Origin of the sequence: Pantoea sp. 18069 (assembly GCF_902706035.1) — a bacterium.
Classification (GTDB): domain Bacteria; phylum Pseudomonadota; class Gammaproteobacteria; order Burkholderiales; family Burkholderiaceae_C; genus Comamonas.
The window spans coordinates 56,055-101,308 of sequence record NZ_CACSJA010000021.1; the positions used below are offsets into that span (position 1 = coordinate 56,055).

General features: G+C 64.9%; 40 protein-coding genes (1 of these 40 only partly in view). 21 read left to right on the top strand and 19 right to left on the bottom strand.

The window, feature by feature from the left end:
- The 7 genes from GVL12_RS16660 to GVL12_RS16690 all read right to left on the bottom strand — a co-directional run.
- On the bottom strand, positions 1-797 hold the 5' portion of the coding sequence (locus GVL12_RS16660) for an LLM class flavin-dependent oxidoreductase (RefSeq protein ID WP_235033892.1). Its footprint begins 574 nt before the window's first position; 797 of the gene's 1,371 nt are visible here — the first part of the coding sequence; the start codon lies at positions 795-797; its stop codon lies beyond the left edge, outside the window.
- 31 nt (positions 798-828) lie between these two features.
- Positions 829-1,704 (bottom strand): ABC transporter ATP-binding protein, encoded by an 876-nt coding sequence (locus GVL12_RS16665; protein ID WP_159916032.1) that lies wholly within the window; start codon positions 1,702-1,704, stop codon positions 829-831.
- 30 nt (positions 1,705-1,734) lie between these two features.
- Complete coding sequence (locus GVL12_RS16670; protein ID WP_235033893.1) at positions 1,735-2,574, bottom strand: ABC transporter permease; 840 nt, start codon at positions 2,572-2,574, stop codon at positions 1,735-1,737.
- A complete protein-coding gene (locus GVL12_RS16675; RefSeq protein WP_159916034.1) occupies positions 2,571-3,410 on the bottom strand; it encodes an ABC transporter permease in 840 nt (279 codons plus the stop codon). Before GVL12_RS16675 ends, GVL12_RS16670 begins: the two co-directional genes overlap by 4 nt.
- Before the next feature lie 5 nt (positions 3,411-3,415).
- Positions 3,416-4,513, bottom strand: coding sequence for an ABC transporter substrate-binding protein (locus GVL12_RS16680; protein WP_159916036.1), 1,098 nt, complete (start codon positions 4,511-4,513; stop codon positions 3,416-3,418).
- A gap of 89 nt (positions 4,514-4,602) precedes the next feature.
- Positions 4,603-6,111, bottom strand: a complete 1,509-nt coding sequence (locus tag GVL12_RS16685) for an amidohydrolase family protein (protein ID WP_159916038.1) — start codon at positions 6,109-6,111, stop codon at positions 4,603-4,605.
- A gap of 757 nt (positions 6,112-6,868) precedes the next feature.
- Positions 6,869-7,807, bottom strand: a complete 939-nt coding sequence (locus GVL12_RS16690) for a LysR substrate-binding domain-containing protein (RefSeq protein WP_159916040.1) — start codon at positions 7,805-7,807, stop codon at positions 6,869-6,871.
- 136 nt (positions 7,808-7,943) lie between these two features.
- Between GVL12_RS16690 and GVL12_RS16695 the strand changes: the two genes are divergently transcribed.
- Positions 7,944-8,936 (top strand): tripartite tricarboxylate transporter substrate binding protein, encoded by a 993-nt coding sequence (locus tag GVL12_RS16695; protein WP_159916042.1) that lies wholly within the window; start codon positions 7,944-7,946, stop codon positions 8,934-8,936.
- A 20-nt stretch (positions 8,937-8,956) separates the two neighbouring features.
- Positions 8,957-9,817 (top strand): N-formylglutamate amidohydrolase, encoded by an 861-nt coding sequence (locus tag GVL12_RS16700; RefSeq protein WP_200843827.1) that lies wholly within the window; start codon positions 8,957-8,959, stop codon positions 9,815-9,817.
- Between the two features lie 6 nt (positions 9,818-9,823).
- Here the strand turns inward: GVL12_RS16700 and GVL12_RS16705 are convergent, their stop codons facing one another.
- On the bottom strand, positions 9,824-10,375 hold the full coding sequence (locus tag GVL12_RS16705; RefSeq protein WP_200843828.1) for a gamma-glutamyltransferase: 552 nt from the start codon (positions 10,373-10,375) through the stop codon (positions 9,824-9,826).
- A gap of 385 nt (positions 10,376-10,760) precedes the next feature.
- Here GVL12_RS16705 and lldP point away from each other — a divergent pair, with 385 nt between their 5' ends.
- From lldP to GVL12_RS16725, 4 genes are all read left to right on the top strand, one after another.
- The gene (gene lldP / locus GVL12_RS16710; protein ID WP_159916046.1) at positions 10,761-12,431 is read left to right on the top strand and encodes an L-lactate permease; all 1,671 of its coding nucleotides are present in this window, start codon (positions 10,761-10,763) and stop codon (positions 12,429-12,431) included.
- 18 nt (positions 12,432-12,449) lie between these two features.
- Entirely contained in the window at positions 12,450-13,208 is a 759-nt protein-coding gene (lldR, locus tag GVL12_RS16715; protein WP_159916048.1) for a transcriptional regulator LldR, read from the top strand.
- A 75-nt stretch (positions 13,209-13,283) separates the two neighbouring features.
- Entirely contained in the window at positions 13,284-14,429 is a 1,146-nt protein-coding gene (gene lldD / locus GVL12_RS16720; protein ID WP_159916050.1) for an FMN-dependent L-lactate dehydrogenase LldD, read from the top strand.
- A gap of 33 nt (positions 14,430-14,462) precedes the next feature.
- Complete coding sequence (locus tag GVL12_RS16725) at positions 14,463-16,283, top strand: DUF4153 domain-containing protein (RefSeq protein ID WP_159916052.1); 1,821 nt, start codon at positions 14,463-14,465, stop codon at positions 16,281-16,283.
- Positions 16,284-16,518: 235 nt separating this feature from the next.
- Here the strand turns inward: GVL12_RS16725 and GVL12_RS16730 are convergent, their stop codons facing one another.
- A complete protein-coding gene (locus tag GVL12_RS16730; RefSeq protein WP_159916111.1) occupies positions 16,519-17,658 on the bottom strand; it encodes a PLP-dependent cysteine synthase family protein in 1,140 nt (379 codons plus the stop codon).
- 3 nt (positions 17,659-17,661) lie between these two features.
- Positions 17,662-18,069 (bottom strand): Rid family detoxifying hydrolase, encoded by a 408-nt coding sequence (locus GVL12_RS16735; RefSeq protein WP_159916054.1) that lies wholly within the window; start codon positions 18,067-18,069, stop codon positions 17,662-17,664.
- A 127-nt stretch (positions 18,070-18,196) separates the two neighbouring features.
- Here GVL12_RS16735 and GVL12_RS16740 point away from each other — a divergent pair, with 127 nt between their 5' ends.
- From GVL12_RS16740 to GVL12_RS16750, 3 genes are all read left to right on the top strand, one after another.
- Positions 18,197-19,102, top strand: coding sequence for a LysR family transcriptional regulator (locus tag GVL12_RS16740; protein WP_159916056.1), 906 nt, complete (start codon positions 18,197-18,199; stop codon positions 19,100-19,102).
- 208 nt (positions 19,103-19,310) lie between these two features.
- Positions 19,311-20,321, top strand: coding sequence for a uroporphyrinogen decarboxylase family protein (locus GVL12_RS16745; protein ID WP_159916058.1), 1,011 nt, complete (start codon positions 19,311-19,313; stop codon positions 20,319-20,321).
- Positions 20,322-20,363: 42 nt separating this feature from the next.
- On the top strand, positions 20,364-21,347 hold the full coding sequence (locus GVL12_RS16750) for a tripartite tricarboxylate transporter substrate binding protein (RefSeq protein WP_159916060.1): 984 nt from the start codon (positions 20,364-20,366) through the stop codon (positions 21,345-21,347).
- Positions 21,348-21,761: 414 nt separating this feature from the next.
- Here the strand turns inward: GVL12_RS16750 and gyrB are convergent, their stop codons facing one another.
- From gyrB to dnaA, 3 genes are all read right to left on the bottom strand, one after another.
- Complete coding sequence (gyrB, locus tag GVL12_RS16755) at positions 21,762-24,371, bottom strand: DNA topoisomerase (ATP-hydrolyzing) subunit B (RefSeq protein WP_159916061.1); 2,610 nt, start codon at positions 24,369-24,371, stop codon at positions 21,762-21,764.
- A gap of 128 nt (positions 24,372-24,499) precedes the next feature.
- A complete protein-coding gene (gene dnaN, locus GVL12_RS16760) occupies positions 24,500-25,618 on the bottom strand; it encodes a DNA polymerase III subunit beta (RefSeq protein WP_159916063.1) in 1,119 nt (372 codons plus the stop codon).
- Positions 25,619-25,752: 134 nt separating this feature from the next.
- Entirely contained in the window at positions 25,753-27,156 is a 1,404-nt protein-coding gene (gene dnaA, locus GVL12_RS16765; protein WP_159916065.1) for a chromosomal replication initiator protein DnaA, read from the bottom strand.
- Between the two features lie 295 nt (positions 27,157-27,451).
- On the opposite strand from dnaA, the gene rpmH reads away from it, so the two are divergent.
- From rpmH to mnmE, 5 genes are all read left to right on the top strand, one after another.
- On the top strand, positions 27,452-27,586 hold the full coding sequence (gene rpmH / locus GVL12_RS16770) for a 50S ribosomal protein L34 (protein WP_012207856.1): 135 nt from the start codon (positions 27,452-27,454) through the stop codon (positions 27,584-27,586).
- 61 nt (positions 27,587-27,647) lie between these two features.
- Positions 27,648-28,175 (top strand): ribonuclease P protein component, encoded by a 528-nt coding sequence (locus GVL12_RS16775; protein WP_159916067.1) that lies wholly within the window; start codon positions 27,648-27,650, stop codon positions 28,173-28,175.
- Positions 28,172-28,459, top strand: a complete 288-nt coding sequence (yidD, locus tag GVL12_RS16780) for a membrane protein insertion efficiency factor YidD (RefSeq protein ID WP_159916069.1) — start codon at positions 28,172-28,174, stop codon at positions 28,457-28,459. The genes GVL12_RS16775 and yidD overlap by 4 nt, the downstream gene beginning before the upstream one ends.
- Positions 28,456-30,144 (top strand): membrane protein insertase YidC, encoded by a 1,689-nt coding sequence (yidC, locus tag GVL12_RS16785; protein ID WP_159916071.1) that lies wholly within the window; start codon positions 28,456-28,458, stop codon positions 30,142-30,144. Before yidD ends, yidC begins: the two co-directional genes overlap by 4 nt.
- A 401-nt stretch (positions 30,145-30,545) precedes the next feature.
- Positions 30,546-31,955 (top strand): tRNA uridine-5-carboxymethylaminomethyl(34) synthesis GTPase MnmE, encoded by a 1,410-nt coding sequence (gene mnmE / locus GVL12_RS16790; RefSeq protein ID WP_159916073.1) that lies wholly within the window; start codon positions 30,546-30,548, stop codon positions 31,953-31,955.
- Between the two features lie 97 nt (positions 31,956-32,052).
- Here the strand turns inward: mnmE and GVL12_RS16795 are convergent, their stop codons facing one another.
- The 5 genes from GVL12_RS16795 to GVL12_RS16815 form a co-directional block, all read right to left on the bottom strand.
- The gene (locus tag GVL12_RS16795) at positions 32,053-33,198 is read right to left on the bottom strand and encodes a hypothetical protein (RefSeq protein ID WP_159916075.1); all 1,146 of its coding nucleotides are present in this window, start codon (positions 33,196-33,198) and stop codon (positions 32,053-32,055) included.
- Positions 33,199-33,343: 145 nt separating this feature from the next.
- Positions 33,344-34,510 carry a mandelate racemase/muconate lactonizing enzyme family protein gene (locus GVL12_RS16800; protein ID WP_159916077.1) on the bottom strand — a complete coding sequence of 389 codons (1,167 nt, stop codon included), beginning with the start codon at positions 34,508-34,510 and terminating at the stop codon, positions 33,344-33,346.
- Positions 34,511-34,538: 28 nt separating this feature from the next.
- Positions 34,539-35,243, bottom strand: a complete 705-nt coding sequence (locus tag GVL12_RS16805; RefSeq protein ID WP_159916079.1) for an SDR family NAD(P)-dependent oxidoreductase — start codon at positions 35,241-35,243, stop codon at positions 34,539-34,541.
- Positions 35,233-36,198 (bottom strand): tripartite tricarboxylate transporter substrate binding protein, encoded by a 966-nt coding sequence (locus GVL12_RS16810; protein WP_159916081.1) that lies wholly within the window; start codon positions 36,196-36,198, stop codon positions 35,233-35,235. Before GVL12_RS16810 ends, GVL12_RS16805 begins: the two co-directional genes overlap by 11 nt.
- A 75-nt stretch (positions 36,199-36,273) precedes the next feature.
- Positions 36,274-37,212 carry a dihydrodipicolinate synthase family protein gene (locus tag GVL12_RS16815; RefSeq protein ID WP_159916083.1) on the bottom strand — a complete coding sequence of 313 codons (939 nt, stop codon included), beginning with the start codon at positions 37,210-37,212 and terminating at the stop codon, positions 36,274-36,276.
- A 122-nt stretch (positions 37,213-37,334) separates the two neighbouring features.
- Between GVL12_RS16815 and GVL12_RS16820 the strand changes: the two genes are divergently transcribed.
- Together GVL12_RS16820 and GVL12_RS16825 are read left to right on the top strand one after the other, a co-directional pair.
- Positions 37,335-38,288: a LysR family transcriptional regulator gene (locus tag GVL12_RS16820; protein ID WP_159916085.1), complete on the top strand. Its 954-nt coding sequence runs from the start codon at positions 37,335-37,337 to the stop codon at positions 38,286-38,288.
- Positions 38,281-39,528, top strand: a complete 1,248-nt coding sequence (locus GVL12_RS16825; RefSeq protein WP_200843830.1) for a CynX/NimT family MFS transporter — start codon at positions 38,281-38,283, stop codon at positions 39,526-39,528. Before GVL12_RS16820 ends, GVL12_RS16825 begins: the two co-directional genes overlap by 8 nt.
- A 3-nt stretch (positions 39,529-39,531) precedes the next feature.
- Here the strand turns inward: GVL12_RS16825 and GVL12_RS16830 are convergent, their stop codons facing one another.
- Positions 39,532-40,482 carry a LysR family transcriptional regulator gene (locus tag GVL12_RS16830; RefSeq protein WP_159916087.1) on the bottom strand — a complete coding sequence of 317 codons (951 nt, stop codon included), beginning with the start codon at positions 40,480-40,482 and terminating at the stop codon, positions 39,532-39,534.
- 107 nt (positions 40,483-40,589) lie between these two features.
- Here GVL12_RS16830 and GVL12_RS16835 point away from each other — a divergent pair, with 107 nt between their 5' ends.
- The 5 genes from GVL12_RS16835 to GVL12_RS16855 all read left to right on the top strand — a co-directional run.
- On the top strand, positions 40,590-41,567 hold the full coding sequence (locus tag GVL12_RS16835; RefSeq protein WP_159916089.1) for a tripartite tricarboxylate transporter substrate binding protein: 978 nt from the start codon (positions 40,590-40,592) through the stop codon (positions 41,565-41,567).
- Between the two features lie 3 nt (positions 41,568-41,570).
- The gene (locus GVL12_RS16840; RefSeq protein ID WP_159916091.1) at positions 41,571-42,617 is read left to right on the top strand and encodes a 4-hydroxythreonine-4-phosphate dehydrogenase PdxA; all 1,047 of its coding nucleotides are present in this window, start codon (positions 41,571-41,573) and stop codon (positions 42,615-42,617) included.
- Positions 42,618-42,670: 53 nt separating this feature from the next.
- Entirely contained in the window at positions 42,671-43,843 is a 1,173-nt protein-coding gene (locus tag GVL12_RS16845; RefSeq protein WP_159916093.1) for an L-rhamnonate dehydratase, read from the top strand.
- An 11-nt stretch (positions 43,844-43,854) separates the two neighbouring features.
- Entirely contained in the window at positions 43,855-44,784 is a 930-nt protein-coding gene (locus tag GVL12_RS16850; protein WP_159916095.1) for a dihydrodipicolinate synthase family protein, read from the top strand.
- Positions 44,785-44,794: 10 nt separating this feature from the next.
- The coding region (locus tag GVL12_RS16855; RefSeq protein WP_159916097.1) for an aldehyde dehydrogenase family protein at positions 44,795-45,254 on the top strand (460 nt) is incomplete at its 3' end.

Here is a 45,254-nt window from a genome sequence, read left to right on the forward strand (position 1 = left end):
TGGCGGCCATGGTGCTGCACACGCTCCTTGATGTCGGCGTAGAAGCTTTGCGCCTCGGCAAAGGTCTGGTGCGCGACGAAGATGACTTCGGCCGTGCGCGCGGCAAGCTCGCGCCCGTCTTCGGAGGCCCCGGCCTGCACCACCACGGGCCGGCCTTGCGGCGAGCGCGCGACATTGAGCGGGCCGCGCACCTGGAAGTGCGTGCCCTTGTGGTTCAGCGGGTGCAGCTTGTCGGCATCGAGGTAGGTGCCGCTGCTCTTGTCGCGCACGAAGGCGTCGTCTTCCCAGCTGTCCCACAGGCCGGTCACGACATCGTGGAACTCGGCCGCGCGGCGATAGCGGTCGGCATGCGCGAACTGGGCGCTGCGGTTGAAGTTCAGCGCCTCGGCATTGGTCGCCGAAGTCACCAGGTTCCAGCCCGCACGCCCGCCCGAGATCTGATCGAGCGAGGCGAATTTGCGCGCCAGGTTGTAGGGCTCGTGGTAGCTGGTGGAGGCGGTGGCGATCAGGCCTATGCGATCGGTCACGGCGGCCAGCGCCGACAGCAGCGTCAGCGGCTCGAACTGGTCGCTGCGCGCGGTGCGTGCCAGCGCCTGCAGGTTGTCGGAGCGCACGGCCACGCCGTCGGCCAGGAACACCGCGTCGAACTTGGCCGCCTCGGCCTTCCTGGCGAGCTGCACGTAGTGGCGGAAATTGACGCCCGCATCTTCCTGCGCGTCGGGGTGGCGCCAGCCGGCGATATGGTGGCCCGTCTGCATCAGGAATGCACCGAGCTTGATCTGCTTCTTTGTGGTCACGAAATGCCTTCGGTGGAAGTGAAAGGGCAGGTCACCAGGCGAAGCGCAGGCGCTCGCTGGAAAAACCAATGGAGGCGACGGGCTGCGCGGGCGGCGGCACGTCGCTGGGGCCTATGCCGGCCGCGCCGCGCCGGTCGGGACCGAGGAAGTCGGCGAGCACATCGTCGCGGATGCGGATGAACTCGGGGTCGCTGCGGTTGCGCGGGTGCGGCAGGTGGACCGGCACGATGCGCCGGATGCGGCCCGGATGCGGCTGCATCACCACCACGCGGTCGCCGAGGAACACGGCTTCCTCTACGTCGTGGGTGACCAGCAGCATGGTGATGCGTTCCTTTTGCCAGATGCGCTGCAGCTCGCCCTGCAGGCGCGCACGCGTGAGCGCATCGAGCGCGCCGAAGGGCTCGTCGAGCAGCAGCACGCGCGGGCGGTTGACGAGCCCGCGCGCAATCGCCACGCGCTGCGCCATGCCGCCGGAGATCTGGTGCGGAAAGGATTTCTCGAAGCCTTCGAGGCCGACCAGCGCCACATGCTCGGCAATCAGATTGCGCTTTTGCGCGGCATTGAGGCCCGCGTTGCGCAGGCCGACGCCAATGTTCTGCTCCACCGTGAGCCAGGGGAACAGGCGGTGGTCCTGGAACACGATGCCCCGGTCCAGGCCCGGGCCGGTGATGTCCTCGCCGCCGAGCGTGATGGCGCCGTCGTATTCGGTATCGAGCCCGAGCACCAGGCGCAGCAGCGTGGACTTGCCGCAGCCGCTGGCGCCGACGATGCTGACGAACTCGCCGGCATGCAGTTGCAGATTGATGTCCTGCAGCACCTGCAGGCTGCCGTCCGTCGACTGGGTGCTGTCGAACTGCTTGGAGGCGACGTGGATGTGCAGATCATCCGTGGTGACTGTGGTTGTCATGGGTTGTGCCTTCGCAAAGATGAGGGGATTTCAGCGGCCCAGCCGCCGGGCCAGCGCGCGCTCCAGCGTGCGGGCGCTGGCATTCATGAGCCAGCCGACAAGGCCGATGGTGACCATGCCGAACAGCACCAGGTCCATGCGGAAATGCTCGCTGCCTTCGATCAGCAGATTGCCCACGCCGCGCCCCGACACCAGCAGGTATTCGGCGCCTATCGTGGCCAGCCACGAATACACCAGTGCGAGATAGACGCCGGTGAAGATGGCCGGCGCGGCCGAGGGCAGCACCACATGCCAGATGGTCTGCGCACGGGTGTAGCCATAGACGCGTGCGACTTCGAGCAGCGTGGCCGGCGTGTTGCGTATGCCGTCCGCGGTGTTGACCACCACGGGCACCAGCGCGGCCAGCGACAGGAACACCACCTTGGCCACATCGCCCAGGCCGAACCAGACCGAGATCAGCGGAATCCAGGCGAACAGCGAGATCTGCTTGAAAGTGTTGAAGCTGGGGCCCACGATGCGGTTGAAACGCGGCCACAGGCCCAGCAGCCCGCCCAGCACCAGGCCGCTGCTGGTGCCGATGACAAAGCCGGTCAGCTCGCGCGCCAGGCTGGCGCGCAGGTTGAGCCACAGCAGGCCGCTGCTGATCAGCTCCCAGCCGGTGTCGAACACCTTGGCGGGCGACACCAGCAGCGCCGAGTTCACCAGATCGAGCTTGGAGGCCAGGGCCCACAGCGCGATGGCAACAATGGGCACGACCAGGCCGCGCCAGCGCGCCAGCGACGCCTTGTCGTGGCGCGCGCTGGCGCTGTTCGCCGGCGGCGCAGCCACGCGCTCGGTGGCGGGCAAGGGGGAGATGGTGGTGGTGGTCACAGAAGGCCTCTCTCGGTGATGGGACGGGCGCCATGGCGCGCGGCAACGCGCGCTTCGGCCCAGTCCAGCAGACGGTCAATCGCATAGCCCAATGCGCCGACGATGATCACCGCCGCCATCACCAGGTCCAGCTGGAACAGCTGGCGCCCATAGACGATCAGATAGCCCAGGCCTTCGCTCGAGGCGACCAGCTCGACCACCACCAGCGACAGCCAGGCCTTGGTGAAGCCCAGGCGCAGCGCGGTGAACAGCGTGGGCATGGCCGTGGGCACGACGATCTCCAGCACCTGCTGGCGCCGCGAGTAGCCATAGACATTGCCGACTTCGAGCAGGGTCGCCGGTGTCTGGCGAAAGCCCTGCAGCGTGCCCAGCGTCACCGGCACCAGCGCGGCCTTGGCGATGAGGATGTACTTGAGCGGCTCGCCAATGCCCACCAGCAGCAGCACGAACGGCAGCCAGCCAAGCACGGGAATCTGCACCAGCGCGTTGAACGTCGGCAGCAGGTAGGCCTCGACGGTCTTGGACAGGCCCATGGCCGCACCCAGCAGCAGGCCCAGCGCGCTGCCGACGACAAAGCCCACGAGCACGCGCTGCAGGCTGGCCTGGGCATGCAGCCACAGGTCACCGGTGGTGGCCAGCTCGCTCAGCGTCTCCCAGACGAACTGTGGCGGGGGCAGCACCTGCGGCGAGATCCAGCCCTGGGCCGCGCCCACGACCCACAGCGCAAACAAGGCGATGGGCAGCAGGAACGGGTCGACGCTGCGCACAACGCCTTGCAGGCGCTGCCTGCCGGTCACTGCAGGCAGCGCCCCGGGATAGGAAAGGGTGTTTGCCATGGCTGTCAGCGCTGCGCGACCGGAGTGCCTTCAGACGCTTTCGCCAGGCCCTTGGCGTCGAACGTCTGCCAGCGCTTTTCCAGGCCCTGCTGCTTGAGCGCGGTCTGCAGATAGCGCGGCTCGAACCAGTCGTCGACGGTGATCGCGCGGCGGATCAGCTTGAGCTTGAGCGCGTCACTGGCGACCGCCTTGTAGCGCCCGACGATGAACTCATCGAGCAGCGGCGAGTTGCGCAGCGCCAGCGCCTGCTTGTCGAATTCGGCTTCCCACGAGGCCAGCGGCGTGCCGCTGCGCGCCCAGATCTGGAACAGTTCGGCGCGGTTCTTCTCATCGGAAGCCCAGTGGGCCGCGCGCACGAACTGGTCAACGACCTTTTGCACCTGCGCCGGGTGCTCCTTCTCGAAATCCTCGCGCACCAGCAACGAGGCCTGGCGCGTGAGCGCCGGGTCCTTGCCCTGCGTCGAATAGATCACCTTGGCCAGCCCGCTGTCGCGGACCTTGAACCATTCATAGCCGCCAAAGGACGCGTCCACGCCGTTCGATACCAGCGCCGCCTGCGCGCTGCCGGTATCGAGGTTGACGGCCTTCAGATCGCGTTCGGCCAGCCCCACGCCTTCGAGCGCGTTGATCGCCACCAGATGGCCGTTGGTGCCGCGAAACAGCGAAACCTTGCGGCCCTTGAGGTCCTGCAGGCCCTTGATGTCGGATTGGGGCGGCGTCACCACGTAGAGATTGTTGCGCGCGCCGCTGACCAGCAGCAGTTTGGTCTTCAGGCCGTTGGCGCGCCCGACGATAGAGGGCAGGTCCCCCTGGTAGGCGAAGTCGATCTGCTTGTTCGACAGCGCTTCGTTCACGGCCGGCCCGGCGCCCTTGAAGAACAGCCATTCAACGCTGATGCCGTCGGCCTTGAATGCATCTTCGAGCGCCTGGTTGGCGCGCAGCACGCCGCCGGGCGATCCGCCCCAGGTCACGGGCTCGCCGCCGCCTGCGGTGGCCACGCCTATGCGTATGGTCTGTGGCGGTGCGGCCTGGGCCGTGGCGCCAATGAACAGGCCCAGCGCCAGCAGGGTGGCGCGTCGGCTGAAGATGAATGCGTAGGTCATCAGGATTCCTTTGGACAAAAGAAGGGCCAGGCGCCGCGCGTGCAGGGCGCGGCGCCAGGAAAGAAAAGGGCGAGGAAGGGGGGCGCCGGTCAGCGCTTGCCGAGCTTGTCGGCGATATCGGTGCCGGCGAAGAATTCGGGGTTGGCCTCGGTGTAGAAGCGGTACGGGTTCTCGAACACCAGCGCGCGGAAGTCGTCGGCGCTGATCACGCCCTGCTCGACCAGGTCCCAGCTTTCGGCCAGCGGCTCGGTCAGGTCGGGAACGTCCCAGTGGCCTATGTCCGAAGACCAGATCGCATTGATCTTTGTGCCCAGCGGGTTCACCTTGGTGTTGAACGCGGCGGCCACGGTGCGGTCGTCGGCCTCGGCGCCGAAGTAGAACGGCTTGACCCAGCGCTCGCGTATGTCCTCGGCGCTCTCTATGCCCGCGGCCAGAAAATCATCGAGCTCATCGCCTTCGGGTTCGCGGCTGTGCGGCAGCGCCGAAATGCCCAGGCTGTCGCGCAGCAGCGTCTCCTTGTTCACCGGCTTGCCCTTGGTGAGTTCGGCGCCGTATTGCTCGAACAGCGCGGCCAGCAGTTCGACGTCGGCATGGGCCGGGTTGTAGTTCTGCACTGCGTGGCGGTTGCGCTTCTCGAAGCGGTCGACCAGGTGGGTGTACACATGCGCACCCCAGTCCGCGCCGCCTTCGAGCAGCGCCACGCGCAGCCCCGGAAAGCGCCGCGTCACGCCGCCGAAGAACAGCGCCTTGGCAAAGGCCTGCGAGCCATCGGCAAAGTGGCCGATGTGGTTGAACATGTAGTTGCTGATCGACTGGCGGCCGGTCCAGCCCTGGCTGCCGTAATGCGTGGTCACCGGCACGCCCAGCTCCACCACCTTGGCCCAGAACGGGTCGTAATCGTGCGGGCTGTCTATGCCGTAGAAGTCGGTATAGCTTGCATGCCGCGCCACGTCGGGATGCTCGGCCTTGGGGTACTTGGCAGCAATCGCGGGAATGGGCCGGCGCACGCCGCCGGCGATGTTGATGACCTTCAGGCCCAGCGTCTTGACCGCGAATTCCAGCTCTTCTATGCCCTCCTGCGGCGTGTTCAGCGGAATGCCCGCAACGGGCGTGAGCCGGTGCGCATGCTTGCGATAGAGGTCGGCATGGAAGTGGTTGATCGCGCGGTGCAGCGGTTGGCGAAACTCGTCCGAAGCCGCGGCCGGCGCCAGTACATCGTTGGGGAACAGCACCGAGTAATCAGCGCCTTGTTCCTCGAGACGTTCGGCCAGCAGATCGGGCAGCGTGTAGGTGGCGAGATCGAGCGTGTTGCGCGTGACGCGTGCCCACCAGGGCGCACGCAGGGTGCGATGGTGCTGTCGCTCCTGCGCGCTTTGCTGGTACCAGTCCTTGCCCTCTGCGGAGCGCGTCGCAAAGCGCCCGCCGAGCGACTTGCGCAGCGCATCGACCAGCGCGCTGCCGCCGTAGTGCTGGACGTAATCCTCCAGAGCGGGCGTGTAGTCGTTGACATGCACATCGGTGTCGATCACCGGGAAATCAAGCCGCGATTTGACGGCGGCGGAGCGCGATGATTCTTTGCTCGAAAGTCTTCTCGTCATGGCTTCTATCCTTCATGCAGTGGTTGACGAAGGTTAAGAAGACATGGGCTTGCAAGGAACGAAGGAAAGAAGAATTGGATATCTGGTTTTTGGTTGAGTCGCTTTGGTTTGTTGACGGCAAGTGATTGTTTTTATTGGGTGGATATGCGGTTTTTGTGCGGGATGTGCGTGGGGCAGTGGCTCTTGCTTGAGGTGGGGCCGTCCACCCTTCGACGCGGCCGGCGAGGCAAGCTCTCAAGAAACAGCTTTTTTTGTCAAATAAATCAATGACTTAGCAATGGTCGGTTTTGTGCAAACAGCGGTCGCAAAGTCATGATTTTTTCCAAAACGAATAGCTAATGGCCGTTCGCCCTGAGCTTCCCTAGGCGGGCCCGTCGAAGGGTGTCTCCACCCTAGGCCAGTGCGCCAGTTCATCCTTCGACAGGCTCTCAAGAAACAGCTTTTTTCGTCAAATAAATCAATGACTTAGAAAGCACTAGTTTTGGGCAAACAGCGGCGATGAATGGCCGACGGTCAAAATACCGACCCTTCGACAAGCTCAGGGCGAGCGGTGGTTTAGGGCGTGGCGAAAAAATCCGTTCGGGCTGAGCCCGTCGAAGCCCCGGTATTCAAGAAACCGGTCTCACTCCCCGCTGTTTCTTGTCAACGCCTGGCGAGGCTCGTCTCGCTTACCCCGCTCAGGGCGAACGGCAAGAACCGTTCGTGGTGAGCCTGCCTGCGCGGCCCGGTCGAACCATGAATGTCCTGCCCTCAAGTACTAGACGCTGCCTTCACCCATCCCCATCCCCCGAATATCCTCCCCCGCCGCCTCCAGCAGCCACCGCCGAAACTCCGCAAACCCCGGCCTGGGCCGGCGGTCGTGGGGCGTGCACAGAAAATAGCCGCGCTGCAGCGCGATCGGCAGATCGAACGGCACCGCCACCGCGCCGGATTGCAGCGCCTCCTTGACCAGGCAGCGCTGCACCAGCGCAACGCCCATGTCGGCAATCACCGCCTGGATCAGCATGGATACCTGGTCGAATGCCGTCGTGAGGTTGGGTGCCGTGCGCCCCGCATGCACGGCGCGCAGCCATTGCGTCCAGTTGCCCGGCGCGGTGGTGTGGTACAGCAGCGGCTCGGACGCGAGGTCGCCCGGGCGCCGCCACAGGCCTTGCGCCAGCCGCTGCTGCAATCGTGCGGGGTGGCAGATGGGCACCATCTCGCGGCCGATCACGTAGTCGCAATGGCATTGCGGCCAGTCTTCGGGCCCCAGGCCCGTGAGCACGGCCGCGTCGGGCACCGCGCCCGAAAAATCTTCGGCCTTGCTGTAGGGCACGAAATTCAGCTTGATGCCGGGATGCATCTCCTGGAAGCCGCGCAGCCGCGGTATCAGCCAGACGCTCGCAAAAGTCGGCACCACGGCCAGATGCAGCGGGCGATCGGGAGGCAGCACCCGCAGGCGCGCGCTGACTTCCTCGATCGCACCCAGCGGCTCGCGCACGGCGTCCAGCAACTCCCGCCCCACAGGCGTCAGCGACAGGGAATGGGCATTGCGTTTGATCAGCGGCATTCCGTAGTGCAGCTCGAGCCGCGCGACGGCCCGGCTCACGGCGCTCTGGGTCACGCACAGTTCCGCCGCGGCGCGTGAAAAGCTGCCCAGCCTGACCGCCGTGGCAAAGGCATGGAGTTCGGACATCGAGGGCGAGTGCATTCGCATGGGGCTGTGGCGTCAAGGGCGGGGCTTGAATGGTGGGGCGCGCGTGCCCCGCGTCAGTGCGAGTATGCACAACAGTCATGCTCATTGCCAATTTGTCGTTTTGCGCCGCACGGCTGCCGCCTGACACTTGCCAACCATGACCACGCCCACCTTCCTCCCTTCCCGCCGCTCTGTCGCCCTGACGCTTGCCGCCTTCGCCGCCCTGGGCGCGAGCGCGGCCCACGCCGAGTACCCTGACAGGCCCATCAAGCTCATCGTCCCGTTCGCGGCCAGCGGCTCGACCGACCTGGCTGCGCGCCTGATCGGCGAATACGCAAGCCGCGTGCTGGGCCAGGCGATCGTCATCGAGAACCGCGCCGGCGCGGGCGGCTCGCTGGGCATGGACATGGTCGCGAAGTCCAAGCCCGACGGCTATACGCTGGGCATGGCCACCATGAGCACGCACGGCTCGAATGTCGCGGCCTATGGCAGCCGGCTCAAGTACGACCCTATCAAGGACTTCGTGCCCGTGAGCAATGTGGCCACGGTGCCCAGCGTGCTGGCCGTCACGGCCAAGTTCCCGGCGAAGAACATGGCGGACTTTCTCGCGCTCGCCAAGAGCGAGCCGGGCAAGATCACTTTCGCTTCGCCGGGCACCGGGTCGCTGGGCCACTCCAACGTCGAGTACTTCTCGAGCATGGCCAAGATCCAGTTGCTGCACGTGCCCTACAAGGGTTCGGGCATGGCGCTCAACGACGCCATCGCGGGCCAGGTGGACGCGATCACCGACAACCTGCCTTCGGCGCTGTCGCATATCAAGGCCGGACGCCTGCATGCGCTGGCCGTGCTCTCGGACAAGCGCTCGCCCGCGCTGCCTGATGTGCCCACCTATGGCGAGCTGGGCTTCCCGCAGATGGGCAACGGCGGCTGGTTTGGCGTCGTCGCACCCGCGGGCACGCCTGCGGCCATCGTCAAGAAGCTCAACCAGGCGATTCACACGGCGATGAAGGAACCCGACTTCATCAGCAAGATGGAAGAGGCCGGCGCGACGCTCATTCCCAACACCTCGGCGCAGTTCCAGGCCCAGATCGAACAGGCCGTGCTGCGCTACAAGAACGTCGCCAAGGTCGCGAAGATTTCGGTGGAGTAAGAATGCAGGACACGTCTGCCATGTTTTTGCTGCACACGCCGGGCGGCGCCGCCATTCCGCTGGTCTGCGACTCGCCCCACAGCGGCGTGCAATACCCCGAAGACTTCGGCCATGCAGTGCCGCGCGCGCTGCTGCGCGCCGCCGAAGACACCCATGTCGAAGCGCTCTGGGGCGCGGCGCCTGAGCTGGGCGCGACGCTGGTCGAAGCGCTTTTCCCGCGCAGCTATCTGGACCTGAACCGCACGCTCGACGACATCGACCCGAGCCTGCTCGCTGCCCCCTGGCCCACGCCGCTGTCGCCCAGCGAGAAGACACGCATAGGCTCGGGCCTGGTGTGGCGCACGGTCAAGAACACGCCCATCTACGACCGGCTGCTGCCCGTGGCCGAAGTGCGCCAGCGCATCGCGCGCTGCTACCAGCCCTACCACCAGGCCCTGGCCGCGGCCGTGCAAAGCACCTACCTGCGCTTTGGCGCCGTGTGGCACCTGAACCTGCACTCCATGCCCAACAACGCCTACGAGCGCCTCCAGATCAAGAGCGACAAGCCGCTGGCCGACTTCGTTCTCGGCGACCGCGACGGCACGACCTGCGAGCCGGCGTTCGTCGCGCTGGTCGAGGAATACCTGCGCGGCTGCGGCTACACCGTGGCGCGCAACGACCCCTACAAGGGCGTGCAGCTGATCGCCAAGATCGGCCAGCCCGCGCTGCAGCGCCACAGCATGCAGATCGAGATCCGCCGCCCCATCTACATGGACGAGGACTCGCGCGAGCGCAATGCCAATTTCGAGGTGGTGCGCAATGACATCACGGGCCTGCTCAAGACCATGGCGGGGTACTTCGAGGCGCATCCGGCGCTGCAGCGGGCTGCCGACGCGGCTTGAAAGCCCTCAGGCGCTGATCGCCGTGCGCAAGGCCACCCCATCACGGCCCGGGTCGGCGCCGCCATGCAGTCCATCGGCCTGCACCTGCACGCCATGGACCCAGCCAATGGTGTAGTTGTACGGGTTGCGTCCCACGCTGTAGCCCTCGGCTTCCAGCTCGCGCGTCGTGTAGCGCGGAATGCGGTTGCAGACGTCGATGGAATTGCTGGTGGAGGAAAAGCGCGGGGCCGCAACAGCCGTCTGCATTTCCATGCCATGGTCAATGACGTTGAGCAGCACCTGCAGCACGCCCATTGCAATCTGCGTGCCGCCGGGCGCGCCCAGCACCATGTCGAGCGCGCTGTCCTTGAACGTCATCGTCAGGCACGAGGACGTGAAGCGGCTCTTGCCGGGCTGGATGCTGCCCGCGCGGCCCGGGCGCGGATCGAACACGCCCATGCAGCCGTTGTAGAGAAAGCCCATGCCCGGCGTGATCACGCCCGAAGGCATGGCCAGGGAATGCGTCATCGAGACCGCGTTGCCGTGGCTATAGGGCGTGGCAGCAAGTTCTGCTCCCATGCTGTGGCGCCCGCTTTTCCCGAACTGCCGCTCCTGCCAGTGGGTGCTGGATGCCAACAGCGGGCATTTTTCTGACATCGATTCGCGTTGTGGTCTGATTAATTGGTACTACCAATTTAAAAAAGTCGTGTGTTTTTGGTGTGAGTAAGTGTTTTCCCTATGTGTGAATACGGTGAAAAGCTGAAAGATCACGCATCTTGCGGTGGGGTGTTGAATTTTTGGTGAAATTGGTCTAACCAATTTAAGCCGCTTCTACCCCGAGACACTGCGAAAAGTAAACAGCGCCTTCTGTTCAGCCAGACAGCCCGGCTTGAGATCCTGAATTGGCGCAAGAAGCAAACGCAAGGGCTGGCTGCGCCCTTTCAATAAACCTAGAGACACCGGCATGCAAACCATCTGGCAACAGAATTACGACCCTGCGGGGAACATCTGGATTTCGGCGCTCATTGCGCTGATTCCCATCGTCTTTTTCTTTCTGGCACTGACAAGGTTCAGACTCAAGGGCTACCAGGCCGGCACCGGGACCGTGGTGCTGGCCATGGGCGTGGCACTGCTGTTCTACAAGATGCCCGTGAGCGCCGCGCTGGCTTCGGCCGTGTATGGCTTCTTCTATGGTCTGTGGCCCATTGCCTGGATCATCGTGGCGGCGGTGTTTCTCTACAAGATCTCGGTCAAGACGGGGCAGTTCGACGTCATTCGCTCATCCATCCTGGCGGTTACGCCCGACCAGCGGCTGCAGCTGATACTGGTGGGCTTCTGCTTCGGCGCTTTCCTTGAAGGCGCTGCCGGCTTTGGCGCGCCCGTGGCGATCACGGCCGCACTGCTGGTGGGCATGGGCTTCAAGCCGCTGTACGCGGCCGGCCTGTGCCTGATCGCCAACACGGCGCCCGTGGCCTTTGGCGCCATGGGTATCCCCATCATCGTCGCCGGACAGGTCTCGGGCCTGGACACTTTCGCGATCAGTCAGATGGCGGGCCGCCAGCTGCCGTTGATGACCGTGATCGTGCTGTTCTGGCTGATGGCCATCATGGATGGCTGGCGCGGCGTCAAGGAAACCTGGCCTGCGGTGCTGGTCGGTGGCGGCACGTTCGCGGTGGTGCAGTTCCTCACGGCGAACTACATCGGCCCCGAACTGCCCGACATCACCTCGGCCATCGTTTCGCTGGTGGCACTGACGGCCTTTCTCAAGGTCTGGCAGCCCAAGCGCATCTTCCGTTTTGCGCCCGAAGCGGGCAGTGCCGTCGTGCCCGCGCCCGCGGTATCGGGCCCTGCGTTGACCATCGGTGCCATCGTCAAGGCCTGGTCGCCGTTCCTCATTCTCACGGCCATGGTGACGCTCTGGAGCATCAAGCCATTCAAGGCACTGTTTGCCACGGGAGGGGCGCTGGCTTCCTCGGTGATCAATATCCCCGTGCCTTTCCTGCACAACCTGGTCGAGAAGGCCCCGCCCGTCGTGGCGGCCGCCGCACCCTATGGCGCGACCTACACTTTCAACTGGCTGCTGGCCACCGGCACGGCCATCCTGATCGCGGCGCTGATCAACATCGCTTTCACGCGCCTGTCGCCGGCCAAGGCCGTGGCCACGCTGGGCGAGACCCTCAAGGAACTGGCGGTGCCGATCTACTCCATCGGCATGGTGCTGGCCTTTGCCTTCATCGCCAACTACTCGGGCCTGTCGGCAACGCTGGCGCTGGCACTGGCGCACACGGGCCAGGCATTCACCTTCTTCTCGCCTTTCCTGGGCTGGATAGGCGTGTTCCTGACGGGCTCGGACACCTCGGCCAACGCGCTGTTCGGCGCGCTGCAAGCCACGACCGCGCAGCAGCTGGGCCTGCCCCCGGTGCTCACCGTGACGGCCAACACCACGGGCGGAGTGACGGGCAAGATGATCTCGCCCCAGTCGATTGCCATTGCCTGCGCCGCGGTGGGACTTGCCGGGCGCGAGTCCGACCTGTTCCGCTTCACGGTCAAGCACAGCCTGATTTTCGCGACCATGATCGGAGTGATCACCACGCTGCAAGCCTATGTGTTTCCGTGGATGATTCCAGGTCATTGAAAAACCGAAACGTCCCACATGCGCCTTGCAGATCATGTCGTCGAGAAACTGCTTGCCCTGGTGCAGGCCCGCGGAGTGCAGCCCGGCCAGCGGCTGCCCGCGGAAAGGCTGCTGGCCGCTGAACTGGGCGTGTCGCGCACCTCGGTGCGCGAGGCCATACAGAAGCTGACCAGCCAGGGCGTGCTCTCCACGCGGCGCGGCGACGGCACCTATGTGCAATCGAACGCGCCCGCCGAGTGGCTGCAGGAGGCCATGGGCCCGCTGGCGCGCCTGATCGATTCCGACCAGCACTACCGCTATGACGTGCTGGAGACGCGCCACGCGCTGGAGTCCAGCACCGCCTGGCTGGCCGCCCAGCGCGCCACGGCAGAGGACAAGGCGCACATCCAGCGCTGCTTCGACGTGATGGTCCAGCACCAGCAGGACGGCCATTCCGAGCTGGCGGCGCGTGCCGACGCGCAATTCCACCTCGCCATCGCCGAGGCCTCGCACAATCTCGTGCTGGTGCAGGTGATGCACAGCCTGTTCACCGTGGTCCTGTCCACGGTGGCGCACAACCGCCACGTCATGTTCCGGCTCAGCGCCCCGCATACCGTGCAGGAGCTGACCCTGCAGCACCAGAGCCTGATGCAGGCCATCCTCGACGGCGACCCGCAGCGGGCGCGTGAATGCATAGGCGAACACCTGGAGCATGTGCGCCTGACCATCCAGCAGCTCGACGAAGACCAGGCCCGGCGGGAGCGCTCCATGCGACTGCCGCCTTCGGATCTGCCATGACGCACCGCCCCGAGGCTGCCGGTTGCATGGGCGGCGCGCAGCGCCATGAACCACTGACATGAAAAACTTGTGACCATGATCATCTCTTCGACTGCCGACTATCGCGCGGCCGCGCAAAAGCGTCTGCCGCCTTTTCTTTTCCACTACATCGACGGCGGCGCCTATGCCGAGCAGACCCTGCGCCGCAATGTCGAAGACCTGGCCGCCGTGGCCCTGCGCCAGCGCGTGCTCAAGGACATGAGCCGGCTGGACACCAGCATCGAGCTGTTCGGTGAGAAGCTGTCGATTCCCGTCGCGCTGTCGCCCGTGGGGCTGACGGGCATGTACCGGCGCCGGGGTGAAGTGCAGGCCGCGCGCGCGGCGGATGCGCACGGCATTCCGTTCACCATGTCCACGGTCTCGGTCTGCCCGATCGAGGAGGTGGCTCCCGAGATCAAGCGGCCCATGTGGTTCCAGCTCTACGTGCTCAAGGACCGCGGCTTCATGCGCAACGCGCTCGAGCGCGCCCAGGCCGCGGGTTGCACGACCCTGGTCTTCACCGTGGACATGCCCGTGCCCGGCGCGCGCTACCGCGACGCCCATTCCGGCATGAGCGGCCCGAACGCCGCGCTGCGTCGCTACTGGCAGTCGGTGCTGCACCCCCGCTGGGCCCTGGACGTGGGCCTGCAGGGCCGGCCGCACGATCTGGGCAATATCTCGGCCTATCGCGGCAGCCCCACCGGTTTGCAGGACTACATGGGCTGGCTGGGCGCCAATTTCGACGCCTCCATTTCGTGGAAAGACCTGGAGTGGATACGCGCGTTCTGGAAGGGCCCGATGGTCATCAAGGGCATCCTCGACCCCGAGGACGCCAAGGACGCGGTGCGCTTCGGCGCCGACGGCATCGTCGTCTCGAACCATGGCGGCCGCCAGCTCGACGGCGTGCTGTCCTCGGCGCGCGCCCTGCCGGCCATCGCCGATGCAGTCAAGGGTCAGATCAAGATCCTGGCCGACTCCGGCATACGCAACGGCCTGGACGTGGTCCGCACCATCGCCCTGGGCGCGGACGCAGCAATGATTGGCCGGGCGTACATCTATGCGCTGGCAGCCGCCGGAGAGTCCGGCGTCAAGCACCTGCTTGAACTGCTGGAAAAGGAAATGCGCGTGGCCATGACGCTCACCAGCGTGAGTAAGGTCAGCGACATCACCGGGGAGCTGTTGGTGCGGGAAATGAAGGGCTGATCGTTCAAAGAGGCTGGCGCTACACTGCGCGCCATGTCTACACTTTCGCTCCCCCTGGATAGGCCGCTGGCGCAGGTGCGCAACGGCATGCTGTGCATGGGCCTGCTGCAAGGCCTGCTGGCACTGGCCCTGGTGCATTCGGGACTGGAGCGCGACTGGCAGGCGCTGGTCCTGCTGCTGATCCTGCAGCCGCCGCTGTTCATGGCGATGACGGTCACGCGCTGGCGCGATGGCCGGCTGTGGGCCGGCGGCGCCGTGATGGCGGTGGTGGTCGGGGTCATGGCGGGCGGAATGATCTGGGGCCTGCGCCATTCGCCTTGGGAAGACAGCCGCGTCTTTGTCTGTCTGGGCGTTGCTGCGTCGCTCTGGTGGTTTGTGGCCTTGCCCTGGTTCCAGGCCTTCATGGCGCATGGCCGCTGGCGTGTGCCCTATGCCGCGCTGTTCGTGCTGGCCTGGAACAACGCGCTGGTGCTGGCGCTGGCCTCGCTGTGCGTGCAACTGGTGTGGGGTGTGCTGTGGCTATGGGCCGGCCTGTTCGCGCTGGTCAAGGTCGAGTTCTTTGTCACGCTGTTTTCCGCGCAGTGGTTTGTGTTCGTGGTGACTGGCCTGCTGGGCGGCCTGGGCCTGTGGCTGGCGCGCACGCAGCAGCGGCCCATCCAGGTGATGCGCCAGACCCTGCTGGCGCTGGGTCGCCTGCTGCTGCCATTACTGGCCTGGGTGCTGGTGTTCTTTGTACTGGCGCTGGTGTTCACCGGCGTCGAGGGCCTGTGGGCCACGCGCTTTGCCGCCGTGCTGCTGATGGGGGTATTGATCCTGCAGATCTGGGTCGTGAACGCGGTCTACCAGGACGGCGCGGCCGCCCAGGCGCCGTATGCACGCGTGCTGCGCTGGCTGGTCGATGCCAGCCTGATCGCCATGCCCGTGCTCGCCACCCTGGCCTGCGTGGCCATAGGCTTGCGCGTGCAGCAATACGGCTGGACGCTGGAGCGCGTCTGGGCCGCCGCCGCGGCCGGCGTGCTGTGGCTCTATGCCCTGGGCTATGCCTGCGCCGCCGCCCACAGCGTGCGCCAGGGCGCTGCGCGCCCCTGGCTGCAGTGGCTGGCGCCCGTCAATCAGGCCATGTCGCTGCTGGTGCTGGCCTTGCTGCTGGCGCTGCAAACGCCTGTGCTCGACGGCCAGCGCATCAGCGCTGCCAGCCAGCGCGAACGCCTGCGCGCCGACCCGTCGCAGGCCACCCTGGAGCGCCTGGTCGATCTGAAATGGCGCCACGGCCCTTACGGCGCCGCCGCGCTCGACGCACTGGCCCAGGACCCCGGTTTTCAGACCGGCGAGGCGCGCCAGCGGCTGGACCTGGCACGCGCTTCCACCACGCGCCATGTTGCGACCACGGAACCCCTGCCCAGCGAAAGAGTCGACCTGGCCACGGCCCAGGAGCGCATCCAGACCCCCGCAGGCATGCAGCGCCCGCAGCCCGATTGGTGGGAGTGGTGGATGCTGCAGGCGAACGAACATTACTGGGCACGACAGTGCCTGTCGCCCGGCGCCGATTGTGTGCTGCTGTCAGGGGATTGGGACCAGGATCAGCAGATCGATCACCTGCTGTGCAAGCTCGAGGACCGCGGCAACCGCAGGTGCCGGCTCAGCGCGCGCGATGCACAGGGGCAATGGCAGGACCAAGGCACGGTGGTCTGGACCGGTGCGCATACCGCCGAGGAAAATCGCATGACGCGCGATCTGTTGCGTGACGGGCGCATCAGCGCCGAACCTCAACGCTGGCCCGAGTGGCATCTGCCCCATCAGGACGCGGCAGGCCACAGCCGTCCATTCACGGGCCGCCTGACGCCAGTCCACTGAGCACGCTTCGATTCCAGGCGGCTGCCTTGGCACAAAAGCACGCGAAGGTGGTCAAGGCCGCGAAGACCAAGAACTGGCAGCGCTTTCGCTCCGAGCGGCTTGCCGTTGAATGTCTTCGACGGGGCTTCCGAGGGCGAACGGGCGCCCGTTCGTCCCTGGCTAGGCTTTGCCGTCTGGTGGGCCCGCCGAAGGAGAAATGGAGAGGGACTTGAGGCCGGTTCTCCACGATGCGCGCCTATGGGGCAAGGACTTCAAGGCAGGGCTGTGCGTTCAATGTCGCATCGTGCAGCGCTGCTGGATGGGGCCTGTGCGTTACGGGCCAGACTCCGCCGGCATAGGCCTTTTCGAGTTGCGCAATGTATGGCGCTATGTCGTAGCCGGAGGATTCCAGCCATGCGTCGTTGTAATAGGTGTCTGTGTAGCGGTCGCCTGAATCGCAGGCGAGGGTGACGATGGAGCCGGCCTCGTTGCGCTTGGACATTTCACACGCCAGCTGCATGGCAACGTAAAAGTCGGTGCCTGTCGAACCACCATACCGACGTCCGACCAAGCGTTCCAGAAAGCGCATGGCCGCGTACGACGCCGGGTTGGGCACTTGCATCATGCGATCAATCACGTCGGGAACAAATGAGGGCTCCACCCGTGGTCGGCCGATTCCCTCGATGTCCGAGCCGCGGCTGCTGGAGATGGCTGCATCGCGGCTGTGAAAGTAGTCGTAAAAAACGGAGTGCTCGGGGTCCACAACGCACAGTTGAGTGGCATATCCTTGGTAGCGTATGTAGCGTCCTATGGTGGCGGAGGTTCCGCCGGTTCCAGCTCCGACCACCACCCACGTCGGTATCGGGTGAGGTTCACCGCGCATTTGCTGGAAGATGGATTCTGCGATGTTGTTGTTGCCACGCCAGTCGATGGCTCGCTCCGCATAGGTGAACTGATCCATGTAGTGGCCATTGCATTCGCGTGCCACCCGTTCGGCTTCTGCGTAGAGAAGTGATGCATTGCTGACGAAGTGGCAGCGACCGCCGTAGAACTCGATCTGCGCAATTTTTGCGGGTGATGTGCTGCGGGGCATCACGGCAATGAATGGCAGGCCCAGAAGGCGCGCGAAATAGGCTTCGGACACCGCCGTGCTGCCTGAGGATGCCTCCACTACGGTGGTGCCTTCCCGGATCCAGCCATTGCACAGTCCATAGAGAAACAGCGATCGTGCGAGCCTATGCTTGAGGCTGCCCGTGGGATGGGTCGATTCATCCTTGAGATAAAGCCTCACATGCGGGGTGGCGGGTAGTTCCACCTGCATCAGGTGGGTGTCGGATGAACGCTGGGCGTCACGCTCGATACGACGCACTGCTTCAAGAACCCAGGTGCGAGTCATCATTCAGATCTCCTTGTTTGCAGGTGAGGGGGCGAGTGAAAGAACGGCATCGGCTTCGATGAGCGCTCCACGGGGCAAGGCCGCGACAGCCACGGATGTACGTGCGGGGTAGGGCTTGCAAAAATACTCGCCCATCAGTGCATTGACCCTGGAGAAATGCGCTGGATCGGTCAGGTAGACCGTGACCTTGATGGCCTGGGCGAGCGATGCGCCCGCTGCGCGGCTCACGGCTTCAAGATTGCGAAAAACGCGGTGAATTTGTGCATCAATGCCCGTTTCCAACTGCATGGTGATGGGGTCGAGCGGAAGCTGGCCGGCAAGATATACCGTCTCGCTGGCTCGGATGGCTTGTGAATAAATGCCGATGGCGCTGGGTGCGTCGTCGGTAGAAATGGCTTGAATGGATGGCATGTCCCGTTGTTCCTATGGCGTATTTCCGTGAGCACATCCCTGTCTTGGGATGCAGAAATTGTTCCTGTGGCGGGGGTGATGTACAAACGGGCTTTCTCACAACCAGCATTTGTTAAATGCAAAAGCTATGCACTACAGCCTGGTCGACATCAAGCTCTTCGTTGCCATCGCGGATGCGGGCAATGTGTCACGCGGCGCAGCGCATTGCTTTCTCGCGCCGTCATCGGCCAGCTTGCGCATCAAACAGCTGGAGGAAAGCCTTGGAACCCGGTTGTTTACACGGCAAGCACGCGGCGTATCGTTGACCCGCGCGGGACAGGTGATGCTTGAGCATTGCCGCCGCTGTCTCGCCGAACTCGAGCAGATGCATGCCAATCTGGCGCCCTATGCGCAGGGCGTGAAGAGCCATCTCACGCTGTTCGCCAACAGTACGGCGATCGCGTCCTATTTGCCGGAAGACCTGTCGGTTTTTTTGCTCGCATACCCCGCAGTGCGCGTGTCCTTGGAGGAGCGACTCAGCCACGAGATTGTCGCGGCCGTTGCTGAAGGCAGAGCAGACATCGGCGTCGTCACCTGGAGCGAAGAGCATCCCGACGTGAAATTCTGGCCCTACCATGAAGATGAGCTCATCATCGTGGCGCCTGTGGCAACAGACCTTGGGCAGGATGGCAAGGTGCGGTTTGTCGAGTGCCTCGCTCACCCCATCATCTCCTTGGCCAGTGGAACGGCAATCCACACTTTTCTCGTCGGCAAGGCTGCGGCCCTTGGCTACCCGATTGATGTTCGCATACAGGTAGCGGGTTTTTCCGCTGTCATCGCGCTCGTCTGCTCAGGGGCCGGGATCGCCATCGTGCCGCGCTCGGTGATGCGCAATTTGCACAACGAGCGGGTAAAAACACTGTCCCTGCAGGAGCCTTGGGCCATGCGGCATCTGGCCGTGTGCGCCAGAAGCGATGAAAAACGGCTGTCGGTTCACGCACAGGCCTTGCTGCACCAGTTGCGGCACCCGCCCTCCTGTTCCGACGTCGCCTGAAGAACACCCACGGCCCGGCCATCGTTGGCAAGCCTTTGTCTTTGACAAAGCGAGCTTTTGAATTAACTCGTTTGTCCCTGGTTGTGCTCCATGAAAAACTGCCTGCATCTCAACCCTGTTTAAGAACTGTTGGAGCCAGCCGTCCTGAAAGGGACGGCGCATTGTGCGCGGATCTTCCAGTTTGGCGACAAAAACCAAAGGGACAGCTATGCAGTCAATGAATCACTGGCAGCGCATCGAAGCAGCGATTAACGGCGAACCCACTGATCGCCCGCCGGTCGCCCTGTGGCGCCATTTCCCGGACGATGATCAGCATTCCGACAAGCTGGTGGCTCACACGCTGCAGTGGCAGGAAAAATGGCAATTCGATCTCGTGAAATTCATGCCTTCGGGAACCTATGGTGTCGAGGACTGGGGCGCGATCAGCGGGTACAGGGGGGCGGCCAATGGTGCGCGTGAAGTGATCCAGCCGGCCGTCGTGCGTACCGAAGATTGGCGACGCGTTGTGCCTCTCGATGTTCGTCGCGGAGCCTATGGTCGGCAAAATGAGGCGCTGGCTGCCGCGGCCAAGGTCTTGAAGGGGCAGGTACCGTTGCTGCAGACGGTTTTCAGCCCGCTGACGACCGCCCGGAAGATGTCCACCGAAAAAATGTTTGCTGACCTGCGGCGCTTTCCGGATGAACTGGAGCGTGCGCTGATGGTCATCACCGACGTCACGATCCGCTTTGCGCTGGATGCATTGGCGCAGGGCGCCCATGGTGTGTTCTTCGCAACGCAACTGGCATCGCATCGTCTGCTGACGACGGCAGAGTATGAGCGCTTTGGCAAGCGTTACGATTTGCAGGTCTTCAAGGCGCTGCGTGGAAAATCCCGACTCAACATGCTGCATGCGCATGGTGATGACATCATGTTCGATCTGCTCTCGGATTATCCGACGGAGATGTTCAACTGGCATGACCGCTTGACTGATCCGACGATTGCACAGGCCGCGGAGTGTTTTCCGCAGTTGCTCGTGGGCGGTATCAATGAACATGGCACGTTGATGCATGGGAGCGAGCAGGAAATCGAAAACCAGGTGCATGAAGCACTCTCACAGACGGGCGGTCGTCGCCTGATGATCGGTCCCGGCTGCGTGTTGCCGGTGGCTGCCAGGGATGCGAGCATTCGAGCCGTTGTGCGTGCCGCCCACCAATTCAAGGAAAGTTCGGTGTGCATCTGAGCTTGCTAGGGTGCTACTGAAAATTATTCAATGAGGCAAACCATGCGAAATTCTCTCTCTTCTGTTGCATTGACCTGGATGCTTGCCACTGGTTTGACGGCGCCTGCCTTGGCGGCCGAATGGCCCGCCGCCGATAAGCCCATACAGATCATTGTTCCAGCACCTGCTGGTGGTGGCACAGGTGATGCGATTGCGCGCCTGGTTGCCGATCGCCTGGGGAAAAGGCTGAAGACCGCCGTGATTGTGGACAACCGGGGTGGGGCCAACGGCAACATTGGTGCGGCGGCTGCAGCGGCGGCTCCCGCCGACGGATACAGATTGCTGTTCTCCTGGGCCGGAACCCTCGCTGTCAGCCCCCATCTTTTTCGCAACCTGCCCTTTGATCCGCAGAAAAGCTTTGCCCCCATTGCCCTGGTTGCCGATGTGCCTAACATCCTGGTCGTCAACAATGCGCTTCCCGCGCACGACCTGACAGAGTTTGTCCATTTCGCGAAGAGCCATCCTGGAAGCCTGAATTTCGGATCCTCGGGCAATGGCAGTTCCATGCATCTGGCAGGGGAGCTTTTCAAGCGAGAAACGGGTGTGCAATTGGTCCATGTGCCCTATGCCGCGCCTGGGCAGGCCGTAACGAATCTGATGGCCAATGAGATACAGGCGATGTTCCAGCTCGTGCCTGGAGTGGTTGGACAGGTGAAGGCTGGAAAGCTGCGGGCCTTGGCGGTCATGTCGCCATCGCGTTCTCAAGCGCTGGCGGATGTTCCTACGACCACGGAACTCGGGTATCCGAAGTTGCAGTCATCGACATGGTTCGCGTTGCTTGCACCCAAGGGAACGCCGACAGCAATCCTTGATCGCCTCAATGCAGAAATCAACGATATCCTGCTCGAGCCCGATGTGGCAAAAAGTCTGACCAGCATGGGCGCGATGCCGCTTGGGGGCTCGCGTCTGGCCCTTGCCGATCATCTTGCGGTCGAGATTTCCAAATGGGGCCGTGTGATCAAGGAGAGCGGCATCCAGAATCAGTAGCAATGGCTGTTTGGAAAGAAAGGGCAGGGTTGTGGACCGTGAAGAATCTCTTGGTTCATCCGCTGCAGCACGGACAGCTTGAACTTGAATTTCTTGCGCAGCGCCTGCGTGCTGCTCGTTGCCTGCGATCCCACCTTCAATCATGGCCTTGTGCACGCCGTGCCTGACGGTCAGAGCGTTGACTCCTTCGAGACCTGACAGATATCTCAGAACGATGGCTCGCCTGAACCCCTCGCCATATTCGCCATGAAAAACTCCCCAAGAGCTGGATGGGTGTCCAACTTTTGGGGAGCAGTGCAGAAGCGGCTGTTTTTATGGAAGATGTGATGGGCCTTGCAGCAGATTCCTGGCGGATGGCCATAGGGCTTAAACCCCAGCCTTGCCTACCAGCACCCCGCTCGTTGCATCACCCCCTCAAACGTCAATATTCCCCGCCCGCAGCGCATTGTTCTCGATGAAGTGGCGGCGAGGTTCGACCTCATCGCCCATCAGCATGGTGAACACGCGATCGGCTTCGATGGCGTCATTGACCTGAACCTGCAGCAGGCTGCGCACGTTCGGGTCCATGGTGGTTTCCCACAGCTGGGCCGGGTTCATTTCGCCCAGGCCCTTGTAGCGCTGGCGGCTGGTCGTGCGTTCGGCTTCGGACAGCAGCCATTGCATGGCCTGGCGGAAGTCGCCCACCTTTTCCGACTTGGCCTTGTCGCCTTCGCCGCGCATGGCCTTGGCGCCTTCGGACAGCAGGCCGTTGAAGTGCTGGGCTTCGTCCGCGAGGGCGGCGTAGTCGTGGCTGCGCACGAAGTCCTGCGTGAGGATGGAGCTCTTGATGTTGCCGTGGTGGTGGCGGCTGATGCGCAGCACCGGGTTGTCGGTCTGCGGGTCAATTTCGCCGGCCACTTCGGCGGGCACGCCGGTGGTGGTGAGTTCGCGCAGCTTGGCTTCCAGGATGGGAGCGCAGGCCTGGGCTTCCTCGAGGGTGTCGAGCTTGATCTGCACGCCGTCGGCGATGGCGCGCAGGGCTTCGGCGTCCATGAAGGCCGACAGGCGCTCGATCACCGATTCGGCGGCCAGGTGCATGTAGGCCAGCTTGGCCAGTTCTTCGCCTTCGAGCGTGCGCGGCTCGGCGCCGCCGGTGGTGACGCTGGCGTGGTTGAGCGCGATGCGCAGCAGGTAGCTGTTGAGCGCCGGGCCGTCCTTGAGGTAGAGCTCTTCCTTGCCGCTCTTGACCTTGTACAGCGGCGGCTGGGCGATGTAGATGTGGCCGGCTTCGACCAGCTCGGGCATCTGGCGGTAGAAGAAGGTCAGCAGCAGCGTGCGGATGTGGGCGCCGTCGACGTCGGCGTCGGTCATGATGATGATGCGGTGGTAGCGCAGCTTGGCGGGGTCGAAGTCGTCGCTGCTGCTCTTGCCCGATTCGGCGCTGGCCTTGCCGATGCCGGTGCCCAGGGCCGTGATCAGCGTGATGATTTCCTGGCTCGCGAGCAGCTTTTCGTAGCGCGCCTTCTCGACGTTCAGGATCTTGCCGCGCAGCGGCAGGATGGCCTGGAACTTGCGGTCGCGGCCCTGCTTGGCGGAGCCGCCGGCGGAGTCGCCCTCGACGATGTAGATTTCGCACAGCGCCGGGTCTTTTTCCTGGCAGTCGGCGAGCTTGCCGGGCAGGCCCATGCCGTCGAGCACGCCCTTGCGGCGCGTCATTTCACGCGCCTTGCGCGCGGCTTCGCGGGCGCGCGCGGCTTCGATGATCTTGCCGCAGAGGATCTTGGCGTCGATGGGGCGCTCCTGCAGGAAGTCGGACAGCGTCTTGGCGACGATGTCTTCCACCGGCGCGCGCACTTCGCTGGACACCAGCTTGTCCTTGGTCTGGCTGGAGAACTTGGGCTCGGGCACCTTGACGCTGAGCACGCAGCACAGGCCTTCGCGCATGTCGTCGCCCGTGACTTCGACCTTGGCCTTCTTGGCCAGCTCGTTTTGCTCTATGTACTTGCCGATGACGCGCGTCATCGCCGCGCGCAGGCCCGTGAGGTGGGTGCCGCCGTCACGCTGCGGGATGTTGTTGGTGAAGCACAGCACCTGTTCGCTGTAGCCGTCGTTCCACTGCATGGCGACTTCGACGCCGATCTCGGTGCCGGGAATGCCGCCATAGGATTCTGCCGGGCGCGTGCCCGTGGCATAGAACGCCGTGGGGTGCAGCACCTTCTTGGTGGCGTTGATGAAGCCGACGAAGCCGCGCACGCCACCGGCGCCGGAGAAGTCGTCTTCCTTGCCCGAGCGTTCGTCCTTGAGGCGGATGCGCACGCCGTTGTTCAGGAAGGACAGCTCGCGAAGGCGCTTGGCCAGGATGTCGTAGTGGAAATCGTTGTTCTGCGTGAAGATCTCGGTGTCGGGCAGGAAGTGCACCTTGGTGCCGCGCTTGTCGCTGGGGCCGATGATGCGCATCGGCGAGACTTCGACGCCGTTGATGACTTCCAGCGGCCGGTTCTGGACAAAACCACGCGCGAAGTCGATTTCGTAGGCCTGGCCTTCGCGGCGCACGGTGAGCTTGAGCCAAGACGACAGCGCATTCACGCAGGACACACCCACGCCGTGCAGGCCGCCCGAGACCTTGTAGCTGTTCTGGTTGAACTTGCCGCCGGCATGCAGCTCGGTCAGCGCGATTTCAGCGGCCGAGCGCTTGGGCTCGTGCTTGTCGTCCATCTTCACGCCTGTGGGAATGCCGCGGCCGTTGTCGATCACCGATAGGGAATCGTCGGCATGGATGGTGACCAGAATGTCGTCGCAGTGGCCGGCCAGCGCTTCGTCGATGGAGTTGTCCACGACTTCGAAGACCAGGTGGTGCAGGCCCGTGCCGTCGGAGGTATCGCCGATGTACATGCCGGGGCGCTTGCGCACCGCTTCCAGGCCTTCGAGGATCTGGATCGCGCCTTCGCCGTAGCCTTCGCTGGCGCCGGCCTGCTGGGCGTCGATCTTGTGGGCCGGCTCGATCGAGTCGCCTTGGGGTTCGGGCAGCGTTGTGTCAGCGGTCATTGGGAAAAGCCTTGCGATCCGGAGGAAACGAAGTTTCCAGAAAATTCAATGGAGTAGTAACGGCGGCAAATGCTGTGGACAACAGGCATTTGCCGCGCGAGGGGTCACGATGCGTTGGGCCTGGCGGCTCAAATGCGCATCGGCATGACGACATATTTGAAGAACTCGTTGCCGGGGATGGTCAGCAGCGCGGAGCTGTTGCCGTCGGCGAGGTCGATCTTCACCATGTCCTGGCCCATGTTGGTCAGTGCGTCGATCAGGTAGGTCACGTTGAAGCCGATTTCAATCGTGTCGCCGCCGTAGTCGATGTCGAGTTCGTCCACGGCCTCTTCCTGCTCGGCGTTGTTCGACGCCACGCGCAGCGTGCCGGGCTCGAGCGTGAGGCGCACGCCCTTGAACTTGTCGCTGGTCATGATGGCGGTGCGCTGCAGGCTGGCGAGCAGCGGCGCGCGGCCCAGGGTCACGCTGTTGCTGTGGTTCTTGGGAATCACGCGGTTGTAGTCGGGGAACTTGCCCTCGACCAGCTTGGTCACGAATTCCATGCCGCCGAACGTGAACTTCGCCTGGTTGTTGGCGAACTGCATCTCGATGTGGGGCTGGTTGTCGCCGCCCACGTCGGACAGCAGGCGCTGCAGCTCGAGCACGGTCTTGCGCGGCAGGATGACTTCCTGCTTGGGCACTTCGACGTCGAGCGTGGCGCTGGAGAACGCGAGGCGGTGGCCGTCGGTCGCGACCAGGCTCAGCGTCTTGCCTTCGGCGACGAACAGGATGCCATTGAGGTAGTAGCGGATGTCCTGCACGGCCATCGCGAACGAGACCTGGCCCAGCAGGTCCTTGAGGACCTTCTGCGGCACGCTGAACGACGGGCCGAAAGCGGCCGCTTCCTGTACCAGCGGAAAGTCTTCGGCGGGCAGGGTCTGCAGCGTGAAGCGGCTCTTGCCGCCCTTGAGCAGAATCTTGTTCTGGCTGGTTTCCAGCGCCACGGTCTGGTCGCCGGGCATGGTCTTGAGAATGTCGATCAGCTTGCGCGCGCCCACGGTGGTCGTGAAGTCGCCGGTGTCGCCGCCGAGTTCGGCGGTGGTGCGGATCTGGATCTCGAGATCGCTGGTGGTGAGCTGCAGCGCGTTGCCGGTCTTGCGGATCAGCACATTGGCCAGGATGGGCAGTGTGTGACGGCGTTCGACGATGCCGGACACCGACTGCAGAACTGCGAGAACCTTGTCTTGTGTTGCCTTCAGGACGATCATGTCAACCTTTAGTAAATGGGGGTACGGTCGCTGCTACTGTGCGATTTATAGGGGTTGGGCCCTCGCGCCACCCCACCGCATATTTTGCCCTGTCGCGCAGCATTTCTGGGAGTGGATCGCGAGGGCGTTGCGCCCTAGCCTTTGAGCGTCTGCTCCAGCACGTGCAACTGTTGGTTGAGTTCCGTGAGCTGCTGGCGCTCGGCGGCGATCTTGCGCACCGCATGCAGTACCGTGGTGTGGTCGCGTCCGCCGAACAGCTCGCCGATTTCGGGCAGGCTTTTCTGCGTCAGTTCCTTGGCCAGGTACATCGCAATCTGGCGCGGCCGGGCAATGCTGGCCGGGCGCTTCTTGCTGTACATGTCGGCGACCTTGATCTTGTAGTAATCCGCGACCGTCTTCTGGATATTTTCCACCGAAATCTGGCGGTTCTGTATCGACAGCAGGTCGCGCAAGGCTTCGCGCGCCAGCTGGATCGAGACTTCCTTCTGATTGAAGCGCGAGTAGGCCAGGATCTTGCGCAGCGCGCCTTCGAGCTCGCGCACGTTGGAGCGCACGTTCTTGGCGACGAAGAAAGCGACTTCCTCGGGCATGTCGGCGCTTTCGGCGCGGGCCTTGTTGATCAGGATCGCGACGCGCATCTCGAGCTCGGGCGGCTCGATGGCCACCGTCAGGCCCGAATCGAAGCGCGACACCAGGCGTTCGTGGATGTTGGCCAGGCCCTTGGGGTAGGTGTCGCTGGTCATCACGATGTGGCTCTTCTTGGCCAGCAGCGCTTCGAAGGCGTTGAAGAATTCTTCCTGCGTGCGGTCCTTGTTGGCGAAGAACTGCACGTCGTCAATCAGCAACAGATCGAGCGAGTGGTAGCGCTCCTTGAACTCGTCGAAAGTACGCCGCTGGTAGGCTTTGACCACATCCGAGACGAATTGCTCGGCATGGATGTAGAGAACTTTGGAGTCAGGCTTGTCGGCAAGCAGCTGGTTGCCCACCGCATGCATCAAATGGGTCTTGCCCAGGCCCACGCCGCCGTAGATGAACAGCGGGTTGTACAGATGACCGGGCGAGCCCGCGACGTGCATTGCCGCCGAGCGCGCCATGCGGTTGGCCGTGCCTTCGACCAGCGTGTCGAAGGTCAGGGCGGCGTTCAGGCGGGTGCGGAACACCGGCGCCGCAGGTTCTTCCTGGGCGGCGCTGCTCGTGACCTGGTGCGTTTCCTGGGGGCCGGGACGGTCGGGGGAAAACGGGCGCACGTAAGTGCGCGTCACCGATTCTCTGTGAGCGAGTGCTAACTCCAGCGTGACGGGCTGGCCGTACAGGGCTTCGAGCATTGCCGAAATACGCCCGGCATATTGCGCACGAATCCAGTCGAGCTTGAAGCGGTTGGCCACGTATACCGTGACCTTTGAAAAGTCTTCCGCTACCTGGGCGGTCAGCGGCTTGATCCAGGTATTGAACTGCTGTTCGGGCAGATCCTGCCCCAGCTGCTCCACGCAGACCTGCCACAGGCCTTGGCCAGCGTCGTTGTTAGGTTCCTCGGTCATTGTCAGTGTCTTGTTGTGGATAGAGGAACAGTTGCGGGGCACCGATTGTAGCTTTTCAAGGACTTATCCACAAAATATCAGGTGGTTGTCCTCAACTCTCGCTGCGACAAATGGCTGACCTGCTTTGAAAAAGGTCATTGCAACATGGATCGAATGTGGAGATAATCGCGGGTTTCCCTGAATGTGTTCAGGGTGATATGGCCCGGCCGGCTGTTTTTTGCGGTTGGCGGGTGTTGCCGGAAGGCGGCTTTTTGCCGGCCCGGTGCGAATCTGAACCTCCTCAAGGAACAACACCATGAAACGTACTTACCAACCCTCCAAGACACGTCGCGCCCGTACCCACGGCTTCCTCGTTCGCATGAAGACCAAGGGCGGCCGCGCTGTGATCAACGCACGTCGCGCCAAGGGTCGCAAGCGTCTGGCTGTCTAAGGCCATTCTTGGCGCCTGCCCATCGGTTCACCCCTTGGGCTCCTCCACGGAGGTGCCGCGTATGCAACGGCTGAAAACGCGTCCGCAGTTCCAGGCTGCGATGGCGGGAGGCATTGTCTCCCGTACCCCGCACTTCGCCTTGCACCGCCTGGTACTCGATGTGGATGTGCCTCAGACGCCTCCCTCAGGGCCCGGCGGCTTGCCTTCTGTGCAAGCCCCGCAGGCCCTGTTCGGCGTGGTCTCGGCCGAGTCGGGTTCCTGGCTCGGCGCGATGGCGCCCAAACGCTGGGCCAAGCGCTCGGTGACCCGCCACGCCATACAGCGACAGGTCTACGTGCTCGGCGATGAATACGCGCCGCAGCTCGCCCGCGCCGCCTATGTGGTGCGCCTGCGTGCGACTTTCGACCGCAAGCAGTTCATCAGCGCGACGTCCGAGCCGTTGAAGCAGGCCATTCGCGCGGAACTGCAGCAGCTTTTCGCCTATGCCGTGCGCCGCCAGTGCGCGCCGGCAGCGGCACGGCCGGCTGCTGCGACCGGGGCCATGGCTACGGTCGCAGCCAAAGCCGCGGCCGAGAAGGCTGCGCCATGATGCGCCGGCTGCTCATGGGCCTGGTGCGGCTCTACCGCCTGACCTTGAGTCCCTGGATAGGCTCGGCCTGTCGTTTCGAGCCCACCTGCTCTGCCTATGCGCTCGATGCCCTCGGGCAGCATGGCGCGGCCGCGGGCAGCTATTTGACCCTGCGCCGGCTGGCGCGTTGCCATCCATGGTGTGATGGCGGTCATGATCCGGTTCCATCGCAAACGCCCCGGCTGTTTGCCTGCTGCCAGCCTTCTTCTTCGACCACCCAACCTTCTTCAAAGAAGTCTTCATGAACGACATTCGCCGCACCATCCTGTGGGTGATATTTGCCTTTGCCATGGTCTTGCTATGGGACAAGTGGCAAGTTCACAACGGCAAACAGGCCACTTTCTTCCCCGCACCCGTGACCGTGCCGGTCGCCGCGCCGCTGGCACCCGTGACGCCCGGTGCGTCCACGGTGCCATCGTCCGCACCTGTGACGGCCGACAGCAGCCAGGTTCCTGGCGGCGCGCCCGTTGCAGCCCCTGCGTCGACCCGCGAGAACGTTCAGGTCACGACCGATGTGCTTTCGCTGACGTTTGACACCCAGGGTGGCACGCTCAAGCACGCGGAGATGCGCAAGTACGCGGACATGGCCGACAAGACCAGGTCCTTCGTGCTGTTCGACGAAAGCGCGCAGCGCGTCTACATGGCCGAGACCGGCCTGATCGGCGGCAGCTTCCCCAACCACAAGACGGCGATGCAGCTGGTGCCCGGTCCCACGACCCTGCAGGACGGCCAGAACGAACTGCAGATCCGCTTCGAGTCGGCTGATGTCGGCGGCGTGAAGCTGGTCAAGACCTATACGCTGCAGCGCGGCGCCTACGACATCGCCGTGCGCCATGAAGTGGTCAATGCCGGCGAGACCTCGATCAACCCGCAGCTGTACGTGCAACTGGTGCGTGACGGCAATGCGCCTGCGGGCGAGTCGAGCATGTACTCGACCTTCACCGGCCCGGCCGTGTACACCGAAGCCAAGAAGTACCAGAAGGTCGAATTCAAGGACATCGAAAAAGGCAAGGCCGAGTTCGAGAAGACCGCGACCAATGGCTATGTGGCCATGGTGCAGCATTACTTCGCCAGCGCCTGGCTGCTCGCCGATGGCCTGCAGCGCGACATCTTCGCACGCAAGGTCAGCGACAACCTGTATACGGTGGGCATGATCACGCCCCTGGGCACGGTCGAAGCCGGCCAGAGCAAGAGCATCGAAGCCAGGCTGTTTGTCGGCCCGCAACTCGAGAAGACGCTCGAAACCCTGGCCCCGGGCCTGGAGCTGGTCAAGGACTATGGCTGGCTGACCATCATGGCCAAGCCGCTGTACTGGCTGCTCGACCAGATCCATAGCCTGCTGGGCAACTGGGGCTGGTCCATCGTCGGCCTGGTGCTGGTGCTCAAGATCCTGTTCTACTGGTTGAACGCCAAGGCCTATTCCAGCATGGCCAAGATGAAGGCCATCAACCCCAAGATCATGGAGATGCGTGAGCGCCTCAAGGACAAGCCGCAGCAGATGCAGCAGGAGATGATGCGCATCTACCGCGAGGAGAAGGTCAACCCCATGGGCGGCTGCCTGCCCATCATCATCCAGATCCCGGTGTTCATTGCGCTGTACTGGGTGCTGCTGTCGAGCGTCGAAATGCGCAACGCGCCCTGGATTGGCTGGATCACCGACCTGTCGTCGCCTGACCCGTACTTCATCCTGCCCGTGCTGATGACGCTGAGCTCGCTGCTGCAGACCGCGCTCAACCCCGCGCCGCCGGACCCGATGCAGGCCAAGATGATGTGGATCATGCCGCTGATGTTCAGCGTGATGTTCTTCTTCTTCCCCGCCGGCCTGGTGCTGTACTGGCTGACGAACAACATTCTGTCGATCGCCCAGCAATGGCTGATCAACACCCGCATGGGCGTGCCTCCCCAGTTCAATCTGCCGAAGTTCAAGTGATCCCCCCTGAGCCGCTCACGCGGCTTCCCCCCAGGGGGACGGCAGCCTCGCTGCGGGGTGGCCCTTGCTCGCTGCCCCTGAGCTGGGCCGCGCCAGTTGCACATGCCAAGGGCGGCGCACGCGCGATGAATCATTGACAGAGGTCACTCCCTCTGACCGCCACGGCCGCTTTTGCGGCCGTGGTTGTTTGTGCACTGGTTATCCACAGGTTTCAGGTGCCGCTATCATGCCTGGCACTGGCTGCTGACCGTTCGTGGTGAGCTTCGCTAGGCGCGCCCGTCGTACCATGAACGCCCCGTCCTCATGCCTTGACCCCAGGCCGTTCATCCTTCGACGCGGCCGGCTAGGCAGGCTCAGGACGAACGAGGGGCGCCTCCTCTTAATTTTTAAAGACTCCCGCCATGCTCCCCCGCCACGACCAACCCATTGCCGCCATTGCCACAGCCCCCGGTCGAGGTGCCGTGGGCATCGTGCGGGTTTCCGGCAAGGGCCTGGCGCCGCTGGTGCAGCGGCTGTGCGGGCGCGCCCTCAAACCGCGCGAAGCGACCTACCTGCCGCTGCGCGACGCCAAGGGCCAGCCCATAGACCATGGCCTGGCGCTGTTCTTCCCCGGCCCGCACAGCTATACCGGCGAGGACGTGCTCGAGCTGCAGGCGCATGGCGGCACGGTGGTGCTGCAGCTGCTGCTGGCACGCTGCCTCGAAGCCGCGGCCGAAGCTGAAGGCCCGGGCCAGGCCTGCCTGCCGGGTCTGCGCCTGGCGCAGCCCGGCGAGTTCACCGAGCGCGCGTTTCTCAACGACAAGATCGATCTGGCCCAGGCCGAGGCGATTGCCGACCTGATCGATGCCAGCACCGAAGCCGCGGCGCGCAGCGCCAGCCGCTCGCTGTCGGGCGCGTTCTCGCAGGAGATCCATACGCTGCGCGACGCGCTGGTGCGGCTGCGCATGCTGGTCGAAGCCACGCTTGATTTCCCCGAAGAGGACATCGACTTCCTGCAGCAGGCCGATGCCAGCGGCCAGCTCGAGCGCCTGCAGCAGTCGCTCGCGGGCGTGCTCGCGCGCGCCCACCAGGGCGCGCTGCTGCGCGAAGGCATCAAGGTGGTGATTGCCGGCCAGCCCAATGCGGGCAAGAGCTCGCTGCTCAACGCGCTGGCGGGCGCAGAACTCGCCATCGTCACCGAGATTGCGGGCACCACGCGCGACAAGGTGCAGCAGACGATTCAGATCGAAGGCGTGCCGCTGCATGTGATCGACACCGCGGGGCTGCGCGACAGCGACGATACGGTGGAGCGCATAGGCATTTCACGCGCCTGGGACGAGATTGCCGCGGCCGACGCCGTGCTGTTCCTGCACGACCTCACGCGCCAGGATCAGGGCGACTACCGCGCGGGCGACGACGCGATCCGCGCCACGCTGGCCCAGCGGCTGCCGGCCCAGGTGCCGGTGATCGATGTCTGGAACAAGACCGATTCGGCCAGCGCCGAGATGCTGGCCGCGGCCGAGGGCCTGCGCCTGTCGGCGCGCACCGGCGACGGCCTGGATGCGCTGCGCCGGCGCCTGCTCGAAGTCGCGGGCTGGCAGTCGGCGCCCGAAGGCCTGTACCTGGCGCGTGCGCGCCACGTCGAGGCGCTGCAGGCCGTGGGCCAGCATCTGGACCAGGCCGCAGCGCAACTGCGCGCGGCCGGCCCGCACCTGGACCTGCTGGCCGAAGAGCTGCGCCTGGGGCAGAACGCGCTCAATGCCATCACCGGAGAGTTCACGTCCGACGATCTGCTGGGCGTGATCTTCTCCAGTTTCTGCATCGGGAAGTGATCAGGCGATGCCGTGCACTTCGAGCCGTCCGGCCAGGCCTGCGTTCCCGGCACGAAGGCGGGCGAGTTCGTCGTCGCGGCCAGTCATCGCCAGCGTTTTATCCCGACCACAGGCCCGCATTGGCAAGACGACGCAGCAAGGCCGCCCGCCTGGCGTGAGGAACAAGAAAGCGCCGCAACTGGCGATCGAAAGTTTCGGGACTGGCAACCAATGCATGCCCTTCGGCCAGATCCTTCAGAATGCGTACCGCTTGTTCGTAGCTGGACGCGATGCCGAGAGATGCCTGTTCGTCCGCCGATTTCCAGTATGTGTCCTGCGCATCCATTATCTGGCGTAGTTCGGCCTCGCGCTGCTGCCGGCGTTCAGCCTCGCGTTTCGCATGCACCTGGGCTTCGCGAGCCCGTCTGGTCGCCGCAGCCGATTGCGCCAGCTCACGCAGTTCCATCACCCTGCGCCTAGATGTCCCCGAAGGTGCCGGGCGCTGTGCTTTCAGCCACGCAGCGTGGTGCGACTTCACCTGCCGCTCAGCCTCTTGACCTTGCCCCAATGCAATTCGCTTGAGCACATCCTGCATGTCCGCTGTCTGCCAGGTATCCAGCCAGATGGAGATATGCTGCGTCTCCTCGTACTGCGGCGTGGCCGCAGCGCTGCCCATGCTGGCGGCCTCCAGCAGATCCGGGTCGATTTCCAAAAACTCGGCCAATGCCTGCTGTGCAGGCGACAGTTCTGTCAGACCGGATGGAACTTCCGGCTCCAGCGTGTCGTCGCGCAAGGCGTCGCCAGCGGCCAGCCACCCCAGGTACAGGGGGCGCAAATCGCCGCGCATCAGCTCGTCACGCAAAGGCATCAACCTGGGCATCCAGCCGGCGCCATCGTCTTCTGCAAAGCGGTCATAGTCTTCGCTTTCCGCCAGCGTCCAACGGAGAATCCAGTGTGTATTGCTGGGTTCAATCGACAGCGCAAACGGACTGGCGAAAGGCTCCAGTTCGGCCTTGCGGAAAACGGCCTTCGGCAGCCGCAGTGATAGCTGACAACTGCACCAATTGGCCGAGTGGACAAAGGCATCGAAATAACGCTGCATCCAGTCGGCGGGGTCGGCCTTGAGGTCGCCCCATTCGTAGTGATTGGTGAAACCGCTGGGTGTGATGGCGGCTCTGGTGGAGATGGCGCGAAGTTCGGCCATCTCGTCACGGGTCAACGGCCTGTCGATGGCCGCGAACTCGTAGTATTGGTATTCGCTCATGGTGTTGGCGTCCAGTTGATCTTGCTGGATTTTGCCGGCATATCAGCCCAACTCAAGCAAGGGACACGCCAACGTTTGGGGCCAAAAAAGAGGTCAGATAGCCGCGCAGCCGCGCAGCCGCGCAGCCGCGCAGCCGCGCAGCCGCTCAGCGCGTCAGCGCCAGCATTTCCCTGATCAGATCCGACTTGCCCTCGAAGCCGATGCCCGGCAGCGCGGGCAGCGTCACATAGCCGTTGTCGACCTTCACGCCGTCGGGGAAGCCGCCATAGGGCTGGAACAGGTCGGGGTAGCTTTCATTGCCGCCCAGGCCCAGGCCGGCGGCAATCGCCAGCGACATCTGGTGGCCACCATGGGGTATGCAGCGGCTGGGCGACCAGCCGTTTTCCTTGAGCATGTCCAGCGTGCGCAGGTATTCGACCAGGCCGTAGCTTAGAGCGCAGTCGAACTGCAGGTAGTCGCGTTCGGGGTGCATGCCGCCGTGGCGTATCAGGTTGCGCGCATCCTGCATGGAGAACAGGTTCTCGCCCGTGGCCATGGGCCCCTTGTAGACTTCGCCCAATTTGGCCTGCAGCTCGTAGTCCAGCGGGTCGCCGGCTTCCTCGTACCAGAACAGCGGGTATTGCGCCAGCGCCTTGCCGTAGGCTACGGCGGTCTGCAGGTCGAAGCGGCCGTTGGCATCGACCGCGAGCTGCTGGCCAGGGCCCAGGATCTTGAGCACCGACTCTATGCGTTCGCAGTCTTCGGCAATGCGCGCGCCGCCTATCTTCATCTTCACCACCGAGTAGCCGCGTTCGAGATAGCTTTCCATTTCCTGCCTGAGCTTGTCCAGGCCCTTGCCCGGGTAGTAGTAGCCACCGGCGGCGTAGACAAAGACGCGCGGATTGGGCGTGCCCGTGCCGTAGCGCTGGGCCAGCAGCTCGAACAGCGGCTTGCCTTCGATCTTGGCAACGGCATCCCAGATCGCCATGTCGATGGTGCCCACGGCCACCGAGCGCTCGCCGTGGCCGCCGGGCTTCTCGTTGGTCATCATGCAGGCCCAGATCCTGTGCGGATCGAGGTTCTCGCCGCTGGCGTCGACCAGCGTCGCGGGATCGGCTTCGAGCACGCGCGGAATGAAGCGCTCGCGCATCAGCGCGCCCTGGCCATAGCGGCCATTGGAGTTGAAGCCGTAGCCTATGACCGGCTGGCCGTCGCGGATCACATCCGTGACCACCGCCACGAGGCTCAGCGTCATCTTGGAGAAGTCGATGTAGGCGTTGCGGATGTCGGACTTGATGGGGCGGGTCGACTCGATGATGTTGACGATTCTCATGGCTGCTGTTCTCTGTACAGGTTGACGTTCATTGCGACAGCGAGGCGCCGCCGCAGATATTCAGGTTCTGGCCGGTGATGGCCGCTGCCGCGGGCGACAGCAGGTAGCTGACCAGCGCGGCGATCTCCCGGGGCTCGACCAGGCGGCCCATGGGCGGCATGCGCGGCGCGCTGCCCGCGCGCGCCGGGTCCTTGAGCATGGGCGTGGCCGTCGCGCCCGGCGAGACCACGTTGACGGTGACGCCGCGCGGCGCGACTTCCACGGCCCAGCTGCGCGCCAGGGCGATGACCGCGGCCTTGGTGGCCGCGTACTGGCCGCGCCCGGGCAGGCCCTGGGCCACGCGGCTGCCGATAAAGACCACGCGCCCGAACCCGCGTTGGGCCATGGCTGGCACCAGCGCGTCGGCAAGCCGCGAGCCGGCATCGACATGGAGCTGCCACATCAGCGCACCGGCTGCCGCATCGAGCTGGCCCAGCGGGCCCACGCGCAGCACGCCTGCCGCATGCACCAGGGCGTCGACATCGGCAAGACCTGCGGCCAGGGCCTGCGTCTTGGCGCCGTCGGTCAGATCAAGGGGCTGGTGCGTGAACGACGCATGCTGGATCGTCGGCGCAGAGAGGTCGACGCCGGTGACGCGCCAGCCCGCGGCCAGCAGGTCGTCGCAGACGGCCTGGCCTATGCCGCCGCTGCTGCCCGTGACGACGGCGTGCAGCTGCCTTGCCTCATTCGACACGGATGTTCCCCTCGGTCACGATCTTCTGCGAGCGTTCCATGTCCTGCTTCTGGAAGCGGGCGAAGTCTTCCGCGCTGCCGGTGGTGATCAGAATGCCTTGTTCCCTGAGCTTGTCCTTCATGTCGCCGGCCAGCGCCTTGTTGACTTCGGCATTGAGCTTCGTGACGATCTCGGCCGGCAGCCTGGCCGGGCCCCAGAGACCGTACCAGCTGTAGAACTCGTAGCCGGGAATGGTTTCGCCCACGGTGGGAACGTCGGGCAGGCTGGCCGCACGCTCCGCGGAGGTCACGGCGACCACGCGCAGCATGCCGCTCTTGTGGTACTGCAAGGAGCCCAGGATGGGGTCGATGAAGCCGTCGATCTGGCCGCCTATCAGGTCCTGGAAGGCCGGCGCCGTGCCCTTGTAGGGAACGATCAGATAGTCGAGCTTGCCGGCGCGCTTGAGCAGCTCGGTCGACAGGTGGCCGGCCGAGCCTATCGAGCCCACGGCAAACGACATCTTTCCCGGGTGGGCCTGGGCATAGGAGATCAGCGACTTGATGTCGGTGATCGGCAGGTTCTTGTTCACGGCGACCGACAGCGGCGCCTTGGCGACCAGCGCCACAGGGGCGAAGTCGCGGTTCACCACATAGGGCACGGACTTCATGGTCATGGGTGCGGTGGTAAACGTCGAGGCGTTGAACAGCAGGGTATAGCCGTCGGCCGGCGCCTTGGACACGACGTCGCCGCCGATCACGCCGTTGCCGCCGGGGCGGTTCTCGATGATGAAGGCCTGGCCCATCTGCTCGCTGAGCTTTTGCGCGAGCTGGCGGCCCACGACGTCGAGCGTGCCGCCCGGCGGAAACGGGATCACGACCTTGACGGCCTTGTTGGGATAGGCCTGGGCCGACGCGGCGCCGGCGATGGCCAGGGTGATGGCGCCGAGCGCGCCGCGGATGAAGTTCTTGCGTTGCATGTCTTTGTCTCCTGCTGTTTTTTAGGAAGTCCATGGCCGTGGCATCGTTGTGCGCCACGGCGAGCGAAGTGGCTGTCAGCGCTTGAGCAGTCCGGCCTGCTGCACGGCGGCGCGCAGTGCGGCGGTCTCCTTTTCATTCGGCGCTTCGGTGGGCGGGCGCACGGTGGCGTCGTCGATTACGCCGGCCAGGTACATGCCGCCCTTCATGCGCGCATGGGCCTCGCCCGTGGGCTCGCCGCCGCCGTAGACCGCGTCCTTGAGCGGGGTGATGATGGCCTGCACTTGCATGGCCTTCTTCAGGTCGCCGGCCTTGACGGCGTTCCACAGGTCGATGATCAGCTGGGGAATGAAGGTGGCGAAGCCGACCAGCGCACCATCGACGCCCTGCACCATCGAGGCCAGCAGGTATTCGTCGTGGCAGGTCAGGATGGCCTTGCTCGGGTCGGCTTCGCGTATCGCCTGGATGTCGCGCGCATATTTGTTCATGTCGCGCTGGCCGACCTTGAACGCCTGCAGGTAGGGCAGCTTGGCCAGCTGGGCGAGCAGCTCGCACGAGTACGAGGCACGCGTCCATGCGGGGTAGACATGGCACACCAGGTCCAGCCCGGGCGCGGCCTGGTGGATGGCGTCGAAGTACTGCAGCGCGTGCTCGGGCGTGAAGCCGAAGCGCAGCCAGTGGTGGGGCGGCATCACGTCCAGCGCCACGGCGCCCGCGGCCTGGGCGGCGCGTGCATGCTCGGCGGCTTCGGCCAGGCCTTCGCAGACGATGGACGAGATCACGGGCATGCGGCCCTTGAGTTCGTCGGCGACGATGCGCGTGACTTCGGCGCGTTCGCCCGGGGTCAGCGAGAACACTTCGCCGGTGTGGCCGTTGGTCATGATGGCGACCACGCCGTCATGGCCCGCAAGCCAGGATGCGAGCTTGCGCAGCGCCGGTTCGTCGATGCGGTGATCGGGCGTGAACGGGCAGGAAATGGCGGGGATGATCCCTTTGTAGTTGGCAATCGATGGCATGTATAGTCTCCTGGCGTTGGCTTTGTGGGTCTGCGGAGTGATCATTTCCCAGAGCGCAAAACGGCGCCAATACTAGAAATGCATACAACTATCCACTTCGTGGAAGACACCGGGCGCAGCGCATGGGACCAGGCAATCGCAATCTAGACTTCGAGTGGCTGGAAGACTTCATGGCCCTCGCCGAAAGCGGCAACTTCTCGCGCGCCGCCGAGGCGCGCGCGATCGCCCAGCCGGCGTTCAGCCGCCATATCCGCGGGCTCGAGGAGTGGGTGGGCGTCGATCTTTTTGACCGCAGCGCGCATCCGGCCGCGCTCACGGCCGCGGGCCAGCGTTTCCTGCCCCTGCTAGAGGGCGTGCTGGGCGATCTGGAAGCCGCGCGCATCAAGGCCCGGGCCGCGCATGACCAGGAGGAGTCGACGCTGCGCTTCGCGGCCACGCACTCGCTGTCGCTCACTTTCTTTCCGCGCTGGCTCACGGGCATAGAGTCGCGGCTGCACATCGGCTCGCTGCAGACCATGTCGGACAGCTCGCGCAGCTGCGAATTCCTGATGTTCCAGCGGCGCGTGCAGTTCGTGCTGTGCCATGGGCACAAGGACGTGCCGGGCCGGCTCGACGAGCAGGAGTACCCGGTGCTGCGGCTGGGCAGCGAAGTGCTGCTGCCGGTGTCGGTGCCGCATCCCGACGGCACGCGGGCCAAGGCCTTGCACGCGATAGGCAACGCGGCGCCTGTTCCCATGCTGGCCTACAGTCAGGACTCGGGCCTGGGCCGCATCATGCGCGCGCAGCTGCGCCCCAACATGGCCAGGGCGGGCAGGAGCAACGCGGATTACGAATTGCAGGAAGTCTTCACCGCCCACCACGCGGTGCTGCTCAAGACCATGGCGCTCGAGGGCCGCGGCATCGCCTGGCTGCCGCAGTCGCTGATCGAGGCCGAACTGGCCAACGGTTCCCTGGTGGGCGCGGGCCCCCAGGCCCTGAACATTCCGGTGGAGATACGCATGTACCGCCAGCGCGCGGTGATGTCGGACAAGGCCGAAGCGCTGTGGGAGCTGGCGGGAAAGCAAGCGCTTGACTGATGTCACCGTGGCCGGCGCCCTGAAAACCCATTCCACACCAGCCGCGATTGCCGTCATCCTGGCCGGGGTCACGGCAGCGCTGCACATCGGCAAGATTCCGCCGGCGATTCCGGTGCTGCAGCAGGCGCTGGGCCTGACGCTGGTCGAGGCCGGCTTTCTGCTGTCCATGGTGCAGTTGGCCGGCATGCTGCTTGGCGTGCTGCTGGGCGTGGCGGTCGACGGCCTGGGGCTGCGCCGCAGCATGCTGATCGGGCAGCTCACGCTCAGCGCCGCGAGCCTTGCCGGCATCTGGGCGCGTGCGCCCGCCGACCTGCTGGTGCTGCGGGCCGTCGAAGGGCTGGGCTTTTTGCTGGTGGTGCTGGCCGCGCCCAGCCTGATACGGCAACTGGTGCCGGCGCGGCAGCTGCCGTCGTTCCTCGGCCTGTGGGGCGCCTACATGCCCGCCGGCGCGGCGCTGGCGCTGCTGTGCGGGCCGCTGTTCATGGCGGCCTGGGGCTGGCAGGCCTGGTGGGGGCTGCTGGGCGCGCTGTCGGCGGCGATGGCGCTCTGGCTGGTGCTGGGCGTGCGGAATGCCGGGGCGGCCCTTGCCGCGGCGGCCCCTGCGGGGCCGGTGGCCGCCGCGTCCCAGGGCTGGGGGCAGCGCCTGCGCGTGACGCTTGCCAGCCCCGGCCCATGGCTGGTGGCGCTGGCGTTCGCGATGTATTCGAGCCAGTGGCTGGCGGTGATAGGCTTTCTGCCGTCGGTCTATGCGCAGGCGGGTGTGGGCGCAGCGGCCGCGGGCGCGTTGACGGCGCTGGTCTGCGCGATGAACATCATCGGCAATGTCGTGGCGGGCCGGCTGCTGCTGCGCGGGCAGGCCGCGCAGCGGCTGCTGTTCTGGGGCTTTGGCAGCATGGCGCTGACGGCGTTGCTGACATTCAGCCCGCTGCTGGGCGAGGCGCCGCAGCTGCGCTACGCGGCCGTGCTGCTGTTCTCGGCCGCGGGCGGCATGGTGCCGGGCACCCTGTTCTCGCTGGTCGTGCGCCTCGCGCCGAATGCGCAGACGGTGTCGACGACCATGGGCTGGGTCCAGCAATGCTCGGCCACGGGCCAGTTCCTGGGCCCGCCGCTGGTCGCCTGGGTCGCGGCCCAGGCCGGCGGCTGGCATGCGACCTGGGTGGTGACGGGCGCGGCCTCGGCGATCGGGCTGTGGCTCGCAAGCCGCCTGGGCGCGCGCGCCGCGGTGGCGCAGCAGGCCTGAGCGTCAGTGGCCGGCGTCCGGCTCGGCCCGGTGCAGCAGCTCCAGGAACTGCTGCGCGGGCCGGCTCAGCGGCCGGTCGCGGCGCACCAGGCTGCCATAGGATTCGAGCTTGTGGCGCAAGGTGTAGGGAACGATGCGCAGCATGCCGCAGGCGTCGTTGAGCGCACCCACGGTCTGCGGAATGACGCCCAGCATGTCCGAGCCGCGCACCAGGTTGATGGTCGTGAGGATGGAGCCGGTCTCGATCAGGCCGCGCGGCAGCGGCGTGCAGTGCTCGCGGAATTCCTGCTCGATCAGCGCGCGCATCGGGCTGCCCGGCGGCTGCAGCACCCAGCCGTAGCGCTGCAGGTCTTCGAAGCTGACCTGGGGCAGCGCCAGCAGCGGGTGCTCGTTGCGCACGATGAAGGCCAGGCTTTCGTCGTCGATAGGCCGGAAGATGCACTCGGCCGCGGACGCGGACGCCATGCGCCCGACCACCACTTCGAGCACGCCTTCGTGCAGCTGGGTCAGCAGGCGGTCGCTGGTGTCGACGGCGACTTCCATCTCGAGCAGCGGCAACTGCTGCTTGAGGTCGAGCAGGGCGCGGGTCAGCCTGCCGGGCGAGGCCGCCATGATGCTGCCCACGACCAGCCGGCCCGCGCTGCCCTGGCGCAGCTCGGCCAGTTCGCGGTTGAGCGCTTCCATGCTGCCGCGCATCGCGCGGAAGTAGTCGAACACCCGGTCGCCCGCGGCGTTGCGCTGCAGCTGCCGGCCCACGCGCTCGAACAGCGGCTGGCCCAGCGCGTCCTCGAGCTCATGCAGCATCTTGGTCGCCGCGGGCTGGCTCAGGCCCAGTTGCGCGGCCGCGGCGCGCAGTGTCTGGCGCTCCTCTATGGCCAGCATCAACGCGACCTGGCGCATGCGCAGGCGGTTGAGCAACTGCGGTGTGTTGTCGCGCTTGTCTATGGATCCCATGGTTGGCTCCTGATTTCCTCAGGTTATCAATCTATCAAAAACATTGAATATACGGATATCAATACCTTGCCTACGATGCAGCTACCACTATAAAAATGGAGACAAAGATGCAAAGACGCCATCTGCTGACCGCCGCCGCGGTCTGGGGAACCTGCCTGCTGCCCGCCGCCGTGCAGGCGCAGGATACCGTCAACTGGCCCACGCGGCCGGTGCGCATGCTCGTGGGCTCGGCGCCGGGCGGCGGCACCGACGCCATGGCGCGCGCCGTGGCCGACCGGCTCGCGCCGCTGCTCAAGCAGCCGGTGCTGGTTGAAAACCGCCCCGGCGTCTCGAACACCATGGCCGTCGACGTCACCGCCAAATCCACCGACGGCCACACCATGGTCATGGGCGTGGTCACGGCCCATGCGATCGCGCCCCACCTGCTCAAGCTGGGCTACGACAACAACCGGGATCTGGTGCCCGTGGCCTTTGTAGGCTCGGTGCCCAATGTGCTGGTCGTGGGCAATTCGGTGCCGGCGAACACGGTGGCGGAACTGGTGACCATGGCAAAGAAGAATCCGGGCCATATCAACTTCGCCACCAGCGGCACGGGCAGCACCCAGCACATCGCGGCCGAAGTGTTCAAGGACGCGGCCGGCATCGCGATCACCCATGTGCCTTACAAGGGCAGCTCTGCCGCGCTGGTCGATCTGGTCAGCGGCCAGGTGCAGATGAGCTTCGACACCATGCCGTCGGTGATCGGCCAGATCAAGGCCGGCAAGCTGCGCGCGCTGGCCGTGACATCGCCCCAGCGCAACCCCCAGCTGCCCCAGGTGCCGACCATGGCCGAGGCCGGCCTGCCCAGCGTGGAAATCAGTGCCTGGTACGGCATCTACATGCCGGCTTCCACGCCCAAGGCGGTGCAGCAGAAGGTGCATGACGAAGTCAACAAGGTCATCGCCATGGCCGAGACCCGGACCCGGCTCGAGGCCGTGGGCGCCGAACTGCGGGCCATGACCCAGGCCGACTTCGGCGCCTTCCACCTCGCCGAATACCAGCGCTTCGGCGAGATCATCCGCAAGAACGACATCAAACTGGACTGAGCCATGTCTACCGTACCCCTTCCCGTCGTTGCCCTGACCCTGGGCGACCCCGCCGGCATAGGCGCCGAACTGATCGCCCGGCTGCTGGCCAAGCCCGAAGCCGCACAGCAGGCCAATCTGGTGCTGATAGCCGACCCCTGGCTCTGGGAGCAGGGCCAGCGCATTGCCGGCGTGCAGGTGGCCACGGCGCCGCTGGCCGGCCTGGCGCAGGTGCGTGAACGCGCCGACACGCGGCTGCCGGCCTTTGTTGCCGTGGACAGCATTGCCGCCGCCGACGTGCTGACCGGCCAGGTCGGCGCGGCGGGAGGGCGTTCGGTGCTGCAGGTGCTCGACCAGTGCATGGACGCGGCGCTGGCCGGCGACATCGACGCGATCTGCTTTGCGCCATTGAACAAGCAGGCCATGAAGCTCGGCGGATTGCGCCATGAGGACGAGCTGCACCACTTCGCCGAGTACCTCGGTGTGCAGGGCTACTTCTGCGAGTTCAACACGCTGGGCAATCTCTGGACCTCGCGCATTTCCTCGCATGTGCCGCTCAAGGATGTCGCCAGCTACCTGAGCCAGGAGCGCATCGCCCAGGCGGCGGAACTCATCTACAACGCGCTGCGCGCCAGCGGCATCGCCGCGCCCAAGGTCGCGATCGCGGGCTTCAACCCGCACAACGGCGACGGCGGCACCTGCGGGCGTGAAGAGATAGACACCATCGCGCCGGCCGTGCGTGACCTGCAGGCGCGCGACTGGCCCAGCGACTCGCCGTTCCACGGCCCGTTCCCGGCCGACACGATCTTCCTCAAGGCCCAGGCGGGCGAGTACCAGGCCATCGTCACGATGTACCACGACCAGGGCCAGATCGCGATCAAGCTGCTGGGCTTTTCGCGCGGCGTGACGGTGCAGGGCGGCCTGCCGATTCCCATCACCACGCCGGCCCATGGCACGGCCTACGACATCGCGGGCCAGGGGCGCGCGAGCGTCGAGGCGACCTGGCAGGCCTTGCTGATCGCCAGCCGCATGGGACGGGCCCGCATGGGCGCCGCCCAGGCCACCGCCTGATTCCCCGGGCGGCGCGTGCCGCCCGGTCCCCTCCATTTTTTCTAGAGGTCTTTATGAAGATCAAGTCCGTACGCGCCCGTGTTTTCCAATGGAAGGGCAAGACCGTTCCGCCGCAAGGCAACTTCTGCTCCAACGCCATGGACCTGGTGTACTCCAACACCGAGAGCATGAGCACCTTCCGTTTCCATTCGTGGACCGTGGTCGAGATCGAGACCGATGACGGCATCGTCGGCATAGGCAATGTCGCGCTGGCCCCGGCCATCGCCAAGGCCATCATCGACCAGTACCTCGCGCCGCTGGTCATCGGCCAGGACCCGTGGGATTACGAATACCTGTGGCAGCGCATGTACCGCGCGACCCACGCCTGGGGCCGCAAGGGCGTGACCATGGCCGCGATCTCGGCCGTCGACCTGGCCATCTGGGACATCCTGGGCAAGAGCGTCAACAAGCCGGTGTTCAAGCTGCTGGGCGGGCGCACCAAGGAAAAGATCCCCTGCTACTACTCCAAGCTCTACCGCGGCGACCTCAAGCAAATGCAGGACGAGGCGCAGCAGTTCATGGACCAGGGCTTCACCGCGTTCAAGATGCGCTTCGGCTACGGCCCGGCCCACCTGCAGCATGGCGTCAAGGAGAACCTCAAGTCGGTCGAAGCCATCCGTGAAGTGATCGGCTACGACAACGACCTGATGCTCGAGTGCTACATGGGCTGGAACCTCGAATACGCCAAGCGCATGCTGCCCAAGCTCGCCAAGTACGAGCCGCGCTGGCTGGAAGAGCCGGTGATCGCCGACGACATCGACGGCTACGCCGAGCTCAACGCCATGAACATCATTCCGATCTCGGGCGGCGAGCATGAGTTCAGCCTCTACGGCTTCAAGCAACTGCTCGACAAAAAGGCCGTGAGCGTGGTGCAGTACGACACCAACCGCGTCGGCGGCATCACGGCCGCGCACAAGATCAACGCGCTGTGCGAAGCCTATTCGGTGCCGGTGATTCCGCACGCCGGCCAGATGCACAACTACCACCTGACGATGAGCACGCTGGCCTCGCCCATGGCCGAGTACTTCCCTATCTTCGACGTCGAAGTCGGCAACGAGCTGTTCTGGTACATCTTCGACGGCGAGCCCATCGCCGAAAACGGTTTCCTGCAGCTGCGCGACGACGTTCCCGGCCTGGGCCTGACGCTCAAGACCGAATACCTCGACCAGTTCGACATCATTGAATAAGGAGCCGCGCCATGCCTGGACTTTCCAACCCCCGCTACCGTGGCATCTTCCCGGTCGTGCCCACGACCTTCCACGAAGACGGCACGCTCGACCTGGCCAGCCAGAAGCGCTGCGTCGATTTCATGATAGCTTCGGGCGTCGACGGCCTGTGCATTCTGGCCAACTACTCCGAGCAGTTCCTGCTGGCCGATGACGAGCGCGAAACGCTCACGCGCCTGGTGCTCGAGCAGGTGGCCGGTCGCGTGCCGGTGATCGTCACCACCACGCACACCAGCACCGCCGTCTGCGCCGCGCGCAGCCGCCGCGCGCAGGACATGGGCGCGGCCATGGTGATGTGCATGCCGCCCTACCACGGCGCGACCTTCCGCTTCGGGGAGCCACAGATCCAGGCCTTCTTCCAAGGCGTGTCCGATGCCATCGATATTCCCATCATGATCCAGGATGCCCCGGCCGCCGGCACGCCGCTGCCGCCCGCTTTCCTGGCCAAAATGGCCAAGGAGATCGAGCAGGTCAGCTATTTCAAGATGGAAACCGCGGGCGCGGCGGGCAAGCTGCGCGAGCTGATCGCGCTGGGCGGCGAAGCCATCGAAGGCCCGTGGGATGGCGAGGAAGGCATCACGCTGCTTGCCGACCTCGAAGCCGGCGCGACGGGCGCGATGACCGGTGGCGGCTTTGCCGACGGCATACGCCCCATCATCGAGGCCCACCGCAACGGCGACAAGGACCAGGCGTTCGCGCAGTACCAGCGCTGGCTGCCGCTGATCAACCACGAGAACCGCCAGGCGGGCTTTCTCGCCGCGAAGGCGCTGATGCATGCCGGCGGCGTGATCGCCTGCGACGCGCCGCGCTCGCCCTGGCCCGCGCTGCACCCTGAAGTGCGCCGCCAGCTGCTCGACATCGCGCATCGCCTGGACCCGCTGGTGCTGCGCTGGGCGCGCTGAAGGAAGACCCATGGCCCGCTACGACAACCTGATCAACGGCCGGTGGACGGCTGCCGCCCACTACGCCCCGAATACCAACCCCGGCGATCTCTCCGACGTCATCGGCGAATACGCGCAAGGCGGTGCCGAGGATTTGCAGGCGGCGGTTGCCGCCGCCGCGGCGGCTTTCCCGGCCTGGAGCACCTCGGGCATCCAGGCGCGCCACGACGCGCTCGACAAGATAGGCAGCGAAATCCTCGTGCGCAAGGAAGAGCTCGGCGACCTGCTCGCGCGCGAGGAAGGCAAGACCCGCCCCGAGGCAATAGGCGAAGTCGCCCGCGCGGGCCAGGTCTTCAAGTTCTTCGCGGGTGAATGCCTGCGCCTGGCCGGCGAGACCCTGCCGTCGGTGCGCCCGGGCATAGGCGTGGAGATCACGCGCGAGCCCGTGGGTGTGGTCGGCCTGATCACGCCCTGGAATTTCCCCATCGCGA

Excerpts from the sequence above, each read along its gene's own strand:
- GVL12_RS16815 (WP_159916083.1), bottom strand. The coding sequence starts at position 37,212 with ATGCCATCGATTGCCAACTACAAAGGGATCATCCCCGCCATTTCCTGC.
- GVL12_RS16725 (WP_159916052.1), top strand. The coding sequence starts at position 14,463 with ATGTCTACACTTTCGCTCCCCCTGGATAGGCCGCTGGCGCAGGTGCGC.
- dnaA (WP_159916065.1), bottom strand. The coding sequence starts at position 27,156 with ATGACCGAGGAACCTAACAACGACGCTGGCCAAGGCCTGTGGCAGGTC.
- GVL12_RS16735 (WP_159916054.1), bottom strand. The coding sequence starts at position 18,069 with ATGCCATCCATTCAAGCCATTTCTACCGACGACGCACCCAGCGCCATC.
- GVL12_RS16810 (WP_159916081.1), bottom strand. The coding sequence starts at position 36,198 with ATGCAACGCAAGAACTTCATCCGCGGCGCGCTCGGCGCCATCACCCTG.
- yidD (WP_159916069.1), top strand. The coding sequence starts at position 28,172 with ATGATGCGCCGGCTGCTCATGGGCCTGGTGCGGCTCTACCGCCTGACC.
- lldR (WP_159916048.1), top strand. The coding sequence starts at position 12,450 with ATGCGCCTTGCAGATCATGTCGTCGAGAAACTGCTTGCCCTGGTGCAG.
- gyrB (WP_159916061.1), bottom strand. The coding sequence starts at position 24,371 with ATGACCGCTGACACAACGCTGCCCGAACCCCAAGGCGACTCGATCGAG.
- yidC (WP_159916071.1), top strand. The coding sequence starts at position 28,456 with ATGAACGACATTCGCCGCACCATCCTGTGGGTGATATTTGCCTTTGCC.
- GVL12_RS16690 (WP_159916040.1), bottom strand. The coding sequence starts at position 7,807 with ATGCGAATGCACTCGCCCTCGATGTCCGAACTCCATGCCTTTGCCACG.
- GVL12_RS16680 (WP_159916036.1), bottom strand. The coding sequence starts at position 4,513 with ATGACCTACGCATTCATCTTCAGCCGACGCGCCACCCTGCTGGCGCTG.
- GVL12_RS16835 (WP_159916089.1), top strand. The coding sequence starts at position 40,590 with ATGCAAAGACGCCATCTGCTGACCGCCGCCGCGGTCTGGGGAACCTGC.
- GVL12_RS16800 (WP_159916077.1), bottom strand. The coding sequence starts at position 34,510 with ATGAGAATCGTCAACATCATCGAGTCGACCCGCCCCATCAAGTCCGAC.
- GVL12_RS16840 (WP_159916091.1), top strand. The coding sequence starts at position 41,571 with ATGTCTACCGTACCCCTTCCCGTCGTTGCCCTGACCCTGGGCGACCCC.
- GVL12_RS16730 (WP_159916111.1), bottom strand. The coding sequence starts at position 17,658 with ATGACTCGCACCTGGGTTCTTGAAGCAGTGCGTCGTATCGAGCGTGAC.
- GVL12_RS16675 (WP_159916034.1), bottom strand. The coding sequence starts at position 3,410 with ATGGCAAACACCCTTTCCTATCCCGGGGCGCTGCCTGCAGTGACCGGC.
- GVL12_RS16685 (WP_159916038.1), bottom strand. The coding sequence starts at position 6,111 with ATGACGAGAAGACTTTCGAGCAAAGAATCATCGCGCTCCGCCGCCGTC.
- GVL12_RS16830 (WP_159916087.1), bottom strand. The coding sequence starts at position 40,482 with ATGGGATCCATAGACAAGCGCGACAACACACCGCAGTTGCTCAACCGC.
- dnaN (WP_159916063.1), bottom strand. The coding sequence starts at position 25,618 with ATGATCGTCCTGAAGGCAACACAAGACAAGGTTCTCGCAGTTCTGCAG.
- lldD (WP_159916050.1), top strand. The coding sequence starts at position 13,284 with ATGATCATCTCTTCGACTGCCGACTATCGCGCGGCCGCGCAAAAGCGT.
- GVL12_RS16845 (WP_159916093.1), top strand. The coding sequence starts at position 42,671 with ATGAAGATCAAGTCCGTACGCGCCCGTGTTTTCCAATGGAAGGGCAAG.
- GVL12_RS16850 (WP_159916095.1), top strand. The coding sequence starts at position 43,855 with ATGCCTGGACTTTCCAACCCCCGCTACCGTGGCATCTTCCCGGTCGTG.
- lldP (WP_159916046.1), top strand. The coding sequence starts at position 10,761 with ATGCAAACCATCTGGCAACAGAATTACGACCCTGCGGGGAACATCTGG.
- GVL12_RS16665 (WP_159916032.1), bottom strand. The coding sequence starts at position 1,704 with ATGACAACCACAGTCACCACGGATGATCTGCACATCCACGTCGCCTCC.
- GVL12_RS16705 (WP_200843828.1), bottom strand. The coding sequence starts at position 10,375 with ATGGGAGCAGAACTTGCTGCCACGCCCTATAGCCACGGCAACGCGGTC.
- rpmH (WP_012207856.1), top strand. The coding sequence starts at position 27,452 with ATGAAACGTACTTACCAACCCTCCAAGACACGTCGCGCCCGTACCCAC.
- GVL12_RS16820 (WP_159916085.1), top strand. The coding sequence starts at position 37,335 with ATGGGACCAGGCAATCGCAATCTAGACTTCGAGTGGCTGGAAGACTTC.
- GVL12_RS16700 (WP_200843827.1), top strand. The coding sequence starts at position 8,957 with ATGTTTTTGCTGCACACGCCGGGCGGCGCCGCCATTCCGCTGGTCTGC.
- GVL12_RS16695 (WP_159916042.1), top strand. The coding sequence starts at position 7,944 with ATGACCACGCCCACCTTCCTCCCTTCCCGCCGCTCTGTCGCCCTGACG.
- GVL12_RS16745 (WP_159916058.1), top strand. The coding sequence starts at position 19,311 with ATGCAGTCAATGAATCACTGGCAGCGCATCGAAGCAGCGATTAACGGC.
- GVL12_RS16775 (WP_159916067.1), top strand. The coding sequence starts at position 27,648 with ATGCAACGGCTGAAAACGCGTCCGCAGTTCCAGGCTGCGATGGCGGGA.
- GVL12_RS16740 (WP_159916056.1), top strand. The coding sequence starts at position 18,197 with ATGCACTACAGCCTGGTCGACATCAAGCTCTTCGTTGCCATCGCGGAT.
- GVL12_RS16795 (WP_159916075.1), bottom strand. The coding sequence starts at position 33,198 with ATGAGCGAATACCAATACTACGAGTTCGCGGCCATCGACAGGCCGTTG.
- GVL12_RS16750 (WP_159916060.1), top strand. The coding sequence starts at position 20,364 with ATGCGAAATTCTCTCTCTTCTGTTGCATTGACCTGGATGCTTGCCACT.
- mnmE (WP_159916073.1), top strand. The coding sequence starts at position 30,546 with ATGCTCCCCCGCCACGACCAACCCATTGCCGCCATTGCCACAGCCCCC.